This is a genomic window from Amycolatopsis sp. WAC 04182 (genome assembly GCF_003947465.1).
Lineage (GTDB): Bacteria > Actinomycetota > Actinomycetes > Mycobacteriales > Pseudonocardiaceae > Amycolatopsis.
Map to the genome: position 1 here is coordinate 1,025,427 of NZ_QHJJ01000003.1, position 57,671 is coordinate 1,083,097.

General features: G+C 68.9%; 37 protein-coding genes and 1 tRNA gene (2 of these 38 cut by a window edge). 22 read left to right on the forward strand and 16 right to left on the reverse strand.

Annotated elements, in window-relative coordinates:
- The 3 genes from DMH01_RS18580 to DMH01_RS18590 all read left to right on the forward strand — a co-directional run.
- Nucleotides 1-1,674 carry the 3' portion of an ABC transporter ATP-binding protein gene (locus tag DMH01_RS18580; protein ID WP_125678373.1) on the forward strand. The gene continues 12 nt to the left of window position 1, outside the view, so the window shows 1,674 of its 1,686 coding nt (coding positions 13-1,686); its start codon lies beyond the left edge, outside the window; its stop codon occupies nt 1,672-1,674.
- On the forward strand, nt 1,671-3,428 hold the full coding sequence (locus DMH01_RS18585) for an ABC transporter ATP-binding protein (protein ID WP_125678375.1): 1,758 nt from the start codon (nt 1,671-1,673) through the stop codon (nt 3,426-3,428). The genes DMH01_RS18580 and DMH01_RS18585 overlap by 4 nt, the downstream gene beginning before the upstream one ends.
- A 113-nt stretch (nt 3,429-3,541) precedes the next feature.
- Nucleotides 3,542-4,627 (forward strand): iron-siderophore ABC transporter substrate-binding protein, encoded by a 1,086-nt coding sequence (locus tag DMH01_RS18590; protein WP_125678377.1) that lies wholly within the window; start codon nt 3,542-3,544, stop codon nt 4,625-4,627.
- A 424-nt stretch (nt 4,628-5,051) separates the two neighbouring features.
- On the opposite strand, the gene DMH01_RS18595 is transcribed toward DMH01_RS18590, so the two are convergent.
- From DMH01_RS18595 to DMH01_RS18610, 4 genes are all read right to left on the reverse strand, one after another.
- Nucleotides 5,052-6,077 (reverse strand): metallophosphoesterase, encoded by a 1,026-nt coding sequence (locus DMH01_RS18595; RefSeq protein WP_233621584.1) that lies wholly within the window; start codon nt 6,075-6,077, stop codon nt 5,052-5,054.
- A gap of 99 nt (nt 6,078-6,176) precedes the next feature.
- A complete protein-coding gene (locus DMH01_RS18600) occupies nt 6,177-6,386 on the reverse strand; it encodes an MbtH family protein (protein ID WP_007029404.1) in 210 nt (69 codons plus the stop codon).
- Nucleotides 6,383-28,621, reverse strand: a complete 22,239-nt coding sequence (locus tag DMH01_RS18605; RefSeq protein WP_125678379.1) for a non-ribosomal peptide synthase/polyketide synthase — start codon at nt 28,619-28,621, stop codon at nt 6,383-6,385. Before DMH01_RS18605 ends, DMH01_RS18600 begins: the two co-directional genes overlap by 4 nt.
- 43 nt (nt 28,622-28,664) lie before the next feature.
- Nucleotides 28,665-30,008, reverse strand: coding sequence for a lysine N(6)-hydroxylase/L-ornithine N(5)-oxygenase family protein (locus DMH01_RS18610; protein ID WP_125678381.1), 1,344 nt, complete (start codon nt 30,006-30,008; stop codon nt 28,665-28,667).
- A gap of 137 nt (nt 30,009-30,145) precedes the next feature.
- Between DMH01_RS18610 and DMH01_RS18615 the strand changes: the two genes are divergently transcribed.
- From DMH01_RS18615 to DMH01_RS18640, 6 genes are all read left to right on the forward strand, one after another.
- Nucleotides 30,146-31,093, forward strand: coding sequence for a methionyl-tRNA formyltransferase (locus tag DMH01_RS18615; protein WP_125678383.1), 948 nt, complete (start codon nt 30,146-30,148; stop codon nt 31,091-31,093).
- A gap of 40 nt (nt 31,094-31,133) precedes the next feature.
- Nucleotides 31,134-31,571: a PPOX class F420-dependent oxidoreductase gene (locus DMH01_RS18620; protein WP_125678385.1), complete on the forward strand. Its 438-nt coding sequence runs from the start codon at nt 31,134-31,136 to the stop codon at nt 31,569-31,571.
- 316 nt (nt 31,572-31,887) lie between these two features.
- Nucleotides 31,888-33,993, forward strand: coding sequence for an alpha-galactosidase (locus DMH01_RS18625; protein ID WP_125678387.1), 2,106 nt, complete (start codon nt 31,888-31,890; stop codon nt 33,991-33,993).
- Nucleotides 33,994-34,122: 129 nt separating this feature from the next.
- Nucleotides 34,123-35,394, forward strand: coding sequence for an extracellular solute-binding protein (locus DMH01_RS18630; protein WP_125678389.1), 1,272 nt, complete (start codon nt 34,123-34,125; stop codon nt 35,392-35,394).
- Between the two features lie 7 nt (nt 35,395-35,401).
- Nucleotides 35,402-36,289 (forward strand): carbohydrate ABC transporter permease, encoded by an 888-nt coding sequence (locus DMH01_RS18635; protein ID WP_233621585.1) that lies wholly within the window; start codon nt 35,402-35,404, stop codon nt 36,287-36,289.
- Nucleotides 36,286-37,104 carry a carbohydrate ABC transporter permease gene (locus DMH01_RS18640; protein WP_125678391.1) on the forward strand — a complete coding sequence of 273 codons (819 nt, stop codon included), beginning with the start codon at nt 36,286-36,288 and terminating at the stop codon, nt 37,102-37,104. The genes DMH01_RS18635 and DMH01_RS18640 overlap by 4 nt, the downstream gene beginning before the upstream one ends.
- Before the next feature lie 27 nt (nt 37,105-37,131).
- Here the strand turns inward: DMH01_RS18640 and DMH01_RS18645 are convergent, their stop codons facing one another.
- Nucleotides 37,132-38,769 carry an ABC-F family ATP-binding cassette domain-containing protein gene (locus DMH01_RS18645; RefSeq protein ID WP_125678393.1) on the reverse strand — a complete coding sequence of 546 codons (1,638 nt, stop codon included), beginning with the start codon at nt 38,767-38,769 and terminating at the stop codon, nt 37,132-37,134.
- A 146-nt stretch (nt 38,770-38,915) separates the two neighbouring features.
- Here DMH01_RS18645 and DMH01_RS18650 point away from each other — a divergent pair, with 146 nt between their 5' ends.
- Together DMH01_RS18650 and DMH01_RS18655 are read left to right on the forward strand one after the other, a co-directional pair.
- A complete protein-coding gene (locus DMH01_RS18650; RefSeq protein WP_125678395.1) occupies nt 38,916-39,806 on the forward strand; it encodes a PaaX family transcriptional regulator C-terminal domain-containing protein in 891 nt (296 codons plus the stop codon).
- Nucleotides 39,807-39,840: 34 nt separating this feature from the next.
- Nucleotides 39,841-40,620 carry an enoyl-CoA hydratase/isomerase family protein gene (locus DMH01_RS18655; RefSeq protein WP_125678397.1) on the forward strand — a complete coding sequence of 260 codons (780 nt, stop codon included), beginning with the start codon at nt 39,841-39,843 and terminating at the stop codon, nt 40,618-40,620.
- Nucleotides 40,621-40,624: 4 nt separating this feature from the next.
- On the opposite strand, the gene DMH01_RS18660 is transcribed toward DMH01_RS18655, so the two are convergent.
- The gene (locus DMH01_RS18660; protein WP_125678399.1) at nt 40,625-41,530 is read right to left on the reverse strand and encodes a CU044_5270 family protein; all 906 of its coding nucleotides are present in this window, start codon (nt 41,528-41,530) and stop codon (nt 40,625-40,627) included.
- Nucleotides 41,523-42,125, reverse strand: coding sequence for an RNA polymerase sigma factor (locus DMH01_RS18665; RefSeq protein WP_125678401.1), 603 nt, complete (start codon nt 42,123-42,125; stop codon nt 41,523-41,525). Before DMH01_RS18665 ends, DMH01_RS18660 begins: the two co-directional genes overlap by 8 nt.
- Nucleotides 42,126-42,347: 222 nt before the next feature.
- Between DMH01_RS18665 and DMH01_RS18670 the strand changes: the two genes are divergently transcribed.
- Nucleotides 42,348-44,564 (forward strand): glycosyl hydrolase family 18 protein, encoded by a 2,217-nt coding sequence (locus DMH01_RS18670; protein WP_125678819.1) that lies wholly within the window; start codon nt 42,348-42,350, stop codon nt 44,562-44,564.
- Nucleotides 44,565-44,629: 65 nt separating this feature from the next.
- On the opposite strand, the gene DMH01_RS43565 is transcribed toward DMH01_RS18670, so the two are convergent.
- Nucleotides 44,630-44,758, reverse strand: a complete 129-nt coding sequence (locus DMH01_RS43565) for a hypothetical protein (RefSeq protein WP_255432073.1) — start codon at nt 44,756-44,758, stop codon at nt 44,630-44,632.
- An 86-nt stretch (nt 44,759-44,844) separates the two neighbouring features.
- Between DMH01_RS43565 and DMH01_RS43340 the strand changes: the two genes are divergently transcribed.
- The 3 genes from DMH01_RS43340 to DMH01_RS18685 all read left to right on the forward strand — a co-directional run bounded on the left by DMH01_RS43340 (nt 44,845) and on the right by DMH01_RS18685 (nt 46,732).
- The gene (locus DMH01_RS43340; RefSeq protein WP_233621586.1) at nt 44,845-45,165 is read left to right on the forward strand and encodes a hypothetical protein; all 321 of its coding nucleotides are present in this window, start codon (nt 44,845-44,847) and stop codon (nt 45,163-45,165) included.
- Nucleotides 45,166-45,350: 185 nt separating this feature from the next.
- Complete coding sequence (locus tag DMH01_RS18680; protein ID WP_125678403.1) at nt 45,351-46,520, forward strand: alginate lyase family protein; 1,170 nt, start codon at nt 45,351-45,353, stop codon at nt 46,518-46,520.
- Nucleotides 46,521-46,658: 138 nt separating this feature from the next.
- Nucleotides 46,659-46,732 (forward strand) — tRNA-Pro (locus DMH01_RS18685).
- Here the strand turns inward: DMH01_RS18685 and DMH01_RS43025 are convergent.
- Complete coding sequence (locus DMH01_RS43025) at nt 46,724-46,924, reverse strand: hypothetical protein (protein ID WP_199745530.1); 201 nt, start codon at nt 46,922-46,924, stop codon at nt 46,724-46,726. The genes DMH01_RS18685 and DMH01_RS43025 overlap by 9 nt on opposite strands.
- Before the next feature lie 506 nt (nt 46,925-47,430).
- Here DMH01_RS43025 and DMH01_RS18695 point away from each other — a divergent pair.
- From DMH01_RS18695 to DMH01_RS43030, 3 genes are all read left to right on the forward strand, one after another.
- Nucleotides 47,431-47,895, forward strand: a complete 465-nt coding sequence (locus DMH01_RS18695; protein ID WP_125678405.1) for a GNAT family N-acetyltransferase — start codon at nt 47,431-47,433, stop codon at nt 47,893-47,895.
- A 126-nt stretch (nt 47,896-48,021) separates the two neighbouring features.
- A complete protein-coding gene (locus tag DMH01_RS18700) occupies nt 48,022-48,417 on the forward strand; it encodes a hypothetical protein (RefSeq protein WP_125678407.1) in 396 nt (131 codons plus the stop codon).
- Complete coding sequence (locus DMH01_RS43030) at nt 48,398-48,937, forward strand: hypothetical protein (protein WP_199745531.1); 540 nt, start codon at nt 48,398-48,400, stop codon at nt 48,935-48,937. The genes DMH01_RS18700 and DMH01_RS43030 overlap by 20 nt, the downstream gene beginning before the upstream one ends.
- Here the strand turns inward: DMH01_RS43030 and DMH01_RS18710 are convergent.
- A complete protein-coding gene (locus DMH01_RS18710) occupies nt 48,898-49,365 on the reverse strand; it encodes a hypothetical protein (protein WP_125678409.1) in 468 nt (155 codons plus the stop codon). The genes DMH01_RS43030 and DMH01_RS18710 overlap by 40 nt on opposite strands.
- Before the next feature lie 477 nt (nt 49,366-49,842).
- Between DMH01_RS18710 and DMH01_RS42735 the strand changes: the two genes are divergently transcribed.
- Together DMH01_RS42735 and DMH01_RS18720 are read left to right on the forward strand one after the other, a co-directional pair.
- Nucleotides 49,843-50,385, forward strand: a complete 543-nt coding sequence (locus DMH01_RS42735; protein WP_125678411.1) for a hypothetical protein — start codon at nt 49,843-49,845, stop codon at nt 50,383-50,385.
- 133 nt (nt 50,386-50,518) lie between these two features.
- Nucleotides 50,519-50,962, forward strand: a complete 444-nt coding sequence (locus tag DMH01_RS18720) for a hypothetical protein (protein ID WP_125678413.1) — start codon at nt 50,519-50,521, stop codon at nt 50,960-50,962.
- A gap of 26 nt (nt 50,963-50,988) precedes the next feature.
- On the opposite strand, the gene DMH01_RS18725 is transcribed toward DMH01_RS18720, so the two are convergent.
- Entirely contained in the window at nt 50,989-51,522 is a 534-nt protein-coding gene (locus DMH01_RS18725) for a S1 family peptidase (RefSeq protein ID WP_233621587.1), read from the reverse strand.
- Between the two features lie 657 nt (nt 51,523-52,179).
- Between DMH01_RS18725 and DMH01_RS18730 the strand changes: the two genes are divergently transcribed.
- On the forward strand, nt 52,180-53,157 hold the full coding sequence (locus tag DMH01_RS18730; RefSeq protein ID WP_125678417.1) for a hypothetical protein: 978 nt from the start codon (nt 52,180-52,182) through the stop codon (nt 53,155-53,157).
- Between the two features lie 53 nt (nt 53,158-53,210).
- Here DMH01_RS18730 and DMH01_RS18735 read toward each other — a convergent pair whose 3' ends face one another.
- Complete coding sequence (locus DMH01_RS18735) at nt 53,211-54,032, reverse strand: trypsin-like serine protease (RefSeq protein WP_125678419.1); 822 nt, start codon at nt 54,030-54,032, stop codon at nt 53,211-53,213.
- Between the two features lie 258 nt (nt 54,033-54,290).
- Here DMH01_RS18735 and DMH01_RS18740 point away from each other — a divergent pair, with 258 nt between their 5' ends.
- Nucleotides 54,291-55,106: a serine hydrolase gene (locus DMH01_RS18740; protein WP_125678421.1), complete on the forward strand. Its 816-nt coding sequence runs from the start codon at nt 54,291-54,293 to the stop codon at nt 55,104-55,106.
- An 8-nt stretch (nt 55,107-55,114) separates the two neighbouring features.
- On the opposite strand, the gene DMH01_RS18745 is transcribed toward DMH01_RS18740, so the two are convergent.
- The 4 genes from DMH01_RS18745 to DMH01_RS18760 form a co-directional block, all read right to left on the reverse strand.
- The gene (locus DMH01_RS18745) at nt 55,115-55,492 is read right to left on the reverse strand and encodes a hypothetical protein (RefSeq protein WP_125678423.1); all 378 of its coding nucleotides are present in this window, start codon (nt 55,490-55,492) and stop codon (nt 55,115-55,117) included.
- Nucleotides 55,493-55,551: 59 nt separating this feature from the next.
- Complete coding sequence (locus DMH01_RS18750; protein ID WP_125678425.1) at nt 55,552-56,700, reverse strand: family 43 glycosylhydrolase; 1,149 nt, start codon at nt 56,698-56,700, stop codon at nt 55,552-55,554.
- The gene (locus DMH01_RS18755) at nt 56,697-57,500 is read right to left on the reverse strand and encodes an endonuclease/exonuclease/phosphatase family protein (protein ID WP_125678427.1); all 804 of its coding nucleotides are present in this window, start codon (nt 57,498-57,500) and stop codon (nt 56,697-56,699) included. Before DMH01_RS18755 ends, DMH01_RS18750 begins: the two co-directional genes overlap by 4 nt.
- Nucleotides 57,501-57,595: 95 nt before the next feature.
- Nucleotides 57,596-57,671 carry the end of a VOC family protein gene (locus DMH01_RS18760; RefSeq protein ID WP_125678429.1) on the reverse strand. 278 nt of this gene lie beyond the right edge of the window, so the window shows 76 of its 354 coding nt (coding positions 279-354); its start codon lies off the right edge, out of view; it ends in the stop codon at nt 57,596-57,598.

Here is a 57,671-nt window from a genome sequence, read left to right on the forward strand (position 1 = left end):
GCCACCACCAGCCGGAGTGTCCTGCGGCAGGCGATTTCCGGGCAGCGACGGCAGGTCACGCTCGCGTCCGTGCTCGCCGCCGGGCACCAGGGCGGTGAAGCGCTCGTCCCGGTGATCATCGGCGTGGTGATCGATCAGGCGGTCGACGGCGGTTCGGTGGACACGCTCGTGTTCTGGCTCGCCGTGCTCGGCGTGATCTTCGCGGGACTGTCCTACAGCTACCGGTTCGCCGCGCGCGCCGCGGAAGGCGCGTCGCTGCGGGCGGCGCACGACCTCCGCATCGCGATCAGCCGCCGGGTCCTGCATCCGGGTGGTGGCGCCGACAAGGGCAAGCTCGCGGGCGAACTGGTCAACATCGGCACCAGCGACGCGCAACGCGTCGGGGTGGTGAACGCGGCACTGCCGTTCGGGATCGCCGCGCTCGCCGGGGTCCTGGTCAGCGCCGTCGCCCTGCTGCGGATCTCGCTCCCGCTGGGACTCCTCGTACTCCTGGGCACACCGCCGCTGCTGTACCTCGCGCATCTCATCGGCAAGCCCCTGGAGCGCCGCAGCGAAGCCGAACAGGAACGGTCCGCGCACGCCTCGGGCGTCGCCACGGACCTGGTGTCCGGCCTGCGGGTGCTCAAGGGCATCGGCGCCGAACCCGCCGCGGTCGCCCGCTACCGCGACACGAGCCAGGACTCGCTCAAGGCGACCTTGCGCGCCGCGCGGGCGAAGGCCTGGCACGACGGCGCGGTGCTCGCGCTGACCGGCGTCTTCATCGCGATCGTCGCCCTCGTCGGCGGGCATCTCGCGTCGTCGGGAGCGATCAGTGTCGGCGACCTCGTCGCCGCGGTGGGGCTGGCCCAGTTCCTGCTCACCCCGTTCCTGATCTTCTCCTGGGTCAACGGCGAACTGGCGCAGGGCCGCGCGTCGGCGTCCCGGGTCGCCGACCTGCTGACCACGCCGGTGGCGGTCGAACCGGGCGACGGCGAGCTCCCTTCCCTCGCCGGCGGGAACGTCCGGTTCACCGAGGTCTCGTACGGCAGCCTCCGCGGCGTCGACCTCGACATCCCGGCCGGGCAGCTGATCGGCGTCGTCGCCGCGGATCCGGCCGCCGCGACCGATCTCCTCGACTGCCTCGGCCGCGCGGGAGATCCGGCCGAGGGCAAGGTCCACGTCGACGGCGTCGATCTGTCCACTGTGGACCCGGAACGGGTACGGGAGGTCGTCCTGGTCGCCGCGCACGACGCTGACCTGTTCGAAGGGACGGTGGCGGAAAACGTCCTCGCGGACGGCCGTTCCGCCGACGAGGCGCTGGCAGCGTCGGCAGCGGACGAGGTGGCGGAGGCCTTGCCCGACGGCACCGCGACCGCGGTCACCGAACGCGGACGCTCCCTCTCCGGCGGCCAGCGGCAACGTGTCGCGCTCGCCCGCGCGCTCGCCGCGGACGCGCCGGTCCTCGTCGTCCACGACCCGACGACAGCGGTCGACACGGTGACCGAAGCGAAGATAGCCACCGGGCTCGCCCGGCTACGACGAGGACGGACCACGATCCTGGTGACCACGAGCCCCGCCCTGCTCGCCGTGGCGGACCGCGTCGTCGTCCTCGACGGCGGCCGGATCACCGGCGAAGGCGGCCACGCCGAACTCGCCCGCGATCGCGCTGACTACCGCGCGGCGGTGCTGTCATGACCCGTGAACTCCTCCCCACCGCCGACGGCAAGCGGATCCGCGCGGTCCTCGGCGAACTGCTCCGCACTTCGAAGGCCCGTGCCGTCGGGGCGCTGGCGATGCTCGTCGGCGCGACCGCGATCGGGCTGTTCACCGCCCGGTTGCTCGGCCATATCGTCGACCTGGTCATCGAGAAACGGCCCGCGACCGAGCTGACCACCCCCGTGGTGGCACTGGTCCTGGTCGCCGTCGCCCAGGCCATCGCGACGGCGTTGGGTGTCTCGCTCACCGCCAAGCTCGGCGAAACACTGCTCGCGGAACTCCGCGAACGGTTCGTCGACCGGGCGCTGGGCCTCCCGCTGGAACAGGTCGAACGCGCGGGCTCCGGCGACCTGACCGCGCGCGTCACCAACGACGTCACGGTGGTCGCGAGGGCGGTCCGCGAAGCCCTGCCCGAACTGGGCCGCTCGGTGCTGACGATCGTGCTGACCCTCGGCGCGCTCGCCGTCCTCGACTGGCGGTTCCTCCTGGCCGCGCTGCTCGCCACACCGATCCAGCTGCACACCGTGCGCTGGTACGTCCGCAACGCCGTCCCGTTGTACGCGAAGCAGCGGATCGCGACGGGTTCCCAGCAGCAGCAACTACTCGACACGATCGGCGGCGCGAAGACCGTCCGCGCGTTCCGGCTCGCCGACGCCCACGTGGAGCGGGTCCGGCAGCGGTCCGAGGGCGCGATGGACCTGATGCTGCGCGGTGTCCGGCTCATGACGAAGTTCTTCGCCAGGCTCAATCTGGCCGAGTTCGTCGGTCTCTCGGCCGTGCTCGCGGCCGGTTTCCTGCTGGTGGGCGCCGACGCCGTGACCGTCGGTGCGGCGACCGCGGCGGCGCTGTACTTCCACAGCCTCTTCGGGCCGATCAACACCGCGCTGGCGCTCGTCGACGACGCGCAAGCGGCCGCCGCGAGCCTCGCCCGACTGATCGGTGTCGCCGACCTTCCCGCGCCGCGCGAACCCGAACGGCCCGCGAAACCCGTCGATGCCTCGGTGAAGGCGGCGGGCATCTCCCATTCCTATGTGGACGGTCACCCGGTGCTGCGGGACGTCGACCTCAGCCTCTCCCCCGGTGAGCGGGTCGCACTGGTCGGCGCGAGCGGCGCGGGCAAGACGACGCTGGCCAAGCTGATCGCCGGGATCCACACCCCGGCTTCGGGGACGATCTCCGTCGGCGGGGTCCCGCTCGACGAACTCGGGCCGTCCGGCACACGGCAGGCGGTCGCGCTGATCAGCCAGGAGGTGCACGTCTTCGCCGGTTCACTCGCGGACGACCTCCGGCTCGCCCAGCCCGGTGCTTCGGACGCGGATTTGCTGGCAGCACTGGAAAAAGTCGGCGCGCGCGGTTGGGCGGAAGCGCTGGGCGAAGGTCTCGCGACCGTGGTCGGCGAGGGCGGGCATCAGCTGACCGTCACCCAGTCGCAGCAACTGGCGCTGGCGAGGCTGGTGCTCGCCGATCCGCCGATCGCGATCCTCGACGAGGCGACCGCCGAAGCCGGGAGCGCGGGCGCGAAGACCCTCGAAGCCGCCGCGGCCGCCGCGCTGGAGGGCCGCACCGGTCTGGTCGTCGCGCACCGGCTGACGCAGGCCGCGGCGTCGGACCGCGTCGTCGTGCTCGACGCGGGCGTGATCGTCGAAAGCGGGACACACGACGAACTCGTGGCCTCCGGCGGTCACTACGCAACGCTTTGGGCGGCCTGGTCGGACAACCGTTCACGGACGTGATCCGGGACGCACCGTCACCGGTTGCAATCAAGCGGTCGGCGTCTTAGGTTAGCCAAACCTGATCCTCGATTAATCCGGCATTCCGCCGGACAGCCGATCACGAAGGACGGATGATGGCCCGAATCCCCACCCTCTCCGCCGTGCGCGGGCGCCTGAAGACCGCCGGCCTGCTGGCGTCCACCCTGGTGCTGGCCGCCTCGCTCACCGCGTGCGGAGGAGGCGGCGAGTCGGCCACCCCGGCCGCGCAGAACTCCGCCGGCTCCGCGGTCGACGCGAACGCGTTCCCGACGACGATCGAGCACAAGTACGGCAGCACCACCATCACGCAGGAGCCCAAGCGCGTCGTCACGGTCGGCCTGACCGAGCAGGACGCGCTGCTCGCGCTCGGCGTGGTCCCGGTCGGCGTCACCGACTGGCTCGGCAAGTTCCCCGGCACCATCGGCCCGTGGGCGACCGAGAAGCTCGGCGGCGCCGCGCTGCCTGAGGTCCTCAAGGACGTGGACGGGCCGCAGTACGAGAAGATCGCCGCGCTCAAGCCGGATCTGATCATCGCGCTCTACTCCGGGCTCACCAAGGAGCAGTACGACAAGCTGAGCCAGATCGGCGTCCCGGTCGTCGCGCAGCCCAAGGAGTACAACGACTACGGCATCCCGTGGAACGAGGCGACCAAGAAGGTCGGCCAGGCCGTCGGCCGCTCCACCAAGGCGAACGAACTGGTCAAGGGCGTCGAGGACAAGTTCGCGCAGGCCCGCAAGGACCACCCGGAGTTCGCGGGCAAGTCGGCGCTGATGGCCTCGACCTACGAGGGCTACTTCGTCTACGGCAGCCAGGACGGGCGCTCGCACATCCTGGAATCGCTCGGCTTCAAGCTGCCCGCCGACCTCGACGCCGCCATCGGTGACAAGTTCGGCAAGAGCCTCAGCGCCGAGCGGACCGACCTGCTCGACCGCGACGCGCTCGTGTGGCTCATCGACACCCCGGCCAAGGCGCAGGAGATTCTCGGCAAGGACGCGCTCTACAGCGGCCTGAAGGTGTCGAAGGAGAAGCGCGAGGTCTTCATCGAGAACGAAGGCACCTATGGCAGCGCGGTCTCCTTCGTGACCGTGCTGAGCCTGCCGTTCGTGATCGACCGGATCGTGCCGCAGCTCGCCGCCGCGGTCGACGGTGACCCGAAGACCGAGGTCAAACCGGCCAACTGAGCCGGTTGTCCTTGCTCGTCCGAGTACATGAAGGCCCCCTTCCTTGCGCCTGGCGCAAGGAAGGGGGCCTTCATGTACTTCGAGGCCTTCCTGAGGGCGGTGCCTACCGGAGGTGTTGCGAAAGCCACTTTCGCAACGTTGAAGGTTGCGAAAGTGGCTTTCGCAACACCTCCGAGTACTTGCTTGAGGGATACGGCGAACGCGGTTTGGGTGTGGGTCCGGCAGGTCGGTCCGGTGCCCCCAATGTGGCATTGGAGACGCTGAGTGTCTCCAATGCCACATTGGGGACACCAGAAAGAACCCGGAAGGTCGCGCCAAGCGCCTCTGAACACTGTGAACACGACTTCGCTGGGCACTGATCCTCAGAGTAGGGAAGGAGGCCTTCACTACCTTCGGAGCCGCCCACGGCTGTACCGACGCCCGATCAGCGCGGGAATCCCCAGGAGTTGTGCAGCGGAACGGTGATCTGCTTCAGCCACGTCTTGGTGGTGAAGTCCCGGGCCTTGATGACCACCGAGAACGGCGAGACCTCCACCTGAAGCCCCTGGTTGAACGCGCCACCGAGGGACACTTCCCCGCCCTTGCCGTCATCCGTCCAGCCGGTCTGCACGGCGGCGGTGTTGACGACCGTGAACCCTTCGAGGTTGCCGGTACCCGGCACCACGCGGCGGACCACCCAGTCCGACAGGTTCAGATCCCAGTGCGTGTGCCCGGAGAAGAGGAACACGTCCCGGTGGCGGCCGAGGATCGACAGCAGCCTGTCGGGCTGGAGGTAGTCGGACCGGTAGAGCTTGTTGTGCGTGCCGGAAACGGTGTTGGGCAACGGATGATGCGTCAGCACCATCACCGGGCTACGCCGGTTCGACCAGTACCGGAGGCGTTGTTCGAGCCAGGTGAACTGGCGGTCGCTCATCCAGACCTCGTCCCACAGCTTCGGGTCGTGGTACTTCGCGTACTGCTCGGTTCCGAGGCAGAGCACCGGAACACCGCCGAACGACGACTCGGAGTAGACGGTGTTGCGGCCCGCGAACCGGTAGAAGCTGCGGAAGAGGGAGTCCTCGGTCGTCCCGTTGGGCCAGGTCTCCTGAGCGAGGGTGTCGGGATCCCGCCACTTCGGCACGTAGAACTCGTGGTTGCCGATGGCCCACGCGACCTCGCGCGGATGCGGGTGCTTGTCGAAGGTCGCGCGAAGCTGCGCGTACTCGAAGTCGTATCCGCGCGGGGTGAGGTCACCCGCGATACCGAGCCCGGCGCTGCCCGGGTTGATCGCGTGCAGGTCGTCGAGCGCCTTGCCGAAGTCGGTGAGATCGCCCTGGATATCGCTCAAGACGTTGAAGCGCACGACCGGCCCGTGCGGGCCCCACTTCCCTTGTGCCTCCGCCTGACCCGGCAGCATCACTGCCCCTGCCGCCGCACCACCGGCGGTCACCATGAACGCTCTTCGATCCATAACCCGAACGCTACTCACGTTTTATGGCCGAATTCTGAACAACGCAAGTCCGTGAAGGCCTCCTTGAGCGACCAAGAGGCCTTCACGGACTGAAGCGGGTCAGGACTCCATGGCCTTGACGAGCGAAGCGGGCCGCAGGTCCGTCCAGTTGGTCTCGACGTACTCGAGGCACTCCGGACGCGAAGCGGGGCCGAACTTCGTGGTCCAGCCCGCCGGGACCTCGACGAACTCGGGCCACAGGCTGTGCTGACCCTCGTCGTTGACCAGCACCAGGTACGTGCCGTCGGGGTTCTCGAACGGGTTCGTCATTCCTTGTTCTCCTTCTTCGTGGCCGGTGAATCAGCCCGGCGGATGAGCGCGTCCAGCGCGAGGAACCAGCCTTCCGCGAGTTCCCGCACCGAGTCTTCGGTGAGCACGGCCTCCGGCCAGGACCAGTGTGCGCCCAGTTCGGGACCGCCGGGGCGGTCCTCGGCCAGGACGTTGATCGTCAGCGCGTGCGAGACGGGCATCCCGTCGTCGGCGCCGAGTTCGGCCGCCTCGGCCTCCTCGGCGTACAACCAGTCGGTCGCCTCGGGGACACCGATCCGGCCCAGGTAGTTGAACTCGATCTGCGGCTTCGGGAACTTCGCGAGCTCGGGGCCGGTGCGCGGGTCGAGATACCGGAGCAGACCGTGCCCGATACCGCCGTCCGGCAGCCCGTCAAGACTCGCCCGAACCCGTTCGAGCGCCTGCCCGGCGGCGGCTCCGCCGGCGAACGCGTCGTCCAGGTCGAGGTCGCCCAGGTCCAGGCACACCGGGACGACGCTGGTGAACCAGCCGACCGTCCGCGAAAGGTCCGCACCACCAGCGAGTTCCTCCTCGCGGCCGTGTCCCTCGACGTCGACCAGCACCGCCTGTCCCCCGTCCCGGCGCCACCGCGCGACGGCGAGGGCGAGACCGGTGAGCAGGACGTCGTTGATCGTCGCCCGGAACGCCGACGGAACCCGGGTCAGCAGCGGGGCCGTCCGCTCGGCGGGCAGCGTCAGCGACACCTTCTGCACGGTCGCCGCCACGTCCCGCGCGGGATCGAGCGGCTGGTCCAGCGGGATCGGATCCCCGCCGCCCAGTACCGACTTCCAGCGGTCCAGTTCGCCCGAGCGGTCCTGTGTGGACAGAGCACGCGACCATCGCCGGAACGACGTGTCCACAGGGGACAGTTCCGGTGCCCCGCCGACCGCGACCGCGTCCCAAGCGGAAGCGAGTTCCGGCAACAGGATCCGCCACGAGACACCGTCGACGGCGAGGTGATGGATCATCAGCAGCAACCGGCCAGGCGCCGACGATCCGGCGTCAAACCATGTCGCGCTCAGCATCACGCCGGCGTCCGGGGCCAGCCGGGCACGAGCCGGCTCCGCGTGCCGCTCGATGAGAGCGAACAGATCACCTTCGACCTCGACGTGTTCGATGTGCACGTCGGCGGATTCGGCCACCCGGAGCGCCCAGCCGTCCACCGACCGGTCGAGCCGCGCGCGCAGCATGTCGTGCCGCGCGACGACCGCGCCGACCACGGTCTTCAGCTGGTCAGCGGTCATCCCGGGCGGCGTCCGCAGCAACGCCGCCTGGTGGTAACCGTCGATCGGGCCGCCGAGTTCGCGGAGCGCGTGCATGATCGGCGTGAGCGGGACCGTGTCGTCGTCCTCGATACTCTCGGCGACCTCGGCCAGCGCCTCGACCGTCCGGCGCGCGAACACGTCGTGCGGAGTGATCTTCAGCCCGGCCGCACGAGCCCGGCTGACCAGCCGCATCGCGACGATGCTGTCCCCGCCGAGAGCGAAGAAGTCGTCGTCGGCGCCGAGTTCCGGCACATCGAGCACCTCCGCGAAGAGCGCGCACAGCGCCTTCTCCCGCGCGGTCTCGGGTGCCCGGCCGCCTGCCAGCTCCGTGTAGTCCGGCGCGGGCAGCGCACGACGGTCCAGCTTTCCGTTGGACAGCACGGGAAGCGCCTCGAGCGAGACGAACGCCGCCGGCACCATGTAGTCCGGCAGCGCCTCGGCCGCGAACCGCCGCAGCTCCTCGCGTTCCGCGGTCGAAACGACGTACGCCACCAGTTGCTTGACCCGCGGGCGGTCCTCCCGCACCAGGACGACCGCCTGCGCGACGTCCTCGTGCCGTTCGAGCACGGCCTCGACCTCCCCGGGTTCGACCCGGAACCCGCGGATCTTCGCCTGGTCGTCGGCGCGCCCGCCGAAGTCCAGCCGCCCGTCCGCGGTCCAGCGGGCGAGGTCGCCGGTGCGGTACATCCGGGCTCCCGCCGGGCCGAACGGATCCGCCACGAACCGTTCCGACGTCAGCGCCGCTCGCCCAAGATACCCCCGGGCGAGCCCGGCACCGGCGAGGTACAACTCGCCGGTGACTCCGGGTGGGACCGGCCGCAGATTCGCGTCCAGCACGTAGGCGCGGGTGTTCGCGACCGGCCTGCCGACCAGCGGCTTCTCGCTGTCACCGATCCTCGCGACGAGCGCATCCACTGTGGACTCGGTGGGCCCGTACAGGTTGAAGGCGTCGGTTCCGTCCAAAGTGGCCAAACGGTGCCACAGGCTCTCGGGTACCGCCTCGCCGCCGACACCGATCACGGCGAGCGGGCACCGGTCGCCGTCGAGCAGCCCCGCGTCCGCCATCTGCGCGAAGAACGACGGCGTGACCTCGATGAAGTCGAAGCCGTCCCGCTCGATCATCGTGGCCAGCAGTTCGGGGTCGCGGCGGGTCTCCTCGTCCACGATGTGCACGGCGTGCCCGTCGAGGAGCCACAGCTGCGGCTGCCAAGACGCGTCGAAGGAGAACGACCAAGCGTGTCCCACCCGCAGATGCGGTTTCCCGGTGGCCTCGACCGCGGGCCGGTGCAAGGTGGCGCGGTGGCTGTGGAACAGGTTCACCACGCCGCGATGCGGGACGACGACCCCCTTGGGTGTCCCGGTCGAGCCGGACGTGTAGATCACGTACGCCGGATGCTCCGGGTCGAGCGGGCGGACCCGGTCACGATCGGTCAGGTCGTGCGCCTGCCGGTCCTCGGTGACGAGCGCGCACAGCGCCAGCGTCTCGATCTCGGTCCGCGGCAACGACTCCAGCAGCTCGGGCTCGGTCAAGATCAGCTTGGGCCGCGCGTCGGCGAGCATCGCGGCCAGCCGCTCGGCCGGGTAGTCCGGGTCGAGCGGCAGATACGCCGCCCCCGCCTTGTGGACCGCGAGGATCGCCGGCAGCACGTCCGCCGAACGCGGCAACGCCAAGGCGACGAAGTCCTCGGGTCCCACACCGTGGGCGACCAAGGCCCTGGCGAGCCGGTTCGCGCGCTCGTTGAGTTCGGTGAAGGTCAAGGCGACCTCGCCCGACACCACAGCTGTCGCGCCGGGTGAGCGCCGCACCTGGTCCTCGAACAGACCGGCCACAGTGGACGGTTCGACGGCGAGCGCCGTGCCGTTCCACTCCCGCACGATCAGGTCGAGGTCGGCCTCGGCCAGGATGTCGACCCTGCCGACGGGGAGGTCCACATCGGACACCATCGCGGCGAGCACGCGGTCCATCGCGGGGAGAAGCCGTTCCGGCAGACCGGCGTCGAACAGGTCGGCGCGGTACTCGGCGGTGAGCTTCAGCCGGGTGCCGGGTTCCACCGCCCAGGTGAGCGGATAGTGCGTGGAATCCTCGTGGCGCACGATCTCCCCGCGCAACCCGGCGCCGGTCTCGTCCTCGTCCGCGCCGGGGTAGCTCTCGAACACCATCAGCGTGTCGAACAGCTCGCCCAGCCCGGCGCCGCGCTGGATGTCGGCGAGCCCGAAGTGCTGGTGCGCCAGCAAGCCGGACTGCTCGTCCTGGACCCGGTCGAGCAGGTCGCCCAGCTTCTCGGCCGGGTCGAGCCCGATCCGCACCGGGATCGTGGTGATGAACAGGCCGATCATCCGCTCGACGCCGGCCAGTTCGGGCGGGCGCCCGGCGACCGTCGCGCCGAACACGACGTCCGACCGGCCGGTCAGCCTGCCGAGCACGATGCTCCACGCCGTCTGGACGAGCGTGTTCAACGTCAGACCCCGCGAGCGGGCCACTGTGGACAGTGCCTCGGTCGCCTGTTCCGGCAGCTCCAGCGACAACCGCTCCGGCAGGGCCGGGACCCGCTGGGGGTCGTGCGGGACGAGATGCGTCGGCTCGGTCAGACCGTCGAGCGCCTGCCGCCATGCGGCTTCCGCCGCCTCCCGGTCCTGCTCCCCGAGCCAGCCGAGATGCTCGCGGAACTGACGGGCGGGCGCCAGGTCGGCGCCGGCGTACAGCTGGGAAAGCTCGGCGAACAGCTGCGGCACCGACCAGCCGTCGAGCAGCACGTGCTGGTGGGTGAACACCAGCCGGTGCCGTCCGTCCGGCAGCGCCAGGAGCAGGAACCGCAGCAGCGGCGCGGTGGCCGGGTCGAAGCGGCGCCGGTCGTGGGCGAGCTCCGCCACGAGATCGCCCGCCGAAGCGACGAAACGCCACGGAACGATGAGCGAACGCGCCACCAGCGCGACCGGACGGCCGGACGCGAGATACCGGTAGCCCGTGCGCAGGACGGCGTTCCGGTCCATGAGCTTCTGCGCGGCGTCACGCAGTCGTGCCGGATCGAGCGGCCCGTCGAGATCGAACGACACCTGGACGGTGTAGACGTCGGGTCCGTCGCCGTCCATCGTCGCGTGGAAGAGCAGCCCGGCCTGCAACGGCGTCAGCGGCCACACCTCGGCCGTGTCCGGCGCGACGTCGAGTATCTCCGCGCGCTCGGCAGGATCGAGCTCCACCAACGGCTTCCTGGACGCGGGCGCGTCGAGCCGCACCGAGCTGACCTCGGCCAAGGCGGCGACGGTCCGGTGCCGGAAGACGTCACGCGGGCTCAGCAGCAGCCCGGCGCTCCGCACGCGGCCGACCAGTTGCATCGCGACGATGCTGTCCCCGCCGAGGCGGAAGAAGTCGTCGTGGATGCCCACCTTGTCCAGCCCGAGCACGCCGGCGACGAGCGACGCGAGCAGTTCCTCGCGCGGTGTGCGCGGGGCGTCGCCGGTCACCGCGTCGGCGAAGTCCGGCGCGGGCAGCGCCTTGCGGTCGAGCTTCCCGTTGGGTGTCAACGGGAACGCGTCCAACACCACGAACGCGGACGGCACCATGTACTCCGGCAGAGTGGCCTCGGCCAGCCGCCGGGCTTCTTCGACGTCCGCCTCCCCCGCCATGTAGGCGACGAGCCTGCCGTCGCGCAGGACCACTCGCGCGGAAAGCACGGACTCGATCTCACCCAGCTCGATCCGGAAGCCCCGCAGCTTGACCTGGTCGTCGGCGCGGCCGAGATAGTCGAGCGCGCCGTCGGTCCGCCACCGCGCGAGGTCGCCCGTGCGGTACATCCGCTCCCCGGCCACGAACGGGTTCGCGACGAACCGCTCGGCGGTCAGCCCGGCCCGGCCGAGATAGCCGCGCGCGAGCTGCGCACCCGCCAGGTACAGCTCCCCCGTCACGCCCGGCGGCACCGGCCGGAGCCGGGCGTCGAGCACGTGGACCTGGGTGTTCCACACCGGACGTCCAATGGGGACGGTTTCATCGACGACCTCCCACGAGGTCACGTCCACCGAGGCCTCGGTCGGCCCGTAGAGGTTGTGCAGCGGGACATCCACGCGAGCCGCCAGTTCCGGCGGCAGAGCCTCGCCACTGCACAGGACGCGACGGACGCCGTGCCACGCCGGCTCTTCGGCGAGGAACGCCTCCAGCATCGACGGGACGAAGTGCAGGGTCGTGATCCGCTGGTCCCGGATCAACGCTTCGAGATACGCCGGATCGCGGTGGCCGTCCGGTTTGGCGACCACCAGTGTCGCGCCGGTGAGCAGCGGCCAGAAGAACTCCCACACCGACACATCGAAACTCGACGGCGTCTTCTGCAACACCCGATCGTCCGCGGCGAGACCGTACTCGTCCTGCATCCACAGCAGCCGGTTCACGATGCCCGAGTGCGGCACCACGACACCCTTGGGCCGCCCCGTCGAACCCGACGTGTAGATCACGTACGCCGGAGACGACGGATCCACCACCCGGCCCGGATTCTCACCGGAGTAGCCGTCCAAAACGGGCAGCTCGTCGAGAACGACCGCGGGCGCGGCGTCTTCGAGCATGAAGGCCAGCCGGTCGGCCGGATAGTCCGTGTCGAGCGGCAGATACGCCGCGCCTGCCTTGTGCACCGCGTACAGCGCGACCACGAGATCGAGCGACCGCGGCAGCGATACCGCCACCACCGACTCCGCGCCCGCACCCTGCTCGACCAGCCACCGCGCGAGCTGATTCGCGCGTGCGTTGAACTCGGCATACGACAGCTCGGTGTCCTCGAACGCCACGGCGGGAGCGTCCGGCGTCCGCGCCACCTGCGCCTCGAACAGCTCCGGCAGTGTGGTCGCCGGGACGTCGCGCGCGGTGTCGTTCCAGCGCAAGAGCTGGGTGCGCTCGTCCTCACCGAGGACGTCGAGTTCGCCGACCGGGATCGCGGGATCGGCGGCGACCTGGTCCAGGACGGCGACCAGGCGCCGAGCGAACGACTCGGCCGTGGTGTGGTCGAACAGATCGGCGCTGTACTCGATGGCGCCCGAGATCCCGCCAGTGTCACTGCCGTTTTCCAGGAACCCGAACTCGAGGTCGAACTTGGCGACGCCCTGCGCGAACTCCTCCTGCTCCGCGCGGAGGCCGGGCAGGTTCAGCGAGTCCTCGGCTTCGGGGAGGTAGACCACCATCACCTGGAACAACGGATGCCTGGCCAGCGAACGTTCCGGGTTGACCGCGTCGACGAGGCGCTCGAACGGCAGGTCCTGGTGTTCGAAGGCGGCGAGATCGGTCGCCCGCACCCGTGCAAGCAGGTCACCGAACGCCGGGTCGCCGGACAGGTCGGTGCGCAGCACCAGCGAGTTGACGAAGAAGCCGATCAGCGGCTCCAGCCGTTCGTCGACGCGCCCGGAACTCGGTGCGCCGAGCGGGATGTCGTCCCCGGCGCCGAGCCGGTGCAGCAGGGCCGCGACCGCGGCCTGCGCCAGCATGAACATGCTGACGTCGTGCCGCCGGGCGACCGCACGCAGGCGCTCGGTGAGCCCGCCGTCGATCGGGAAGGTGACGAGACCGCCGCGGTGGCTCGACTCGGCGGGCCGCGGCCGGTCCGCGGGCAGGGCCAGTTCGTCCGGCAGGCCGGCCAGCGCCTCCCGCCAGAAGTCGAGGTGCGCGGAAGCCGTCGAGTCGAGCAGCTCCCGTTGCCACACGGCGTAATCCGCGTACTGGACGGGCAGTTCCGTCCACTGTGGAGCTTCCCCGGCCAGACGAGCGCCGTACGCCGCAGCGAGGTCCGCCATCAACGGTCCCTGTGACCACTCGTCCGTCGCCACGTGATGGATCACGAGCAGCAGGACATGTTCCCGTGGCGAAACAGCGAAGACCGTGGCCCGGATCGGGAGTTCCTCGTCGAGCGCGAATCCGCGACCGGCCTCGGCGGACAACTGCGCCGGAAGGTCTCCGGCCGTCTCGAAACGGACCTCCGGTCGCGTGTCGGCCAGGATCCGCTGCGCCGCGACCCCGCCTTCTTCGACGAACACGGTCCGGAGTGGTTCGTGCCGCTCGACGAGGTCGCCGATCGCCGCGCGCAGCGCGTCCACGTCCAGTTCGCCGTGCAGGCGCCAGGCGAGCGGGATGTTGTAGGTGGAAGTGACCCCTTCGAGCCGGTACAGGAACCACAACCGTTGCTGCGCGGGCGAAAGCGGTAGCACGTCCGGCCGGTTCCCGGCGCTCAGGACCGGCTGCGCGGACGGGGCCGCGAGCCGTTCGGCCAGCGCGGCGACGGTGGGGGCGTCGAAGACGTCACGGACCGAAACCGTGGCGTCCAGGCTCGCCGAGATCCGGCTGACCAAGCGCATCACCAGCAGCGAATGCCCGCCGAGCGCGAAGAAACCGTCGTCGATCCCGACCCGCTCGACACCGAGCACGTCGGCGAACAGCGCGCACAGGGCCGCTTCCCGCGCGTTCCGCGGCTCGCGGCCTTCGGTGGTCGCGAACTCCGGCGCGGGCAACGCCTTGCGGTCGAGTTTGCCGTTCGGGGTCAACGGGATCTCGTCGAGCACGACGAACGCCGACGGCACCATGTGCTCCGGCAGCTTCGCCCCCACCGCCTCACGAAGTCCGTCCGCGGAGCCGACGACGTAGGCAACCAGCCGGTCTTCGCGAGCGACCACCACGGCACGCGTGACGGACTCGGAGGCGGTCAAGGCAGCCTCGACCTCGCCGAGTTCGACCCGGAAGCCGCGGATCTTGACCTGGTCGTCGACGCGGCCCAAGAACTCCAGCACGCCATCATCCGACCAGCGCGCGAGGTCGCCCGTGCGGTACATGCGCTCCCCCGGGCCACCGACCGGGTCGGCGACGAACCGCTCGGCGGTCAGCCCCGGCCTGGCCAGATACCCGCGAGCGAGCTGCACGCCGGCGAGGTAGAGCTCACCGGGGACACCCGGCGGGACCGGGTTCAGCCGCGCGTCCAGCACGTACGTCCGCGTGTTCCACACCGGACGTCCGATCGGGACGGACGGCGTCGTTTCGGCACCGGCCCGCCACGCCGTCACGTCGACGGACGCCTCGGTCGGGCCGTAGAGGTTGTACAGCGGGACATCCACGCGAGCCGCCAGCTCCGACGGCAACGCTTCGCCACTGCAGATCACGCGCCGCAGGCCAGTGCATTCGGCGGTTTCCAGGAACAGCGCCAGCATCGAAGGGACGAAGTGGACGGTGGTGATCCCGGCGGTGCGGATCAGCTCCGCGAGGTACGCGGGATCCTTGTGGCCCTCGGGCTTGGCGACCACCAGCGTCGCCCCGGTGATGAGCGGCCAGAAGAACTCCCACACCGACACGTCGAAACTCGACGGCGTCTTCTGCAACACCCGATCATCGGCCGTCAGACCGTACTCGTCCTGCATCCACAGCAGCCGGTTCACGATCCCGGAATGCGGCACCACGACGCCCTTGGGAAGACCGGTCGAGCCGGACGTGTAGATCACGTACGCCGGCGACGACGGATCCACGACCAGGCCCAGATTCTCACCAGAGTAGCCGTCCACAATAGGCAACTCATCGAGAACGACCGTGGGCGCGGCGTCTTCGAGCATGAACGCGATGCGGTCAGCCGGATAGTCGCGGTCGACCGGCAGGTAGGCACCACCGGCCTTGTGCACCGCGTACAGCGCGACGACCAGGTCGAGCGACCGCGGCAGCGATACCGCCACCACCGACTCCGCGCCCACACCCTGCTCGACCAGCCACCGCGCCAGCCGATTCGCCCGTGCGTCGAACTCGGCATACGACAGCTCGGTGCCCTCGAACACCACAGCGGGAGCGTCCGGAGTCCGCGTCACCTGTGCCTCGAACAACTCCGGCAACGTCGCGACCGGGACTTCGCGGGCCGTGCGGTTCCACTCGGTCACCCGCGCGAGTTCGTCGCCGACGAGGACGTCGAGCGCCGCGACGGGCCGCTCCGGTTCGGCCGTGACCTGCTCCAGCAGCGACATCAGCCGGGTCAGCAAGCGCTCGGCCGTCGTCGCGTCGGCGAGATCCTCGGCGTACTCCAGCATCAGCGTGGCGGTGGTCCCGTCGTCGACCATCGTGAAGTGCAGGTCGAATTTCGCCATGCCGGTGTCCATCTCGAACCACTCGGCGGGCAACCCGAGCACGTCGTGCGCGTCGCTCTGCCGGTGGTAGCCCACCATCACCTGGAACAGCGGGTTACGTCCCGGCACCCGCAGCGGGTTCAGTTCCTCGACCACGCGCTCGAACGGCAGATCGCCGTGCGAGAACGCGGCGAGATCGGCCTCGCGCACCCGGTCGAGCAGCGCGGCGAACGTCGGCGAGCCGGAAAGATCGGTCCGCAGCACCAACGTGTTCACGAAGAACCCGACGAGGTCGTCGAGTGCCGCGTCGGTGCGTCCGGCGATCGGGGCACCCAAGGGGATGTCGTCCCCGGCGCCGGTCCGGTGCAGCAGGGCGGCCACCGCCGCCTGGAGCACCATGAACGGGCTCGCTCCCGACTTCGCCGCCAGGTCGCGTACTGCCGCCGACAGTTCCTCGGTGAGCGGGGACTTGACCTTCGCGCCCATGCTCGTCGGCTGGAGCGGACGGGGGCGGTCCAGTGGCAAGGTCAGCTCGTCCGGTGCCCCGCGCAAGGACTCGGCCCAGAAGTCCACCTGCGCGGCTCCGCGCTGGTCGAGGAAGTCCCTCTGCCACAACGCGAAGTCGGCGTACTGCACAGGGAGGTCCGTCCACACGGGAGCCTCGCCCGCCTGCCGGGCCCGATAGGCCCAGGTCAGGTCGCCCAGGAACGGCCGGTCGGACCATTCGTCGGTGGCGCTGTGGTGCAGGACGAGCGAGATGACGTGGTCACCCTCGCCGAGGCGCAGCACCCGCAGCCGGACCGGGATCTCCGTCGCCAGGTCGAACGGCGTCCGTGAAAGCGCGGCGATCCGCCCGGCCAGGCCGGCCTCGTCACACTCCTCGATGGCGAACGGGATCTCCGGCGCGTCGAGAACGCGCTGGTAGGGCTCCCCGTCGTGCTCGGCGAGCACGGTCCGCAGGACCTCGTGCCTTCCGAGCACGTCGCCGAGCGCGGCACGCAGCGCTTCGACGTCCAGGTCGCCGCGCAGGCGGAAGGTCAGCGGGAAGTTGTAGGCGACCGCGTTCGCTTCCATCCGGTCCACGAGCCAAAGGCTCCGCTGAGCCGCCGAAAGCGGGATCCGTTCGGGGCGTTCGGCGCGGATCACCGGCGGCCGCGCGGGTTCGCCGATGCCCGCGCGAGCGGCGAGCTCGGCGACCGTCGGTGCCTCGAACAGGTCACGGATGGCCAGTTCGGCGCCGAGTTCGGTCCTGGCCCGGCTGATGAGCCGGGTGGCGAGCAGGGAATGGCCGCCGAGATCGAAGAAGTTGTCCTCGACGCCGACCCCGTCCACACCGAGGACCTCACCGAAGAGCGCGCACAGCGTCTCCTCCGCGGCGGTCTCGGCCGGGCGGCTTTCGGCTAGCCGCACCGTCTGCTCGGCGTCCGGGAGCGCCCGCGTGTTGAGTTTGCCGTTGTCGGTCAGGGGCAGGGCGCCCAGCGTGACGAAGGCGGCCGGGACCATGTAGTCCGGCAGTTCCGTCTTGAGTCTGTCCCGCAGGCGCTGCACCAGTTCGCCGCCGCCACGGGCCGCCGTCGGACTCGTGGCGTACTTGGCCAGGCTCGTGCCGACCGAGACCGGCTGATGCACCCCGGTGACCAGCGCGGCCGTCTGTCCTTTATGGATGAACACGGCCTCGAACGCGCCCTCGGCCGACCAGGTGCAGTAGACCCGGAATCCGAGCCGATCGCCGAGTTCGTGCACGTCCTCGGGCTCCACACCTCGGGAAGCGCGGAACAACGCGAGGACGTCGATGAGCGGCGCGCCGGCGTCCAACGCACGCGTCGCCTCGACCTCCGGAGCCTGCCGGGCGTCCGGGATCCGGCTCACCCGCAGCGTTTCGGCGCCGGTGAGGCGCTCCTCCAGCGCGGCCAGGGAGCCCACGTCGTCCCAGGACACGCGGGGCGCCTGAGCGACGGACACCGTCTCGGCGGGTTCCTTCACGAGCACCGCGTCGTAGCGGTACCGGCTCAGCTCGTTGTGCAGCCGGGCCCGTTTGATCCGGACCTGCGCGGCGACGTCCGGAAGCCGCCGCGCGAGCGCGGTGAAGTAGTCCGGGTCGATCAGCAGTTCCTTCTCCAGCGCCGCACCGCGTTCGATCGCACGCCGAACCTGGGCGACGTCGGACGTCGCGTCGGCGCGCGTGAGCTGGATCGCGGTGTGGAAGGCGCGGGCCAGGCGCAGATTCCGGACGTCGCCGACGAACAGCGCGCCGCCGGGCGCGAGCAGGCCGATCGCCTTCGTGATCACGTCGGTCAGGTAGTCGACGCTCGGGAAGTACTGGATGACGGAGTTGATCACGATCGTGTCGAACCGGCCGGTGGGCAGGCCGTCGAACACGTGCGCCGGCTGGGCGCGCAGGGTGACCTTGGCCGCCAGCTCCGGATCCCGTTCCAGTTCACGGTTCAGCTTCGCGATCACCGGCGCGGCGAGGTCCGTGCCCCAGTACTCCTGCGCGAGCGGCGCGATCTGCCCCATGAGCAGACCGGTGCCGACGCCGATCTCCAGCACCCGTTCCGGCTTCAGTTCGGTGATCCGGTCGACGGTCGCCCGCCGCCATTCCCGCATGTGCTCCAGCGGGATCGGTTCGCCGTCGTAGCTGGAATCCCAGCCCGCGAAGTCTTCGGTGAACAGGGCCGTCGGGATCTCGGTGTACTCGTCGGAATAGATCTGCTGCCATTCGCCGACCTGGTCGGCTTCGGCCTCGGCGCGCGCGTCCCCGCTCAGTTCGGCCGGGACGACGTACCCGATGAGCCGCTGCAGACCGGGAGCCGACGGGTCGGGCCGCGCGAGGACGGCGGCCTGCGCGACCTCCGGGTACCGGCTGAGCGCGGTCTCGATCTCGCCGAGTTCGACGCGGTAGCCGCGGATCTTGACCTGGTCGTCGGTGCGGCCGAGGAAGTCGATGTTCCCGTCGGCGCGGCGCCGCACCAGGTCTCCGGTGCGGTACATCCGCCCGCCACCGGGCACGAACGGGTCGGCGACGAACCGTTCGGCGGTCAGCCCCGGGCGGCCGAGGTACCCGCGGGCCAGGCCCTCGCCCGCGATGTAGAGCTCACCCGCGACACCGTCGCGGACCGGCCGGAGCCAGGCGTCGACGATGTAGGCGCGCGTGTTCCAGATCGGCTTGCCGACGGTCGGGGTGTCGCTGTCGGTCGTGCCGCCGCCGAGCGTGTTGATCGTGTACTCGGTGGGGCCGTACAGGTTGTAACCGTAGGTCCCGTCGGTGTCCCGCAGCCGGTTCCACACCGACTCGGACACCGCTTCGCCGCCGAGCAGGACGAGCGCCGGCCGGTGCCCTTCCAGCAGTCCTTCCTCGATCAGCAGGTGGGCATACGTCGGCGTCACGTTGACGACGTCGACCTCGTGCTCGTCGCAATACGCCACGAGCGCCCGCGCGTCCCGGCGCAGCTCCTCGTCGCAGACGTGGACCTCGTGCCCTTCCACGAGCCACAGCAGTTCTTCCCACGACATGTCGAAGGCGAACGACACGGTGTGGGCGATCCGCAGCCGCCGCCCGCCCGCCGACGCGATCGCCGGGGCGAAGATGGCGCCCTGGTGGTTGAGCTGCATGTTCGTCAGGCCGCGATACGGCGTGACCACACCCTTGGGCTTTCCTGTCGAACCCGACGTGTAGATGACGTACGCCGGGTGCTCCATGCGGTCCGCGCGGCCGCGCGCGAACAGCGGGCGTTCGGCGTCGGAGATCGGGCCGTCGCCGAACGCCCTGTCTTCGTGGTCGTCGACGAGCACACGAAGCACGTCATCAGGCAGTGTCGCCGAGACGTCCTTTGTGGACACCAGGCACAGCGGCCGGGCGTCTTCCAGCATCACCGTGAGCCGGTCGACCGGGTAGTCGAGTTCCAACGGCAGGTACGCCGCGCCGGTCCGCAGCACGGCGAACAACGCGACGACCATGTCGATCGACCGCGGCAGCCCGAGCGCGATCACCTGCTCCGGCGCCGCCCCCCTCGCCAGCAGCAGCCGGGCCATCCGGTTGATACGCGCGTCGAGTTCGGCGTAGGTCAACTGCTCCTCGCCGAACACCAAGGCGGTCGCGTCCGGGGCCCGCTCGGCCTGGACGGCCAGCAGGTCCGCGATCGTGTCCTCGACGACGGGATGCTCGGCCTCGGCCCAGCCCGCCTCCAGCACGGCCCGGTCCTCGGCGAACACCGTCGCGAGCGCGGCGACTGGTTTCGCCGGGTCGTCGACGATCTGCGCGACCAGTGAGGTGAACCGGTCCAGCACCGACGCGGCCTCGGCGGCGTCGAGCACGTCGTCCCGGTAGGACACCGTGATCCGGATTTCCTCGCCCGGGGTGACCACCAGGGTCAGCGGGTAGTGCGTGGCGTCGATGTTCAGCAGGCCGGTGATTCCGTGCCGGTGACGCAGGCCGTCGCGACGCTCGTCGCCGTCTGCGTTGCGCAGCACGAAAAGCGTATCGAACAGGACGCGGTGTCCGGCCTCCCGCTGCAGGACGCCGAGGCTCATGAACTCGTACGGCGTCAGGTCCATGCGCTCGGATTGCAAGCGCCGCACCAGGTCCAGAACGGATTCGCCCGCGTCGAGCCGCACCCTGGTCGGCACGGTGTTGAGGAACAGGCCGATGGTGTTCTCGATGTCGGGCACGGCGGCGGGCCTGCCCGCGACCGCGGCGCCGAACACGACGTCGGTCCGCCCGGTCATGGTCGACAGGACCAGGCCCCAGGCGGCGTTGAGCACGGAGTTCACGGTCAGGCCGTGCCGCCGGGCCTGTTCACGCAGTCCGCGGCCGAGCTCGGCGGGCAGCACCGTGTCCAGGTTGACCGGGGTCGCCGGAACCAGGTCCCGGCCGTCCGGCCCGATGACCGTCGGCTCCGCGAGACCGGACAGCGCCTCGCGCCACGCGTTCGTGGCCGCCTCGATGTCCTGCCGGTCCAGCCAGCGCAGGAAGTCCATATAGGACCCGGCGGCGGGCAGGGCGCGGTCGTCGCCGCCGAGGTCGTACAGCGCGAACAACTGCTCGATGAAGAGCCAGGCGGACCAGCCGTCCCAGAGCAGCAGGTGCCGGTTCAGCACGACACGGTCGCGTCCGTCGCCCAGCCGCACCAGCTTCAGCCGGAACAGCGGCGGGGCACCGAGGTCGAACCGTGTCGCGCGGTCCTCGGCCATCACAGCGTCGAGGCGTTGCCGCCGCTCGCCCTCGGGCAGCTCCGACAGGTCCACTTCGGACACCGGGGGTTCGACCTCGGCCGCCACGAACTGCACCGGCCCGCGCAGCCCTTCACTGGTGAACCCGGCGCCGAGACTAGGGATCCTGCGCAGCAGCGCGGCCACCGCCGCCCGCAGCCGGTCGGCGTCCAGGCGGTGATCGAAGTCGATCGCCTCCTGGATCGTGTAGATGTCGACCCGGTCGGAGTTGTAGCTGGAGTGGAAGAACAGGCCTTCCTGCAGCGGCGACAACGGCCAGACGTCGGCGACCGGCACCGGGCTGACCCGCTCGACGCGGGCGATCTCCTCCTGTGACAGCGATACGAGTTCGAGGTCGGACGGCGTGAGGCCCACCGGCGCGTGCGTGTCCACGGCCGCCAGCTCGCGCAGGGCCGCGAGCCAGCGATCGGCCAGCGCCGCGCCCGCACCCGCGAATGTCGCCGTCAGCCTCGGCCCGTCCGCGGTTTCCTCGCAGGCCACGCCGATTCGCAGGGCGTGGTCTCCGGACGGCGGCACGGCCACGTGCCCGGCGACCTGCCACTCCCCCGGCCCGGCCGGGATGCGGCCGTCGTAGCGCAGGGCGATCCGCGGCGTCGCGAGCCCGGCGAGCAACGGGCCGGTCTGGACGTTGAGGTACCGCAGCGGGCCGTAGCCCTCGGGCGTCGTGCGGACGGTCTCCTTGACGGCCTTGAGCATCGCGAGCGGTTCGCCGGTGGCGGTGATCCGCACCGGGCGGGCCGAGGTCAGCGCGCCGACCGTGTCCGAGGTGTCCACCCTGCCGTGGAGATCGACGAGGAGGTCGCCGTCGACAGCGACTTTCAGCGCTGTCAGGAGGACGTCGGTCACCTCACCGTGCACGGCTGACGGGAGCGCGCCGACGAGCGTCCGAGTGTCCTCAAGGGACAGGGTGACGCGACGCTCGGCGATGTCGCCGCGAATATCGGCGAAACCGGGAGCCGAGGTCTCGGCCCAGTGCTCGATCTTGCCGAGCAGCGCGGGATCCTGCGCTTCGTCGGTGATCCGGCGGGCGATCGTCCGCAGCGACGTCCGCACCGGGGTGAACACCGGCGGGCGGCCGTCGGTCACGGCCTGCCAGGCGATGGCGAGATCGGCCGCCAGCGTCGCCCAGCTCCGCGCGTCCAGCAGGACCGGATGCGCGACCAGGAGCAGCCTGCCCGGTTCGTCGAACCAGACGGCCTGCAGCAGGTTGTCCGGCAATCGGTCAACGGCGTCCCGGTATTCGTCCTCCAAGGAACCGGTCGCGTGGCGAAGCAGGCCTGCCGCCTGCACCGTCCCTTGTGGACGGACTTCGAGCGACCACAGCACCGAAGCGACCCGTGACAGTTCGAGTCGCAGGCCGTCGTGGTGGTCGAGCACGAGTTGCAGCGCGGCGGCGAGCGTCTCGGCGTCGGCCCCGGAGGGCACGGTCAGCAGCACGGACTCCGGCTGGACCTCGTCGCCGAGTTCCCGCAGCCTGAGCATTTCGGGCAGGAGCGGCAGGGTGCCCACACCGTCGGCGACGGCCGCCGGCTCGGCAGGTGCTGCGGAGGCGGCGAGCGCGGCCGGGGTCCGGAGCTCGAACACGTCCTTGGGGCTCAGTTCGAAGCCGGCCCGCCGGGCGCGGCTCGACACGGCGATCGACGAGATGCTGTCGCCGCCCAGCAGGAAGAAGTCCCCGTCGGCGCCGACGGCGTCCAAGCCGAGGACGTCCGCGAAGATCCGGGCGAGAGAGCGTTCCCGGTCGTTTCCGGGTGCGGCCGCGGGTCTGGCGGCCTCGGGCGCGGGCAAGGCGCGGACGTCGAGCTTTCCGCTGGGGGTCAAGGGCAATTCGTCGAGGACGACGAACGCCTGCGGGACCATCGGTGCCGGCAGTGCCTCGCTGACGGCGGCACGCAGCCGCTCCGGATCCACACTGCCGACGACGTAGCCGACGAGCGCTCCGTCCTTGGCCACCACCGTGGCGGCCGTGACCTCCGGCAGCGCGACGAGGACGGCTTCGATCTCGCCGAGTTCGATCCGGTTGCCGCGGATCTTCACCTGCCGGTCGGTGCGGCCGAGGTACTCGATCTCGCCATCGGCGCGGCGTCGCACCAGGTCACCGGTCCGGTACAGGCGCTGCCCCGGCTCGCCGAACGGGTCGGCGACGAAGCGTTCGGCGGTCAGGCCCGGCCGCCCGTGGTAGCCGCGGGCCAGCTGGACACCGGCGAGGTACAGCTCGCCCGCCACGCCGTCGGGCACCGGGCGGAGACAGCCGTCGAGGACGTGCACCCGCGTGTTCCACACGGGACGGCCGATGGGCACAGTGGTGCCCTCAGCCCCTGTGCTGGCGAAGAAGGTGACGTCCACGGCCGCCTCGGTGGGGCCGTAGAGGTTGTGCAGCGGGACGCCGGTGAGCGCACGCCAGCGGGCGGCGGTCTCGCCGGTCAGCGCCTCGCCGCTGGAGAACACGCGGCGCAACGACCCGAGGTCGCCGGTGGCCTCCTCGCTGCTGAGGAACGCGGTGAGCATGGACGGGACGAAATGCAGGGTCGTGATCTCCCGCTCCCGGATCACCCGTGCGAGGTACGCGGGGTCGCGGTGGCCGTCCGGTTCGGCCAGGACCACCGCGGCGCCTTCGCACAGCGCCCAGAAGAACTCCCAGACCGACACGTCGAAACTCGACGGCGTCTTCTGCAGCACGCGATCCGAGGCCGTGAGCCGGTACTCGTGCTGCATCCACGCGAGCCGGTTGACGATCGCGCGATGTGTGACGGCCACGCCCTTCGGTCGTCCTGTCGATCCGGAGGTGTAGATCAGGTAGGCGGTGTTGTCCGGTCCCGCGGCACTCCCCTGGACGTCGTCGACGGGCTCGCCGGTCACCGGAACCTGCGTCAGCCCCGCGACAACGGGGATCCGCTCGGCCGTCCCGGGTTCGGAGAGCACGAGACGCGCACCGGAATCGGCCAGCATGTATTCGAGCCGGTCCGCCGGGTAGTCGAGATCGATCGGCAGGTAGGCGGCCCCGGCCTTGAGGACACCCAGCAGGGCGACCATCAGCTCGGCCGACCTCGGCACGGCGACGGCGACGACCTCTTCGGGACCGGCGCCCAGGGCACGCAGCCTGCGAGCCAGGTTCTCCGCGCGGGCGTCGAGGTCCGCATAGGACAGTTCGGTGTCCCTGAACACGACCGCCGTCGCGGACGGCGTCTTCGCTACCTGCTCGGCGTAGGCTTCGGCCAGCGTTCGTTCGGGCACCGGATGCGAAGTCGCGTTGAGTTCGGCCAGACGGCCGCGTTCGGCGGGCGAGAGCAGGTCGAGGGCGGCGACCGGCAGCTCGGGGTTCGCGGTCAGCGTCTCCAGCAGGCGGGCGAACCGCTCGGCGAGCTGCCCTGCCGCGACCGCGTCGATCCGCGCGGCGTCGAACTTGAGACTGAACTCCAGGTCTTCACCCGGTGTCACGATCACCGCGACCGGGAAGTGCACCGCGTCGGTGACCTCGACGCCGGTGAGGCGGACGGTCCCGGACGCGCGTTCGTCGTCACGCGGGAAGTTCTCGACGACCACGAGGGTGTCGAACAGTTCTTCCTGCCCCGCACCGGCGAGGCGCTGCAGTTCGCCGAGGCCGAGATGCTGGTGGTCCAGCAACGCCGCCTGCTCGTCTCGCAGCCGCCGCAGCACGGCGGCGACGGTCTCGGATCCCGACCAGCGCAGCCGCACCGGCACCGTGTTGATGTAGAGGCCGACCGCCGACTCGATCCCGGCGGCACCGCTGTCGCGGCCGGAAACCGTGCTGCCGAACAGCACGTCGTCCCGGCCGGTGAGCCCGCCGAGTAAAAGTCCCCACGCGCCGTGCAGCACGGCGCCGAGGGTGAGCCCGTGCGCGCGAGCCATGGCCGACAACGCCTTCGTCGCCTGTTGGCCGAGGTTCAGCTGCAACCGCGACGGCTGTCTCGGCACACCGGCCCGTCCCTCGACCAACCGGGTCGGTTCGTCCACTCCGGACAGTGCCGTGCGCCAGGCCGCACGCGAAGCCTCGTGATCGCGGGACGCGAGCCGCCGCAGGTGGTCGGCGCGGGTGGCCGGCTCCGGGAGCGCGTCCGCTCCCTCGTGACCCGCCAGCAGTTCGCGGAGCAGCACCACGACCGACCAGCCGTCGGCGATGATGTGGTGGAACGTCAGCGCCAGCTTGGCGTGACGCTCATCGAGCCGGGTGAACGTCGCGCGCAGCAGCGGCGGCCGGGCGAAGTCGAACCGGCGCGCGCGATCGGCCTCGAAGGCTTCCGCGGCGTCTTCGGCGGCCACCTCGCGCCACGGCAGTTCGGCGTGCCGGGTCACCGTCTGGACGACCTGGCCGCCGTCGAGCTGCCGGAAACCGGAGCGCAGCGACGAATACCGGTCGAGCAGCGCCTGCGCCGATCGGCGCAGCACGTCGGCGTCGACGTCGCCTTCGAGGTTCAACACCTCCTGCACGGTGTAGATGTCCGCGGCCTGGCCGCCTTCGAACTCCGCGTGGAAGAAGAACCCTTCCTGCAACGGCGTCACGGGCAGGACTTCGGCGTACTCGGCGAGCGCCGCGCGTTCGGCGTCGCTCAGCTCCAGCAGCGGCCGCTCGTCCACAGTGGACTCGGTGGGCACGGCCTCCGCGCACGCGGCGAGCGCCTCGGGAGTCCGATGTTGGAACACCTGACGCGGTGTGATGGCGAGACCGTGGTCCGCCGCACCGAGCACCAGCCGGATGGACAGGATGCTGTCGCCGCCGAGGGAGAAGAAGTCGTCATCGGCGCCGATCGCGGCCAGGCCGAGGACTCGCGCGGCGACGTCGCACAGGATCCACTCGCGTTCGGTACGCGGCGCGCGCCCGGTGACGGCGGCGCCGAAATCCGGTAGCGGCAGCGCGGTGCGGTCGAGTTTGCCGTTCGGCATGATCGGCAGCCGGTCGAGTTCCACGAACGCCGACGGCACCATGTAGTGCGGCAGCGCCCCTTCCGCGTGGGCGCGCAGATCCTTGAGCAGCGACGGCACGCCGTCCGCACGCGGGACGACGTACGCCACCAGCCGCCGGTCCCCCGGCTTGACCTCACGGGGCACGACGGCGATCCGCTCGACGCCGGTGAACGTGGCGAGCGCGGACTCGATCTCCCCGGGTTCGATCCGGAACCCGCGGATCTTGACCTGGTGATCGGTGCGGCCGAGGAAGTCGAGGTTCCCGTCCGCCCGCCAGCGGACCCGGTCGCCGGTGCGGTACATCCGCGCGCCGTCACCGGCGAACGGGTCGGCGACGAACCGTTCCGCCGACAGCCCCGGACGTCCCGCGTAGCCCCGCGCGAGGCCGCGTCCGCCGACGTACAACTCCCCCTCGACGCCGACCGGGACCGGCCGCAGCGCGGTGTCGAGGACGTAGCAGCGGGTGTTCGGGTCCGGGACGCCGATCGGGATCGGCCCGGTCCATCCGGGTTCGGCCGCCCACAGCGTGGAGTTCACCGTCGCCTCGGTCAGCCCGTACGCGGCGACGACCCGCAGGTCTTCGGCCCAGCGCGCGATCAGTTCCGGCGGGACGGTCTCGGTGCCGACGATCAGCACCGCGCCCTTCGGCAGTTCGCAGTCCGGCGGCAGCGCCGCGACCAGCGACGGCGGCAGGATCATGTGCGTCGCCGCGTGGTCCGCGATGTAGCCGGTCAGTTCGACGCCCGCGACCCGGCGCTGCGACGGGACCACGATCAGCGTCCCGCCGACGCACAGCGACATGACCAGATCCCAGACCGTCACGTCGAAGCCGGTGGAGGCGAACTGCACCACGCGGCTGTCCTCGCCGATGCCGATCCGTTCGGTCGCCGTGCTGATCAGGCTGCCGATCCCGTCGTGGGACAGGACCACGCCCTTCGGCTTGCCCGTCGAGCCCGAGGTGTAGATCACGTACGCGGCCTGGCTCAGCGCGATCCCACTCACGTCCACAGTGGACGGGTCGAGCGCCGCGAGTTCAGCGACGGTTTCGGGATCGTCGAGAAGTATCCGCTCGGCGTCCACACCGGACGGCAGTTGCGCGGCTTCCTCCACAGTGGACACCACGAGCTCCGCGCCCGCGTGCGAAAGCATGTAGGCAAGGCGATCTTCGGGGTGGTCGAGGTCGAGCGGGAGGTACGCGGCCCCGGCCTTCATCACGCCGAGCAGCGCGACGACGAGATCGGCCGAACGCGGCATCGCCACGCCGACGACGTCCTCGTCACCGACACCGCGCCGCCGCAGCAGCCGGGCGAGCCGGTTGGCGGCGGCGTCGACCTCTGCGTAGGTCATCCGGACGTCCTCGCAGACGACGGCCTCCGCGTCCGGCTTCCGGGCCACGACCCGGGCGAACGCCTCGGGCCACGAAACCTCCGGCGACTCCGCGACCGCCGTCCCGAGCGCCAGGACCCGGTCCCGTTCCTCGGCGGAGAGCAGGTCGATCGCGGCCAGCGGCAGGTCCGGCCCCGCCACCAGGGCGTCCAGTACCGCGGCGAACCGGCGGCGGTGATCGGCGAGTTCGTCGTCGGAAGACACGGCCTGGTCGGCGTCGAAGTCGAAGCGGAGCCCGCGGCCCTCACCGGCGTCGTACACGGCGATGGCGACGTCGCTGATCGGCCCGAGTTCGAGGTTGTGCACCGTCGCGCTCGCTTCGCCGAACGCGAGTTCTCCGTCCACGGCCATGTAGTTGACGCTCAGCCCGACGAGTTCGTGCACCCCGCCGCTCGCGCCGAGCTCGCGCGCGAGGTCCTCCCCGCGGTACCGGCTGTGTTCCAGCAGCGCGGAGACCTTCTCCGCGACCTGGGCGACGAGCTGCGCCGGCGTCGTCTCCGGACGCACCGTCAGCCGCAACGGCAGGACGTTGGAGACCATGCCCGGCTGCTCACGCAGGGCGCGGGTGGTCCGCGCGGTGACCGGCAGGCCGACGACGAGGTCTTCGGCGCCTGTCACCCGGTGGGCGTACGCCGCCACCGCGGCGATCGCGACACGGGACAGCTTCGTCCCCGCGTCGAGCGCGAACTTCCGCAGGCGACCGGTCTTCGCCGCGGGCAGCTCCCACGAATGCCGCCGGAGGCGGATCCGGCCGGACGACGCGCGGCCGAGCAGCCGCACCGGATTCGGCCTGCCCGCGAGTTCACCGAGCCAGTGGTCGCGGTCGGCTTTCGCGTCGTGGTCCGCGTCGACCAGCCCGGAGAGCGGCCAGGAGACCTCGTCGGCGGTGCCCGAATAGAGGGCCGCCGCGCGCCGGGTCAGGACGGCTTGCCCGTGCGCGTCCATCACCAGATGGTGGTAGCGCTGGAACCAGCGGACCCGGTCCGCCGCCAGGACGAGCAGCGCGTGCGCGGTGAGTGGCCCGCGGGCGGGATCGGTCACCACGGCGAGTTCGGCCCGCGCCCACTCGTCCGCGGCCCGCTCCGGATCCGGCTCACCGGTGAAGTCGAGGACCGCGACCTCACCGGGGGCGACCGGACACTGGACCGGCGTGTCGCCGTCCAGCTCGACCGTGACGTGCAGGCATTCCGCCTCCGCGACCGCCCGCCGGACGGCGTCACCCAGCCGGGCGATGTCGACGTCGCCGCGAAGCTCGGCGACCCAGCCGATCGTGTAGACCGGATCGGCCGGGTCGAGCTGCTGCGCGAGCCAGATCCCCTGCTGTGCCGGGGTCAGGGGAAAGCCGCGGTTCATCGGGTCGCCTCCACCGTTCAGAGCTTTCGGGATCGTCCGTGCCTCAGGCGGGCGCGGTCCCGCTCACCGCGTACTCGGGCCGGGCGACGCCCGCGGCCCGCCGGTCCACAATGGACTGCAGGATCTCGCCGACCCGGACGGCGGTGTTGGACAGCAGCGACGACGTGATGCCGTGCGTGTGCTCGGTGCCGCCCTGCAGGTAGATCCCGCCGTCCAGCGGCGGCTCGGTGACGATCCGGTAGTCGCGCTCGACGCGGAGCCTGCCCTCGTCGTCGCGCGTGCAGGCGGAGGCGAGCTCACCGAGCAGCGGTGTCGGATCCGCCGGGCTGTACCCGGTGGCGTACACGACGAAGTCGGCGTCGAGCCGGGTCCGCTCCCCGGTCTCCAGCGCTTCGACGGTGACCCGCACTTCGGAGCCGGTGTCGGTCACCTCGGTGGGACGGGAGACGTTGATGAGCTTCAGCCGCTCGATCCCCTGCACCTTCTCGCGGTAGACACGCCGGTACAACTCGTCGATGAGTTCGATGTCCACGGCCGAATAGTTGGTCGCGCCGTGGTAGCGCATCAGCCGGTCCTTGACCTCCGCCGGCGCTTCGTAGAACCGCCCGACCGCCTCGGGGTCGAAGATCCGGTTGGCGAACGCGCTGTCGTCGGCCGGGCTGTAGCCGTACCGCGCGAACACCGCGCACACCTCGGCCCGCGGGAAGCGGTCGTGCAGCAGCGCGCTCACCTCGGCCGCGCTCTGGCCGGCGCCGACGACGACGAACCGGCGCGGCTCCTCGGCGGCCATTCCCTCCAGCCGGTGCAGGAGTTCGCTGTTGTGCCAGATCCGTGTGCCCGGCGTCACACCTTCGGGCAGGTTCGGCCGCAAGCCGGTGCCCATCACCAGATTGCGGGCGCGCAGGTTCACCAGTTCGCCGTCGGTGCGGGCATGCACGTCGAAGAACACGATCTCGTCACCGTCGAACACCGGCGTGACGGAGAGCACTTCCGTGCCGTAGGAAACGAGGTCGTCGACCTTTTCCGCCGCCCATTCGAAGTAGTCGTGGAACTCGATCCGCAACGGGAACAGGTTCTTGTGGTTGATGAAATCGACCAACCGGTCCTTGCTGTGCAAATACGACAGGAAGCTGAACGAACTCGTCGGGTTCCGCATCGTCGCCAGGTCCTTGAGGAAGGACACCTGCATGGTCGCGTTGTCGATCAACATCCCGCGGTGCCAGCCGAACCGCACCTGGCGCTCGAGGAAGTGGGCCGTGACGGTCTCGGCCCCCGGCGCGGCGTTGTGCTCGGTGACGGCGATGGCGAGCGCGAGGTTCGAGGGACCGAACCCGACCCCGACCACGTCGTAGACCGGAACCCGTTCACCGACCACTGCTCGTGCCATCTTGAACCCCTAGCGCGGCTCAGCCGCATCTCGGTACTTCGTTACAAAGACCAGGGAACCCTAACCTAAGTTAGGTGAGGCTCAACTAGTACTTTCAGTGGTGATGTTCATCCCTCGACCAGGAGGAGGCCGGTCCCATGCGGGTCGCCATGTTCGGATACCAGACCTGGGGACACCGCACCCTGCGGGCCTTGATCGACGCGGGGCACGAGGTCGCCCTCGTCGTCACCCACCCGAAGAGTGACCACGCCTACGAGAAGATCTGGTCCGATTCCGTCGCGGACCTCGCCGAGGCCAACGGGATCCGCGCGCTGCTGCGGCAGCGTCCCGACGACGCGGAACTGCTGGCGGAGCTGAAGGAAGCCGATCTCGACCTGATCGTCGCCAACAACTGGCGCACCTGGCTGCCGCCCGAGATCTTCGAGATGCCGCGGTACGGCACGCTGAACGTCCACGACTCGCTGCTGCCCGCCTACGCCGGCTTCTCGCCGCTGATCTGGGCGCTCATCAACGGCGAGAAGGAAGTGGGCCTCACCGCCCACATGATGGACGCCGACCTCGACGCCGGCGACATCGTGCTCCAGCGCTCCGTGCCGGTCGGCCCGAAGGACACGACGACCGATCTGTTCCACCGGACGGTCGACCTCATCGCGCCGATCACCACCGAGGCCATCGAGCTCATCGCGAGCGGGGACTACACGCCGGTCAAACAGGACAGGTCGAAGGCCAGCTTCTTCCACAAGCGTGCCCTCCAAGACAGCCTCATCGACTGGTCGTGGCCCGCCGACGAGATCGAGCGGCTGGTGCGCGCCCAGTCCGACCCGTACCCCAACGCCTTCACCTACCACCGCGGGAAGCAGCTACGGGTGATCCGCTCGTCGGTTTCGGTGGGTCACTACGGCGGCACCCCCGGCCGGATCTTCATCCGTGAGGGTGAAGGCGTCGTGATCGTCGCCGGACCGGAGTCGCGCCGGGGCCGGTCGCACGGTCTCGTCATCGAGCGGGTCCGGACCGAGGACGGCACCGAACTGTCCGCGAACGAGTACTTCCGCACGATGGGCGGTTATCTCACCTCGCGCCCCTAAGGTGTGCTCACGGTTCGACAGCCACCCTGGAGGGAAAGTCATGCCGGAGAAGATGACCGACGAGCAGCGCCGTGCCTTCCTTGCCGAAGGCACCCGCACCGCCGTCTTCGTGACGGTCCGCCCGGACGGCAGGCCGCACGCGGTCCCGATCTGGTTCGCCCTCGACGGGGACGACATCTTGGTCAACCTGGGCGCGGACACCGTCAAAGGCAAGGCGCTCAAGGAGAATCCCCGCGTCTCGGTGGTCGTCGACGACCCGGTTCCGCCCTACTCGTTCGTGAGCGTCGAAGGGGTCGCGGAGATCGTTTCGGACCCGGACGACGTCCGCGCGGGTTCGGAGTCGATCGCCCGGCGGTACCTCGGCGAAGCCGGGCAGGAGGCCATCGATGGCTGGCTGGCGTACGCGACGTCTGCGGGAAAGGTGATCGTGCGGGTGCGGCCGGAGCATTTCGTGGCGATCGCGAAGGTCGGCGGCTGATACCGGGTCTGGTCCGTGAAGGCCTCCTTGAGGGACTCTGGGTCCCTCAAGGAGGCCTTCACAGACTCGGTGATCGCCACCTGCGCCCCACAGGCACCAGCAGTCACAACGGCTGCGCGTGAAGGCCCCCTTCCCTCGGCTCAGCCTAAGAAACTCACCCTTCGCACCTTGCCCAGTACATGAAGGCCCCCATCCTTGCGCCTAGGTACAGGAAGGGGGCCTTCATGTACTCGGGGCGGCGTCTCGTGCAACCCCGGGTGTACCGCCGAGCGGGATCGTTCTGGCCGCAGCCACCGTTCGCCGCCAGGATGACTTCGTGGCCGAGATCGTTTTCGACGAGAACACCCGCTCCTGGCTCATCAGCACGGCAGCCACGAGTTACGCGCTCAGGCTGGCCGAGGACGACACGCCTTCCCACGTCTATTGGGGCCCGGCGCTCACCGCCGACCAGCTCGCCGACGTCCTACCCCGGACGAAACAACGCTGGGACGCCTTCAACGATCCCAACGAGGGACTCGACGAACTCGCCGCCGACGGCGGCACCCGGTACTGGACCCCCGCCCTCCAGGTCCGGTTCGCCGACAGGACCCGGGCCCTCGAATGGCGGTACCTCGGCCACGACATCGACGGCGGACAGCTGCGCGTCCGGTTCCGCGATCGCCATTACCCCCTCCAGATCACGCTCGGCTACCGCGTTCCGGAGGGCACCGACGTCATCGAGCGCTGGACCGAACTCCGCCACGACGGCACGGACGGCCCGATCGAGATCATCCGGGCCGACTCGGCGACCTGGGTCGTGCCGGACCGGCCGGACTACCGCATCAGCCACGTCACCGGCCGCTGGGCGGCCGAAAGCCAACTGCTCCGCGAGCCTGTCCCCCACGGCGAAACGACGTTCGGCAGCAGGCGCGGCATCACGAGCCATCACGCCAATCCGTGGGTGATGCTCGACGACGGCGAAACGACCGAGCGGCACGGCGACGTCTACAGCGCCGTGCTCGCGTGGAGCGGTTCGTGGCGGATCACCACCACCCGTTCATCCACCGGCCGCCTCACCGTGACCGGCGGTTTCGGCCAAGACGGCGTCGTCCCCCGGCTCGCGCCCGGCGACACGCTCACCACGCCGGTTTTCGCCGGCCTGTACACCGAGGGCGGTTTCGGCGCCGCGAGCCGCGCCTGGCACGCGTACACGATGGGCCACGTCCTCCCGCATCCCGGCGAGCTCCGGCCGGTGCTCTACAACTCCTGGGAGGCAACGGGTTTCGACGTCAGCGACGCGGGGCAACGCGCGCTCGCCAAGAGAGCGGCCGCGCTCGGCGTGGAGCTGTTCGTGGTGGACGACGGCTGGTTCGGCGCCCGGAACGGTGACCACGCCGGCCTCGGCGACTGGGAGGTCAACCGGGCCAAGTTCCCCGACGGTCTCGAACCACTCGTCGCCGAAGTGCACCGGCTCGGCATGAAGTTCGGGCTCTGGGTCGAACCCGAAATGGTCAACCCGGACAGCGACCTGTACCGCGCCCATCCGGACTGGGTCCTGCACCATCCACAGCGGACACGTTCGGAACTGCGAAACCAGTTGGTGCTCAACTTCGCCCGCCCGGACGTCGCCGAGTGGGCGTTCGGCACGCTCGATTCCCTCGTCGGCACGCACGGGATCGACTTCCTGAAATGGGACATGAACCGCCCGTTCAGCGAGGCGGGCTGGCCCGCCGACAGCGATCCGGACCGGCTGTGGGTGGAGCACACCCGCTCGGTCTACGCGATCATGGACCGCCTGCGCGTCCGCCATCCCGGGCTGCGGATCGAGGCGTGCGGCGGCGGTGGCGGCCGGATCGATCTCGGGATCATGGCCAGGACGGACCAGGTCTGGACTTCCGACAACACCGACGCGCTCGACCGGCTCGTCATCCAGCACGGCTACGGCCAGGTGTACCCGGCGCGCGCGATGTCGGCGTGGGTCACCGACGACCCCAACTTCGTCACCCGGCGATCCACGCCGCTGCGCTTCCGGTTCCACGTCGCGATGACGGGGGTGCTCGGCATCGGCGGCGACATCGTGAAGTGGTCCGAGGAGGATCTGGCCCACGCGCGCGAACAGACCGCGCTGTACAAGGAGATCCGGCCGACCGTCCAGCACGGCAGGCTCCACCGTCTCATACCGCCCGCCACCGACGGCGTCTCCGCGTTGCAGTACGTGGCGGCCGACGGCGGACGCGCGGTGGTGTTCGTGTTCCGGCAAGCGGCACATTTCCACACTCACGAACGACCGGTCCGGCTCGACGGTCTCGACCCCTCCGCCCGCTACCGCGACGAGGACACCGGAAAGGTGTGGCACGGTGCCTCGCTCCTGGCACACGGCCTGTTCCCGGGTCTGCCGGAGGGGGATTTCGCCAGCATCGTGATCCGGCTGACGAAGCTCTGATAGATCAGATGTATCGCCCATTTTCGACGCCTTTGAGCCCCGGAAGCCGCTTGACATCCCCCTAGACATCCGATCGAATGCCGTCGTATATGAGACGCCGTGCATCGCCGCGAGAAGGGTGACTGGGGCATGAGAAGGTCCTTCGCGTTGGGAGCCGCACTACTTCTCGCCGCGAGCCTCACCGGATGTACCGTCGGCGGCGGGACGAACGCCTCCGGCGACGAGATCACCTTCCTCACGTTCGAGACACCGAACCTCCCACCGTCCTATTGGGACTCCGCGATCAAACGCGTCACCGACCGCAATCCCGGCCTGAGTGTGAAGAAACTGGTCGCCCCGTCGACCGACCGCACCGGCTACGCCAAGCAGTTGCTGCAGTCCGGCCAGTTCCCGGACGTCGCGATCGCCGTCGACTCCGCCGGTTTCGCCGAATCGGGCAACCTCTACGCGTGGACGCCCGCGGAGCTCAAGGATTTCCAGTTCCCCGCGGCCAACCCGATCAAGGGCGGGCACCACCAGCTGCCGGCCAACACCCAGACCATCCCGCCGGTCTACTACAACAAGAAGCTCTTCGCCGACGCCGGGATCACGTCGACACCGAAGACGTGGAACGAACTCCTCGCCGCGTCGGGGAAACTGAAGGCGAAGGGCATCACTCCGTTCACCATCGGCGGCGGCAAGGAGGGGTTCCCGTCCGCGATGCTGCTCGACGGCCTGGTCAGCGTCGACGTCTACGGCAGGACACCGGACTGGCTTTCCCAGCGGCGGGCCGACCAGGTCAAATTCACCGATCCGGCCTTCCAGCAGGCGTTCGGCAAGTTCGCCGACCTGGTGGCCAAGGGCTACCTCGACAAGACCCAGGTCTCGCGGGACTACTCGGCGACCGAGGCGGCCTTCCTCAACGGCGAGGGCGCGATGTACCCGATGGGCAATTGGTTCGCGGCGAGCGCCGACGCCAAGAAGCCGCCGTTCGAGATCGGTGTCTTCAACTTCCCTTCCGAGGACGGAAAACTCGTCGTGCCCGCCTACACCGGTGGCGGCATCGTCGTCAACGCGAAGTCACGGAACCTCGACGCCGCAAGGAAGTTCGCCCTCGCGTTCCAGCTCGACAAGGAGCAGATCGACGCCTCGGTGAAGGCCGACGGCCTGTTTCCCGCGATCAAGGGATACACGCCACCCTCCGACGTCGGCCCGGTCTTCAAGGCGGGCTACGACCTGTACCAGGAAGCCGTCACGAAGAACGCCGTCGTGAACGCCTTCAGCTGGGAAACCGCGGACGACGGTCTCCTGCCGGGGATGAAGGACAAGGTCTACCAAACCGCGCAGGACGTCATCACCGGCCGCAAAACGGTGGCCGACGCGTGCGCTTTCCTGGACACCGAATGGGCGAAGGCGCGCTGACACCACGATGGGGAGAAAACCGATCCTGCCGCGGGTGTGGCATTTCGCCTCGTTCGGCGCGCCTGGTGTCGTCGTCTACCTCTGCTTCGTCATGGCGCCGATCCTCATCAGCTTCGGCTACAGCCTGACGAACCACAACCCGTTCGACCCGCCCGCGGAGTTCGTGGGGCTCGAGAACTACCGGATGCTGTTCCAGGACGAACAGTTCCTGACCGCGCTCCGGGTCACGACGATCCTGACCGTGATCGTCGTGGTCGTCCCGAACGTACTCGGGCTCGGCGTCGCGGTGCTGCTCGACCGGAAAGGCCGGCTGTACAACGTTTTGCGCAGCGTGTTCTTCACGCCCGTGATCCTCAGCTCGGTCGTGGTCAGCATCATCTGGACGAAGCTGCTCGACGACCGGGGCCCGATCAACGACGCGCTCCGCGCCCTCGGCGTAGAGCACCCGCCGGGCTGGCTATCGGATCCGGACCTGGCGCTCTACTCGGTCGCGTCGATCGTGTGCTGGCAAATGCTGGGGTTCTGCGTGGTCGTTTATCTCGCGGGCCTGCAGGGTGTCCCGGCCGAACTGCTGGAGGCCGCGGAGATCGACGGCGCCGGACCGGTCCGGCGGTTCCGCGCGGTGACCTGGCCGCTGCTCGCGCCGTCGCTGACGATCAACACCGTCGTCCTGCTGATCTCGGCGTTCAAGACCTACGACTACGTCAAGGTGGTCACCAACGGCGGGCCGGGTTCGGGGACCACGGCCACCATCGCGTTCGACGTCCTCGCCACCGGCCTCGACGCGAACCACGTCGGCTACGCGTCCGCGATGGCCGTGGTGATGCTGGTGATCGTGGCGGCCCTGACCACGATCGTGCTGCGGTTCCTGCGGCGGCGGGAGGTCGACCTGTGACCGCGAAACTCCGGCCCGCCGCGGCGATCCTGGCGAGCGCGCTGTTCGCCGTGCCGCTGTACTACGTGCTCGTCAACGTCTTCAAACCCGGCGACCGGATCGCCCAGGAGCCGGCGTCGGTCCCGCTGCCACCGACGCTGACCAACATCCACGCCGTCCTCACCCGCCCCGATGGGCTCTTCTGGGTGAGCCTGGCGAACAGCATGCTCGTCACCCTGCTGTCGATCATCGTGCTGACCGTGCTTTCGGCCATGCTCGGGCACTACCTCGCGCGTTCGGGCAAGCGATGGACCAAGGTGCTCACGCTGATCCTGTTGGCGGGCTTGATGATCCCGCCCCAGGTGATCCTGATCCCGGTCACCGAGGTGCTGCGGCTGACCGGGCTGATGGCGACGATCCAGGGCTTGGTGCTGTTCAACGTCGGCTACTACGTGCCGTTCGGCGTCTTCGTGTTCACCGGGTTCATCCGCGGCGTTCCGGTGGAGCTCGAGGAGGCCGCGCTGCTCGACGGCGCGAGCCGGACGCAGGTGTTCTGGCGGATCGTGTTCCCGCTGCTGCGCCCGGCCACGGCGAGTGTGCTGATCTTCCTCGGGGTGTGGATCTGGAACGACTTCATCGATCCGCTGATCATCCTCGGCCCCAGCCAGGGCACGACGATCACCACCGGGATCTACCGCTCGATCGGGCAGTACCAGGCGGATCTCGGCAGCGTGTTCGCGCTGATGTTCCTGGCGACCCTTCCGGTGCTGATCTTCTACCTGGCGTTGCAGAAGCAGTTCGTGAAGGGGCTCACCGGCGGCGCCACCAAAGGCTGACCCTGCCGCATTTAGTCCTCTAAATGCTCACAGCTCCGTGACCTTGCCCTCGGCGACTTCCAGCCGCCGCGTCGTCGCCACCGCGTCCAGCATCCGCCGGTCGTGCGTCACCAGCAGCAGCGTCCCCGGATACTCCGCCAGCGCCGACTCCAGTTGCTCGATCGCGGGCAGGTCGAGGTGGTTCGTCGGCTCGTCGAGCACGAGCAGGTTCACCCCGCGTGCCTGCAGCAGCGCCAGCGCGGACCGGGTCCGCTCCCCCGGCGACAACGTGGCCGCGGACCGGAGGACGTGCGCGGCTTTGAGCCCGTACTTCGCGAGCAGCGTCCGCACATCGGCGTCGGCCAGTTCCGGGACCTCGCGGGCGAAGGCCTCGACCAGCGGAAGGTCGCCGAGGAACAGCTTCCGCGCCTGGTCGACCTCACCGACCACGACACCGGAGCCGAGCGACGCGCCGCCTTCGTCGACCGGGACGCGTCCGAGCAGCGCGGCGAGCAGCGTCGACTTCCCGGCGCCGTTGGCCCCAGTGATCGCGACCTTGTCCGCCCAGTCGATCTGCAGGTCCACCGGACCCAGGGTGAACTCGCTCCGCCGCACCACCGCGCCGCGCAGGGTCGCCACGACCGCGCCCGCCCTGGGCGCGGCGGCGATCTCCATCCGCAGTTCCCATTCCTTGCGCGGTTCCTCGACGACTTCGAGCCGCTCGATCATGCGGTCGGTCTGCCGCGCCTTCGAAGCCTGCTTCTCCGTCGCCTCGCTCCGGAACTTGCGGCCGACCTTGTCGTTGTCGGTGGCCTTGCGCCGGGCGTTCTTGACGCCCTTCTCCATCCACGAACGCTGCATCGCGCCACGGGCTTCGAGCGAGGCCTTGGTGTTCGCGAACTCCTCGTACTCCTCACGGGCGTGCCGCCGCGCGACGGCACGTTCCTCCAGGTACGACTCGTAACCGCCGCCGTAGGTCCGCACCTGCTGCTGCGCGTAGTCGAGTTCGACGACGCGATCCACGGTGCGGGCGAGGAACTCCCGGTCGTGGCTGACCAGCACGGTCCCGGCGCGCAACCCGGTCACGAACCGTTCGAGCCGTTCCAGACCGTCGAGGTCGAGGTCGTTGGTCGGCTCGTCGAGCAGGAAGATGTCGTACCGGCTCAGCAGCAGCGACGCCATTCCCGCGCGGGCCGCCTGCCCGCCCGACAACGACAGCATCGGCTGGTCGAGGTTCACGGTGAGCCCGAGATCCGCGACCACCTCGCCCGCCCGGTCGTCCAGGTCGGCCCCGCCGAGCGCGAGCCAGCGGTCGAGCGCGAGACCGTACGCGTCGTCCGCGCCGGGTTCGCCCGCGGTGAGCGCTTCGGTGGCGGCGTCGAGCGCGGCCTGTGCCGCGGTGACGCCGGTGCGCCGGGCGAGGAACGCGCGGACGGACTCACCCTCACGGCGTTCCGGCTCCTGCGGGAGGTGACCGACGGTGGCCGTCGGCGGGTTCAGCCGTACGCTGCCCTCCTCCGGCGGGACGAGGCCGCCGAGGGTCTTCAGCAGGGTCGACTTGCCCGCGCCGTTGACCCCGACGAGACCGATCACTTCGCCGGGCGCGACGACCAGGTCGAGACCGGAGAACAGAACACGGTCGCCGTGGCCGGCGGCGAGATTCTTGGCAACGAGTGTGGCGCTCATGAGATCGGTAAGTCTACGGGGGCCGATTGAACAGCTCGTGGTCCCTCGGAAGAGTGGCAAGTATCCAAGCGATCACGGAACGTGGGTAACCTGGTTGTTCTTCTGGACCCGAACGAATCCCCGAGCATTGAGGTCGGTGACAGCAAATGGCGGACTCCGCCACCCCGGTCCCCGTCGTCCACCAGCAGAAAGGCGGTACCCGTAGGCCGACGTTGAGCAGGCGGCGGGAAGTCGGTCATGCCAGCGCGCGGTCGCTGCTGATGACGATCCTCGGCGAGTACGTCCTGCCCCGTGATCAATCGATCTGGACCTCGACGCTGGTCGAGGCGCTGCACGTGCTGGACATCGAAGAGAAGTCCGCGAGGCAGGCGCTGGCCCGTTCCTCCGCCGAGGGCTGGGTCGTCTCCGAACGCGTCGGGCGAAGAGTGCGCTGGTCGCTCACTCCACCCGGCAGACGACTGCTGACCGAAGGCGCGGAACGGATCTACGCGTTCGGCAACGAGGAGAAGGCCTGGGACGATCGCTGGTTGATGTTGATCGTGTCGGTCCCCGAAGCGAAACGGGATCTCCGGCATCGGCTGCGCACCCGCCTGACGTGGGCCGGGTTCGGCTCGCCGGTCGCCGGTGTCTGGGTCAGCCCGGATCTCAGCCGCCAGCGGGAGGCCCAGCAGATCGTGCAGGAACTCGGCCTCGACGCGCAGGCGATGTCGTTCACCGCCGCCTACGGTGACGTCGGCGATCAGGAGACGATGGTCGCGCGGTCCTGGGACCTCAGTGAGCTCAAGGACCGCTACGAGGACTTCATCGACCGGTTCACCGGGTTACACCCATCCGGTGAACGCGGCGTCCTGCGTGCGCAGACCGAACTGGTCCACGAATGGCGCAGCTTCCCGTTCCTCGATCCCCGGCTTCCGCTGAAACTTCTCCCCGACGGTTGGAGCGGCGTGCGCGCGGCGGACCTGTTCCACCGCAAGCACGTCGAATGGCGACCAGAAGCACAGGCGCAATGGGACGAACTCGTGGCGGCGTCGGGCTAGGGTCACGGAAAACGACCCATCGGAGGGAACCGCCTTGGCCGCCTCGATCCGCCTCGACCGTGAAGACGACCTCGCCGTCCTGACCATCGCTTCGCCGCCGCTGAACCTCTACACGGCGGAACTGCAGGCCGAACTGGGCGAGGCGATCGGCGAACTGGAGACCACGCCGCCGCGCGCGGCCCTGATCCGCGCCGAGGGGAAGATCGTCAGCGGCGGCGTGGACGTCTCCCTGTTCGACGCCCAGTCGAGCGCGGCCGAGGCGAAGGTGCTCTTCGACGAGATGCTGGCGATCCCGGACCGGATCGCCGCGCTCCCGTTCCCGACCGTGTTCGCCGCCCACGGTTTGTGCCTGACCTGGGCGTTCGAGGTCGCGGTCGCCTGCGACATCATCCTCGCGAGCGAGAAGGCCAAGTTCGGCCTGGTCGAACGCGTCGTCGGCCTGACCCCGACCATGGGCGGCACCCAGCGGCTCGCCGCCCGCGCCGGCGTCGGCCGCGCCAAGGAGTTCGTGATGACCGGCGCGACCTACGACGCCGCGACGCTCGAACGCTGGAACGTGGTGAACCGGGTGTTCCCGATCGACGGCTTCGACGAGGCCGTGCGCGCCTTCACGACCGACCTCGCGCAGGGGCCGACGAAGGCGCACGCGGCCACCAAGAAGGTCCTCGAGCACTACGAGCACGGCGGCGTCGCCGAGGCGAACGAGCACATCACGACGATCGCCGCCGGGCTCTTCGACACCGAGGACCTGCGCGGCGCGGTGAAGTCGTTCCTCGCCGACGGCCCCGGCAAGGCGACCTTCACCGGCCGCTGATCCGCTACGGCCGCCGGCCGACCGCGTCCACCACGCCGGACGCGGTCACCGCGGTCGAATTCGTGCCCAGGAACTGGAACGTGTCCGCGGTGAAGACGATCACGATCGGCTCCGCGTCCGGACCGTCGCTGGGCTTCAACGGCCACGTGATCCCGACTCCGGGCCTTCCCGCGGCGTCGTGGGCGGTCTCCATGACCCGGAGCCGGGGCACCTTCGCCGCGGCTTCGAACAGGGCGGCGCGAGTCGCGGGCGAAAGGTAGTACCCACTCGCCAGCTCCTGGATCTCCTTGCCCATCGCGTTGTAGTCGCCGTCCTCACCGGAGTGGTGGGCGTTGAGGTAGGCGAACATCGCGTCGGCGCCGGTGGGGAGGTCGCGGCGATCGCGGACGTTCGGCTCGCACGGCTCCGTGCGTCCCTTCAGCGGCTCGCCGCCCTTGTACACCTGCGCTTTCCCGTCCCGGCAGCCCGGGAGCGGCAGGAGCGATCCGTCCGCCATCTTGATCACGCCGTCCCGGGTGCCGTCGGCCGAGAACCATGATTCCCTCTCCCCCTCGGGATCCTTGGTCTTCGTGTAGAGGAATTGGTCGGGCCTCGGCGGAACGGCGGGAGACTTCAGCGCGGCCGCGGCGGCGTTCCGGAGCACAGTCACGGGATCCGCGGCGGCCGCGGGAGGTTCGAGGCCGACCTGCTCGACCGGCGCCAGCGCGACGACCGCGGTGATGGCCGCGGCCAGCCCGGCCGCGCCCGCCCCGGTCCAGACCCAACGCCGTCGTTTTCGCAGCGGCACCACGTTTTCCGCTTCGGCGGCGGCGATCTCGGCCATCAAGCGTGCCCGCGCCGGACCGAGTGCGCCGGATTCCGCGAGTGGCACCGAGCCGGTCCGCTCGGCGATCAGCTGCAACTCATCCATGAGTGGAGATCTCCTTCGGAGTCGTGGTGCCCGGACGCCCCAGCGCCTCGCGGACCTTGCGGCGGGCGCGGTTGAGCCGCGAACGGACGGTGCCGAGCGGAATGCCCAACGCCGAGGCCACTTCCTCGTAGGTCAGGCCTTCTCCGGCGAACAACGTGAGCGCGTCCCGGTCTCCGTCGTTCAATTCCGCCAGCGCGGAGTCCAGCAGCTTCCCCATCGCCTCGGCGGTCACCTGCTCCGCGACACGCTCGGCGTGTCCTTCTTCGTGAGACGGCGGGCCGAGGGCTTCCCGCAGCTTCAGCTCCTTGGCCTCCTCACGACGCCGCTGCGCCACGAGGTTGGTGGCGATCCCGTAGAGCCAGGGCCGGGCGTCGCGGCGCTCGGTGTCGTAGCCCTCGCGTTTGCGGAAGGCCACCAGGAACGCCTCCCCCAGCGCGTCCTCGGCGGCGGCGGGCCCGATGCGTCTGACCAGGTAACGGTGGATGTGCGCGGCATGCCGGTCGAAGATCGCGGAGAACCAGTCCGGCCTGGTCACCGATCTCGCGATCAACTCCGCGTCTTCGAGATCGTCCGGATCCGCCCCAGATGAGCTCATGGACCGCCCTTCGCCGTTCGTCAGTGTCACCTGCTATCCGCGACCGGGGCCGAACGGGTTCACGGCCGGCCGAATCGGTCTAGACCTTTTATGCGTCCCGCGCTACATTCAAGTGTGGTCTAGACCACACGCGCCATCATTCAGAGCAGGTCAGTCTCGCCGCCTCTTTTGGAGAGAACCGCCATGAGACGCACCCGAAAACGACTACTCAGCGCACTCACCGTGACACTCCTCGCCGCCGGGCTCCTGGTAGCCGCGGGCACTCCGGCACTAGCGGCGGGCCGCCTCCGCGCCGCCTTCACCCTGGCCGGAACCACTGGCGAGTACACCGTCACGAACCCCAGCAGCGAAACCGTCGCCGACTGGTCCATCACCTTCACCGTCCCCGCGGGCGTGACCGCCACGAGCGGCTCGCACGCCACGGTCTCCCAGTCGGGCGACCAGGTCACCCTCACCCCGGCGTTCTACATCAAATCGCTCGCGCCGGGCCGTTCGACCTATCCCTACAGCCCGTCGTTCCGGCTCAGTTCCGCGGTCAACCCGGTCACCTGCCGGATCGACGACGGCAACTGCGACGGTTCCGGCGACACTCCGCCGTCGACGCCGGCCAACCTACGGCTCGTGGCGAAGACGACCACGACCGCCGCACTGGCCTGGAACGCCGCCGCCCCGGGCTCGCTGCCCGTCACCGGCTACGACGTCTACCAGGGCACCACGCTGGCGGCCTCGGTCACCGGCACCGAAGCGAGGATCACCGGGCTGACGCCGCACACGGCGTACAGCTTCACCGTCGTCGCCAAGGACCGGAAAGACGCCAAGTCCCCGCCCACCCCGGCGTTGGCGGTGACCACCAACAATCCGAGCGACGACACCCAGGCACCGACCACGCCGTCGAACCTCCGCTCGACCGCGGTCACCTCGGGCTCGATCTCCCTGGCGTGGAACGCGTCCACGGACAACACCGGCGTCGTCTCCTACGACGTCTACCGCGGCACGACCCTCGCCACCACCGTGACCGGGACGACCGCGACGGTGACCGGGCTTTCACCGTCCACTTCGTACTCTTTCACGGTCAAAGCCCGTGACGGGTACGACAACGTCTCCGCGGCGAGCGCCGCCGTCAGCGCTCGCACCGGCGACATCGTGAACGGGTACGCCCGGGTCGGCTACTTCGTCCAGTGGGGTATCTACGGCCGCCAGTTCTTCGTCAAGAACATGGTGACCAACGGATCGGCCGCCAAGCTGACCCACCTGCTGTACGCCTTCGGGAACATCGACCCGGTCAACCACACCTGCCTTTCGGGCGTCACCAAGGGAACGACGTCGAATCCCCAGGACCCGAACCAGGGTGACGGCGCCGGCGACGCGGAAGCCGACTACTCGCGGCCGATGTCCGCCGCCCAGTCCGTCGACGGCGTCGGCGACACCGGCTGGGAGACCCTGCGCGGCAACTTCAACCAGCTGAAGAAGCTCAAGGCCAAATACCCCAACCTGAAGATCCTGATCTCCTTGGGTGGTTGGACCTACTCGAAGTACTTCTCCGACGTCGCGGCTACGCCCGCGTCGCGGCAGAAGTTCGTCGCGTCGTGCATCGACACGTACCTCAAGGGGAACGTGAAGCCGTACGGCGGCGCCGGCGGTCCGGGTACGGCAGCGGGCATCTTCGACGGCATCGACATCGACTGGGAGTGGCCGGGCAGCCCCGACGGGCACCCCGGGAACCACTGGAGCGCCAACGACAAGACGAACCTGACCGCCCTGCTGGCCGAATTCCGCACGCAGATGGACGCCTACGGCGCGACCACCGGCAAACGGTACGAACTGCAGGCGTTCACCCCCGCCGACCCGGCGAAGGTGAAGGGCGGCTGGGAGATCCCGAAGATCTTCGACTACCTCGACGTCGCGAACGTGCAGGGCTACGACTTCCACGGCTCGGGCAGCGACAACTCGTGGGAGCCGAACCGCACCGGCCACCAGGGGAACCTCTACGCCGACGCGGACGATCCGTACAACTTCAAGTTCAGTGTCGAATCGGCGATCAACGCCTACACCGAGGCCGGGGCCAATCCACGGAAGCTCACCCTCGGGCTGGCCTTCTACGGCAGAGGCTGGCAAGGCGTCGCGGACGGCGGCAAGAAGGGCGAATGGCAGAGCGCGACCGGAGCCGCGCCAGGCCAGTTCGCCGAGGAAGCAGGTACTCGTGGCTACGCGAATCTCCTGGCCAGTGTCCCCAACTGCGCCGTCCAGCACGACACCGCGGCCGTGGCCACGTCGTGTTACACGGGCAACGGCGGGCAATGGTGGACCTTCGACGACGCCTGGTCCATCCAGCAGAAGGTCGCCTGGCTCAAGACCAGAGGACTGCTCGGGGTCATGGCCTGGGAGATGTCCGGTGACACCGGATCCCTCATGACCACAGTGGACAATTCGCTGAAGTGACGGGCTCCCTCGCGCGTGGTGCGCCACGCGCGAGGGGCTTCACCTCCACCTCGGCTTGCCGTGCTCTACGCCGTGAACGAAACGGCCGAAGGCGCGGTCACCGCGGTGGCCGTCGCCGAAGACGGCACGGTGTCGGCGCTGAACAGCGTCGGCAGCCTGGCCGCTTTCGCGCCGGGCCCGGACGGAGTGCCCACGGTGCGGACGGCGCTGGTCCGGCACGAAGCTGGGCACGGACGAGATCCGCAGCTACCGCCTCGGCGAGGAGGGCGAGCTGATCCCGTTGTCGGTGTCGACGCTGCCCGCCGGGGCCGGTCCGCGGCAACTGGTCCGGCGTCCCGGCACGAATCACGCGTACGTCGGCGACCTGGCCGCCTCGCTGCTGAGTGTGCGCGAAGAACCGCCGGGCACGTTCGCCGTCGAGAATTCCGTTCCCGCGACGCTCGAACCCGGCGGCGAGAACCTCTCTGCACGACGACCGGCTGTTCCTGTCGAACCGTGGCCCCGAGAGGATCACGGAATTCAAGCGCGACGGCGTGCTCCCGCAGCCCGTCGCACAACGCCGACGCGATCCAGGCCTACGAACGCGCGACCTTGCGCCTGATCGGTACTTATCCGGTCGGAAGCCCGGCCTTCGTCGGTCTTTGGCCACATTGATCCGTTCAGCCCGCTGAATGGGCGGATTTCTTTCTTTTCGAGGTGAACAAAGGCCTTGACGCACCTGGTTCAGACCATGACACTGAATCGCGCGCCGCCGGTGACCTGGTTCACACCCACTCGAGGAGACCCATGTCCCTACCGAGGAAACTGCTCGCCCTGACCACGCTCGTCCCGTTGGCACTAGGCCTTTTCAGTGCTCCAGCGCAGGCCGCGCCCGCCACCTTCACCCATCCCGGCGTGCTGGTCAGCCGCCCGCAATTGGACTTCGTCCGCGCCAAGGTTCAGGCCGGCGCGCAACCGTGGAAACAGGCCTACGACGCGATGATGTCGAGTTCGTACGCCTCACTGTCCCGGTCACCGAAACCCCGCGCCATCGTCGAATGCGGTTCGTATTCGAATCCGAACATCGGCTGTACCGATGAACGGCAAGACGCGATCGCCGCGTATTCCCTTTCGCTGGCGTGGTACATCACGCGCGACGCGAAATACGCGACGAAGGCGATCGAGATCATGGACGCCTGGTCAGCGGTGCTGAAAGATCACACGAACAGCAACGCTCCCCTGCAGTCGGCGTGGTCGGCCTCCTCGTGGCCGCGCGCCGCGGAGATCATCAAGCACACGTACACGAGTTGGCCGAATTCCGGCCGCTTCGGCACCATGCTGCGGAACGTGTACCTGCCCGAGGTGATCAACGGCAGTCACAGCAACGGCAACTGGGAACTCAGCATGACCGAGGCCGCGATCGGCATCGCGGTGTTCCTCGACGACAAGACGGTCTACGACAAGGCCGTCACGAAGTTCCGCACCCGCGTCCCCGCCTATCTCTACCTGGCCAGCGACGGCGCGCTCCCGAAGACCGCGCCCGGCAGCGGCCTGGACACCCGCGACAAAATCGTCAAGTACTGGCAAGGCCAGACGACATTCGTCAACGGCCTCTCCCAGGAAACCTGCCGGGACTTCACCCATACCGGTTACGGCCTCGCCGCCATCGCGAATTTCGCCGAGACCACTCGCATCCAGGGCCAGGACCTCTACCCCGAGATCGCCGACCGCCTACGCGAAGGCCTCGGCTTCCACGCGAAGTACCAGATGGGCGCGGCCGTCCCGTCGTGGCTGTGCGGCGGCAGCCTGAAACTCGGCCTCGGCCCGATCACCGAGGTCGGCTACAACCACCTCCACACGCGTCTCGGGCACACCATGAGCAACACCGAGGCGCTCACCCTGCGCCAGCGCCCGGCGGGCACCAACAACCTGTTCGTCGCCTGGCAGACCCTCACCCACGCCGGCAACCCCCAGTGACCCCGTGGGGGCCGCCCGAAGGCGGCAGGGCGGCCTCACGGACCGTTTCCCCAGCTCAGACACACAGTGACCCCTGGTTGCAAGCCCCCGTCCGGGACCCGCTAAAGTACTCACATCGCACTCCACGGAGCGCGGGTCCGGGCTGTGGCGCAGTTTGGTAGCGCACTTGACTGGGGGTCAAGGGGTCGCAGGTTCGAATCCTGTCAGCCCGACCGGAACGAAAGCCGCTTGATTTGGACGAAAGTCCGGGTCAGGCGGTTTTTTCGTTTCACCGTAAAGGATTTTTCGGCAAGCACCGAAGCAAGTGCTTGGGCCGTCACCTTCGCAGAATCGACCCGCTTGCTCAGCAGCCCCGCATCGACGTCCGAGGCGCTGTAGACGACGAGCCGCTCGGACAACGGCACGAAGGCGGCCCCTGCGGCGGACTCGCCGTCCGCCGCCGCACCGTCGACGGATCAACCTGCAGCAGCCCCGCCACATCCTCCGTCGTGAGCCATTCCCATCCACCAGCCGTGGCTCCACGTCTACTCCCCCTCGACGCCGGAGATACCGCACTGAACACCAAGCCGGGAACCTCAGCCGAGGTTCGATCGGAGCCCACCAGGAGCGCCAGAGTGTGACGGCGAAGGGACTGGCGGAGGACAGCGCGGAGTCTGCGTCGGCGCCTAAGCGGCGTAGCTACGGATCTGGCCGTGAAAGCCGCACACCACGGCTACGACCAGGTCGTCGCGTGGATGCGCGCCCACGGCCACCACATGCCGGCAGGCTGAGTTGCGACATGAGGGCCGCGCGTCGTCGGTCATGACCATCGACGTCGCGGAAACCGTCAACGCCTGGCCGTCCGCTACCGTCGCACCGATGATCACTAGCGGTGGGCGATGCCCCCGCGGAGGCGGAAATGAGCGCAGCCATGGAAAGCGACCAAGTCCCCGTCCCGGACATCACTATCCGGGATGCACTCACCACAGACGGGCCCCTGCTGGCTCAGGTGGACTCGGCGGCCGTGGCCGGGAACTCCGGCAGGATCGCCGAGATCCAGCACTGGTTGGCCACCGCCGACACCCGGATCGCGCACTCCCGGGGTCAGGTGACCGGCTACTGCGTCACCGAATACACCTTCTTCGGCCAGGCCTTCGTCACGATGCTCATGGTCGCCGAGAACACACGCGGCCTCGGGGTCGGCGCCCGCCTGCTGCTGGACGCGCAACAACGCCGGAACACCCCCAAACTGTTCACCTCCACGAACCTGTCCAACCAGCCCATGCAGCGGCTCCTCACCCGCCTTGGCTGGCAATCGGCCGGAATCGTCTACGGCCTCGACGACGGAGACCCCGAACTGTTCTTCCTCGCCCCCGCAGATACCCAGCTACCGTGAAGCATCTCGTCCACACCGGCGGAGATGGCCCGCTACACGCAGAGGCTGGGCGGCGACATATCCGGTACGAGGAAGACCGGGAGGTGCCACCGGATGAGGTCGCGGACGGCCCGGTGCCGGCCGCTCATGCAGTTGCTGACGCAGACCTTGTTCGCGGACGGCTATCGCGCGCTCGGTGACGACCAGGGAGATGAGCCGCTGGGCTGGTCACACTGGAACCGTAACGGCCTAGCCGCGGGGCACCGCGCGATCCTGAAATACAGCTGGTCTTACACCACCGTCCTTCCCGGTGAGACGGCTCCGGTGATCCGGGGCGTGTCTCCGCGCAACACGACCGCCGCCTACGCCGATGACGTCCCCTTGGTCGCTGCCGGCCAGCGCTGCGTTGCTCCGAACACGCCACCTCTCTGTCTCTGGCACCCGGTCGTCCTCGGGCACATAATCGGTGCCAGTGGGGGCATGTCGGCTCCTCGCGGTTTCATCGGCCCGGGAGGACTCCACGATGAAGTTGCCGGACCGTGATCGCATTCCGATACGGTTCGCCGTCCTCACCTTGGTCACCGGCGGTCTCATTCTCACCGGGGTGCTCGCGATGATCCGCAGCGACGTGCTGATCGCGAAGGTGCCCGCATCGACCCTTCTGGTCGCGGGCGTGCTGGCCGCAGCTCCTCTGCTGCGGCGGGTGCCATCGACCAGACGCACACGTCAGGCATTCCTGGTGACATCGGCCTTCCGGCAGAAGTACTGGATCGCGGGCTTGGTGCAACGCCTGCACTGCACGCTGGACCGCGCCGACATCGATCTGGTGCTCAAGGTGCCCGAGTTCGCGCAGTTCAGCAGCGGCTACCTGCTCCTCAATCACCCGGTGCCATCGTGGCCGGACTTCCTGCATTCTTCACGGCCAACGATCACGTTTACTGCAATTTCACGTGGTATCTCAAGGTTATTCCGGCGCCGGAGTAGCCGACGCCGGAAGCCCTCGCCGTGCTTGGTAGTGAACTCTCACCACCAAGGCTCGGTACACTTTGTGGTCCGCGGCTGATCACGCAACATGCCACAGGCCCGGAACTGCCAGGTCGGCGAAGGGTTGGTCCGCTGCGCCGCGCTGGTCTTGGTGGCCTGCGAATGCGGGATCACGAACGGCCCGCACTGGATCCAGCTACGGCCGCCGTCCCGCGTCCAGTCCATCCACACCAGGTCACCCGCCTGTGTGGCGCCACGCGCGTGCGCCCACCCGCGCAGCCCCTGGACATAGCCCTTGTACAGGGTCACCGTCATGAACCCGCCCACCACCATGACGCGGACCGGTTCGCCAGTGAGACCGTCGGGTATGTCCACGAAACCGTTCGCCCCGCGCTCGCAGTCCGCCGCGGATTCCGCGGTGATCGGATCCGCCGAAGCCGGTGCCGCGGCGGCGAACGAGGCCGTGAGGACCATGACGAAAATGACCAGCGCAGTCTTCCATCGCATAGGTACCCTCCCCAGAGTTGTTTCGCCAGAACGCCATTCACCCACTCCGAGGGCGGGCTTCGTCAGCGGAAAGGGGAAACGATCACCCGAAGAGCGGAAGATCTTTCTCACGGCGTGCTAGCCGCGCGCCGCGTTGCCGAACACTGCCTGACAAGAAGCTTCTCCGCCGACGGGTCGAGGAGTACGGCAAGTTCGTCAAGAGACACTCGAAGTAACTCAGCTATGCGAGGACATCTCCAGGCGCGCGGCGTCAGTGTTCCGCGCTCCCAAGGCCCGACCGTCGGCGGCTCTACCCGAGCTGCTGGGCGAAGGCTTCCTGGGTGAATCCGAGTGCCCGCGCCGAGCCGCAAAGGCTTCTCGCTGAATACCCATGATCGTCACCGTGCCTCGCCGCTCAAGCTGGCCACGCTCCACGAGCCCACCGCACATCCGCACAGCTGACGGAGGGACCCGACCGATAAGCTGACACTTGAGATCGTGCGCCACCTCGAGATCGACCAGCAGTGGTTGCGGTACTTTGCCCCAACGAACGTCGACGGTATCGCCGAGGCACGAGCAACCGGCCGCCGGGCGGGACGTGGACTCCAGCTCAAAACAGTGACTTTCCAGAGTAAACCGGAAGATCGCGATGACGGCAGCGTTGCCGTCATCGTTGCGGTCAATCAGGAACCGCCCCCGGAAGATAAAGAACGCATGGAGGAACGCTCGCTTCTTCTCCTCGACGAAGCGTTCAAGAACTTCCGCACTCCATGGTCAGCCATGCGAGTCTGGCAGTCTCCGCGCTTTAATCTGCAGGACGGCAAGGCAAACTGGAGCCTTTACAGACGGAGGACAAGCGGGACCAGGTCGGACGTTGGGGACCACCCGTCCTGCACAGCGATGCACGACCAGGCGTTTCTGACACGTCAATTGATCATACGTACAGCTCCTGACCTGCATAAACACCGGCCCCGCGGTACTGGGGGCCAAGGGGGCGCAGGTTCGAATCCTGTCAGCCCGACCGGAAGACGAAGCCCCTGACTTGCACTTCAGGTACAAGTCAGGGGCTCTTCTTGTTCAGTTCAAAACCAGGCCGATAATCTTGCGGTGAAGTCCCTAAGGCAGTCCCTCGCGAGACTCCTGCGAGCTCGGGCCCGACGTCAGGGAGGTAGCCATGCGCAACGAGGCCATGCAACAACTGGACGTCCTGGTCGGCTCGTGGCGGACAACGCTGCGCAACGCCTGGTTCCTGGATCCCGCCGACCAGGAGGTGCCTGGTTCAGCGACGGTCGAGTGGCTCGGTGACGCGTTCGTGGTCCTCCGCTGGACCATGGGCGACGGCGACGACAACGCCGCGAGCGAGATGGTCCTGGTTCTCGGCCGCAGCGACACCCGCGACACCTACACAGCCCTCTACCACGACGAACGAGGTGTCTGCCGGGTCTTCGCCATGACTTTCGACGGCACACGCTGGCACCTGAACCGCCAGGACCCCGACATGCACCAACGCTTCATCGCCGACGTCCGACCAGACCGGATCGACGCACGCTGGGAAGCATCCGAAGACCACGGATCCACCTGGCGCAAGGACTTCGACATCATCTTCGAACGGATCTAGCAACGCACGGCACGGGAGACCAAGTCTCAGGCAAGTGTGGCGCCGTAGGCGGCGAGCACGGGCCGTAGTGGCTGGAAGAAGCTGACTTGACTGTTCCCGCCGGACAGCACTCCGTAGCCGACGCCGCCATAGAACAACGGGCCGCCGCTGTCACCGCTCTCGATGGGGATGTCGGTCGCGATCGTCCCGACGACCTGCTTGTCCTTGCCGTAGTTCACGGTCTGGTTGAGGCCGAGGACTTTCCCGCACGTCTTCTTCGTCGTCATGCCGCTCTTGCACACCGGTTGCCCCACCTGCGGGATGCCCGCACGAAGGATCCGCTGGGTACTGCCATCGTGGAGATCGACTTGGCTGTGCCCGGAGCCGGAGAGGTCCCGGACGCGGCCGTAATCGGTCACCGGGAAATGGGTGTCCACGTTGGGGCCGATACCTTGCCAGTCCAGCCCGTGTTCGGTGCAGTGCCCGGCCGTGAGGATGTATCGGACGCCCTTGACGAGGATCGCGAACCCCGCTGAACAGTAATACGGTTCACGGCCGGGTCCCGGTGAGACGGTGTACATCGCACCACCGCCATGCACCGCCGATTGCTGGGCCGCACCGACCGCGGACGGAGCCGCGGAAACGACCGGGGAGGCCAACAAGACGGCCGCAGCCGCGGAAAACAGCACCCCGGCCTGCTTACGGAGTGAGCAGCCAAACATGGTGATGTCCTTCCATCCTCAGAAACCGGAGACGTCCGACCAGTCCAGCCTTGAGCGGCCAACGGCACAACCTGAGTCAGCCTGACGAGTGATCGAAAGCCGTCGACCGCCGAGATCCGTGCACGAGCACATTCCCCCAGGCCTCGCAGTTCCTGCTCACAAACCGCCAGAGGGTCCCTTCTCCGACACTGCGTCGAGCTCAGGTCCACAGAACTCACCCTGATCCCCTTGCCTGGTCCCGTTCTTTCGCGGCGACCTTGCCCAGATTGCGACCTGTTCCGGGCCTCGTCGCGCCAGCTCCAGCCCATCGACGCGCAGCCGACGGATTCGACCCTGGAGACCCACCGTCCCCGAGCAGGACATGATTCACGGCTTCGACTCCGAGGACTCCACCAGTCGAGAGCTATTAGAGCGGCTACGAGCAGCCGGTAAGGGCTGACCTGTCCGAACGGAACCTCGAGCGCTTCCCGCGAGTCCCAGTTGAGAACTGCACGCACAACGACTACAAGGGGATGAATGAAGACCCTACTCAAGAAGGCGACGACCACTGCCGCGGCGAGTGTGCTGATGCTCGGCCTCACCACGGTGGGCACCGCCCCCGCCGAGGCCGCGGCCATCACCTGCGACTCGAAGTCCAGCGGCAAGGACGGCCCCTTCTACGACGGGGAATCGGCCTCCTACGCCTACGACAAGCGGTTCAGTAAGAGTCACCCTGTCCCCGCGTTGGCGACCAACATCCCCCAGGGCACGGCGACCTGGTCGAACTGGGACGGGTCGAACGACCTGATCCTGGTCACCTCGTACGAGTCGGGCCACCGCAGCGCGATCATCATCGGGATCGACGCCAAGACCGGCAAGCAGGTCGGCCAGGCGCTGCTCGCGTACTCGCACGTCGGCGGGATCGCTGTCTTCGAGAAGCAGGGCTGGGCGTTCGTGTCGGGCAAGGGTGACACGGTCCGCAAGTACTCGCTGGCGAAGCTGAAGAACGCGATCAAGAAGTCGCTGCCCATCGAGCAGGAGGGGACGGCGCAGACCGTCTACGCCTCGTCTTTCCTTACCAGTCACGGCCCGAGCAACACGCTGTGGGCGGGCAAGTTCGAAGACTCCAAGCGCGGATTGATGCACTCGTACACCGTCGGCTCCGACGGCAAGCTGAGCTACCGGCCGGGGTCGTGGGAGGTGCCGACGAAGACGCAGGGCCTCATCGTCACCAAGGACGTGTTCATCTACAGCACCTCGCACGGCCGGAACAACCGCAGCAACCTCTACGTGGTCCGGCGCGGTGCCGGCGACAAAGACCTGGACACGGCCAAGAAGCACTGCTTCCGCGCGCCGAGCATGTCCGAGGGGCTGACGGTCTACGGCAGCAACGTCTACCTGGCGTTCGAGTCCGGTGCGCACTACTACAGCAAGGCCGCGGACAAGCCGAGGAACATCATCTCGAACCTGCACAAGGCGCCGCTGTCGTCTTTGGAGGCACTCGCACCCCGGTGAGGCGAGGGCTGCGGGCGAGGAAGAATCTCGCCCGCAGCCGGAGTGCCGGTGCGTCAGCGGTGTCCGTGGACGGTGCGGTGGATCCAGCCCTCGTAAGCGGGCACGCTGGTGTAGAGGCCGGGTCCGTTGGCGCAGGGCACGTCGTCGTCACCAGGCCCTGACGTGACGCCGATCAGCTCCCACCGGCCCCACTTCCCGCGCTGGACCTGCGGCCCGCCGGAGTCCCCCATGCACGCCATCGCACCGGGCTTGCGGCTGATCGTGCAGAGCCGGGTCGAGTCCGCGTAGCCGGGCGAGCATTCCGACACCGCTCCCCGGCGGGTGTCGAGCTGCTGGAGTCGTTCGGGGAACACCACTTTGGTGATGTCGGCGGTGTCGACCGTGGTGCCGAAGCCCATCAAGCGGGTCGGTGTGCCGGGGCGGCCGGGGCGGTCGGCGATGCGGATCGGCCGTTCGGAGACGGGCCGGTCCAGGCGCACCAGCGCGATGTCGTTCCTGTTCGGCTGGCCCGGCTGGTAGCCCGGGTGGCGCACCATGCGGTCGATCTTGCGTACGGTGCCGCCGGAGGTCCGTCGCTCGCTGCCGATGCGCACGGTCCCCTCTGGCCTCGCCGGGTTGTTGTCCGGGTCGACACAGTGCGCCGCGGTCACCACCCATTGCGGGTGGACCAGCACGGCCCCGCAGACACCTTTGGCGTTGTTCAGCTCGGGCACGACCTCCGGGATCGACGCCATGAACTCGTAGCGCTCGGTGGAGTCCTTCCCGTTCACCACGGCATCGGCACTGCCGGGTAGGGCGATCGCGCAGAAAGCTCCCACCAGCGCGACACTGGCGGCACGAATCAGGTGGCCGCGCACGGAACCCGCTCTCTTCATGTATTTCCTTCGTTCGAGTACTTCGGATCGATCGGGTTCAGCATCGCGGTCCGCCGTGGCTTAGACCATCGGGCCGGCCCGCCGATCCGGCGTGGTGCCTGCCGGACTCCGCGTGGTGGTGCTCGCCCCACCAGCCGTCCACAGTGGATATCCGCACCCGAAGTGACCGGCGTCACTATTCGGCGGGTCGCGGCAACCTCCGACGCCGGCGAACGCCTTCAAGCTCAGGAACATCCGAGATCGGAACCTGGGGAGCACATGAAGAGACTTTTCGTCATGCTGACCGCGATACTGGCGGTCTTCGCACTGACACCCGCCGCGCCCGCCGGCGCCACGACCCGCTTCGACCGGGAACTCAAGGCACGCATCGTGCTGGCCCAGGCGTACGCCGACAGCAGGCCCGGTGACACCGGAATCGTCCTCCGGGACCGGTGGACCGGCGCCGTCTACCGGAGTCAGGCCGCCGGGACCCTCATCTGGGCCTGCTCCACCCCGAAGCTGGCGATGGTCGTCGATCTGTTGCTGCGCGACGATTCCGGGGCCGTCAAGCTGACCGCCGAAGACCGCGACCTGATGCACCGGATGCTCAACTCCAGCGACGACGCCGCCGCCCACACGCTGTGGACCCGGTACGGCGGGGAGGCCGAGTTCGCCAAGCGGTTCCCGTCGTACGGGATGACGGACATGCGGTTCACCGACCAGCACCCGCACCATTGGGGCTGGATCCTGACCACCGCGAACGACCTCGACCGGCTGATCGGCTACGTCCTGACGAAGCTGCCCAGCCGGCACCGCGACTACATCGTCCGCGAGATGCGCTCCGTCGACGTCAACCAGCAGTGGGGAGTCTGGGGTGCCGGGGCCCCCGCGCGTCCGGGCAACAAGAACGGCTGGTCCGACGACAACGACGACGGCTCGTGGATCATGAACTCGGTCGGCTTCGTCGGGCCGCACGAGCGCTACACCCTTTCGCTCATGAACAACACCAAGGTCATCCAGAACGGTTACGAGACCGGCCAGGAGACCACCACGAAGATCAGCGAGATCCTGTTCAAGGGATACTTCAAGGGCTGACCATCTCGTTACCAGAGCGTGGCCGGCCCCGAGACGACCCAGCCGCCGTCGACTGGTTTGACCCAGAAGCCCAATGCCACGTCCATCACCCGCTCGCGGTAGGTGATTTCGACGTAGAGATGGCTACCGCTCTCGCTCCAGGCGCAACTCCCGAGACCGAGTTCGTCGAGCCACGCCGTGTCGTGTTCCCACTCACCGGGCGCTGGATCGCCCTCGGTATTCGCTCCGACGGAACCGGACCAGAGCGCCTTGAGTACATGCCGGGCCGGCGGGTGGTCGAGGAGCTTTTGGGCCACCGGCATGTTTCCGGCCCGCACGAGGCCGAAATACTGCCGGACAACCGCCTCGATATCGTGCTCGGCGGGCCGCTCCGTCCAGATCTTCACCTTCGAGAGGGTAGAGGGACGGAGCAGCGCCACCAAGCGTTTTCACCGGCCGCGACCGGTCACCAGGACACGCTGAACTCCGCGGTCTCTCCCGCACCCGTCTTCGTCAGCCGCCCGATCCGGCTCCGCCGTTCCGGCGAAGGATCCTCATGCGGGAGCAGACTCGCGTCGGTGATGTAGTTCCACGAAGCCCACCACGAGCCATCGGGCGCCTGGAACGCGTTGAACGCACCGGGCCCTCGCTTGTTACCCGGCAGGTTCTTCTTGCGATACCTGTCCGGCAGGCCCGGCCGGAATCGCGGCTCGCCGTCCGGGTCCGGCTGGTAGGAGAAGTACGCACGCTGCTCGGCCATCGGAGTGCACCGGTTGTCCGTCAACGCGGTTCCGCAGTAGGCGACGCCGGTCGCATAGCGGTTCGCGTACCAGTTGTTCCCCGAATAGAAGAGGTACCAGTCACCGTCGATGCGGACGGCGTTGGGATTCTCGATCGTGAGGACGTCGTCGGCCGGGCTGTTGTGGTGCGTCCACTCGAGATTCGCGTTGTCGATGAGCTTCTTCGCCTCGGCCTCGGCTATCCGCCGCACGTGGCGGGGCCGGTCGAAGTCCAGTTTCGCCGCCCCCAGCGCGGTGACGCGGTCCTGCGTCCACGCGCCGTTGCGCAGGGTCAGCCAGACCTCGCCCTGTCCCCTGCTCACGTCGGCGTCGATCGCCCACCCCCGGTCCGGGCAGAACAGCGGATCGGCGTTGGCGACGAAGCCGCCCGTGGCCCGCAGCGAGGTGGCGTAACCGATGCAGTGCTTCGCCTGGCCGGCGGGCTCGGGGCCGGGAAGCGCCGCGCTGTAGAAGACGTAGTAGACGACGCGGCCGTCCTCCTGATGCGCGAACAACGCCGGTGTCCACAGTGGAGAGTCAGGTCTCGCCCAGTAACCCGCGGGGAAGGTGACGTCGTCCCAGGCGTCGCCGTCGACAGCGCCTCGGCGCTGGAACGATCCGCCACTGAATTCGACTTTGGTGTACGGCAGCTTCTTGCCAGGGATGCTGGCACCGACCGCGACGTAGGTGTTCGTCTCCGGTATCCGCATCAGATCCGCCGCCGGGAACCGGAAGTCCAGTGACTCGTCGCGCGGCCCGGTTTCGGCCGTCGCGGCCGGCACGGCCGTCAGCAGGCTGACGCCGCACACGATGGCGAGCAGGGCACGTCGCATCATCGGGTCACCGTCACCCGGACGCGCACCGGACGGTGGTCACTTCCGTAGCCGGTGAGAGCCTCCACCTCGGACCCGGTCGAGTCCTTCTTCGCCCACACGTGGTCGATGGACCTGGTGCCATGGCTCGGAGCGCCGTAGGAATCGGCCACCCGTCGCAGCCCCGCCATCAGGTCCGAACCCGGTTCGGCGTTGAAGTCACCCATGACGACGGGCTCGGCCACGCGCGAAGAGAACCAGTCCGCGGTAGTGCGGACCTGCAGATTGTGCAGTTCACGGTTGAGGGCGAACCGCTGCGCGGACGGCGTCAGGTGCACGACGCCCACGACCCACTCGAAGCCCGCGCCTCCCACCCGTACCCAGTTGACGTACTTCGGCGGCACCCAGCAGCCACAGTCACCGGGCTCCGCGGGACCGGTACCGGGCGTGGACGGGTCCACTTTGGACGCGGGCGAGATCTCGCCGGCGCCGTGGCCGGTGACGGTCAGGTTGCCGCGCACGAGGATGGCGTTGTGCCTGACGGCGCGACGATCTGACTCGTAGATGGCGACGTACCCCGTCGCGGCCGCGGCCTCCTTCACCGCCTCCTCGCGGTCGGCGACCTCCTGCAGCCCGATGACGGCGGGACGTTCGGTCTCGATGAGACGGACGAGATCGGCCTTGAGGCCGCCCGCGTCGCCCACGTTGTAGGTGACGACCTTGATCGTGCGTTCGGTCGCCGCCTCGGCGCCGGGCACCGTGACGAGCGTGGCGAACGGCACCAGCAGTGCCAGCGCGAGGGTCTTGCGCCTCGAATGCTTCATGGGATTCCCTCCAGTGTCGATGACGGAGGGAATCGGACCATCGGCGGCCCGCCGCGGGCAACGCTCCGCGCGATCCCGTCATCTTCCGGAAAGAACTACTCCGGCGAAGGGTTCTCCCAGACGAAGGTGACCTTGTTGCCCGCCGGATCCGCGATCTCCGTCAGTTTGACG

What these genes read in the sequence shown, in the direction of transcription:
- DMH01_RS18585 (WP_125678375.1), top strand. Translation starts at nt 1,671, where the DNA reads ATGACCCGTGAACTCCTCCCCACCGCCGACGGCAAGCGGATCCGCGCG.
- DMH01_RS18590 (WP_125678377.1), top strand. Translation starts at nt 3,542, where the DNA reads ATGGCCCGAATCCCCACCCTCTCCGCCGTGCGCGGGCGCCTGAAGACC.
- DMH01_RS18595 (WP_233621584.1), bottom strand. Translation starts at nt 6,077, where the DNA reads ATGGATCGAAGAGCGTTCATGGTGACCGCCGGTGGTGCGGCGGCAGGG.
- DMH01_RS18600 (WP_007029404.1), bottom strand. Translation starts at nt 6,386, where the DNA reads ATGACGAACCCGTTCGAGAACCCCGACGGCACGTACCTGGTGCTGGTC.
- DMH01_RS18605 (WP_125678379.1), bottom strand. Translation starts at nt 28,621, where the DNA reads ATGAACCGCGGCTTTCCCCTGACCCCGGCACAGCAGGGGATCTGGCTC.
- DMH01_RS18610 (WP_125678381.1), bottom strand. Translation starts at nt 30,008, where the DNA reads ATGGCACGAGCAGTGGTCGGTGAACGGGTTCCGGTCTACGACGTGGTC.
- DMH01_RS18615 (WP_125678383.1), top strand. Translation starts at nt 30,146, where the DNA reads ATGCGGGTCGCCATGTTCGGATACCAGACCTGGGGACACCGCACCCTG.
- DMH01_RS18620 (WP_125678385.1), top strand. Translation starts at nt 31,134, where the DNA reads ATGCCGGAGAAGATGACCGACGAGCAGCGCCGTGCCTTCCTTGCCGAA.
- DMH01_RS18630 (WP_125678389.1), top strand. Translation starts at nt 34,123, where the DNA reads ATGAGAAGGTCCTTCGCGTTGGGAGCCGCACTACTTCTCGCCGCGAGC.
- DMH01_RS18635 (WP_233621585.1), top strand. Translation starts at nt 35,402, where the DNA reads ATGGGGAGAAAACCGATCCTGCCGCGGGTGTGGCATTTCGCCTCGTTC.
- DMH01_RS18645 (WP_125678393.1), bottom strand. Translation starts at nt 38,769, where the DNA reads ATGAGCGCCACACTCGTTGCCAAGAATCTCGCCGCCGGCCACGGCGAC.
- DMH01_RS18650 (WP_125678395.1), top strand. Translation starts at nt 38,916, where the DNA reads ATGGCGGACTCCGCCACCCCGGTCCCCGTCGTCCACCAGCAGAAAGGC.
- DMH01_RS18660 (WP_125678399.1), bottom strand. Translation starts at nt 41,530, where the DNA reads ATGGATGAGTTGCAGCTGATCGCCGAGCGGACCGGCTCGGTGCCACTC.
- DMH01_RS18665 (WP_125678401.1), bottom strand. Translation starts at nt 42,125, where the DNA reads ATGAGCTCATCTGGGGCGGATCCGGACGATCTCGAAGACGCGGAGTTG.
- DMH01_RS18680 (WP_125678403.1), top strand. Translation starts at nt 45,351, where the DNA reads ATGTCCCTACCGAGGAAACTGCTCGCCCTGACCACGCTCGTCCCGTTG.
- DMH01_RS18695 (WP_125678405.1), top strand. Translation starts at nt 47,431, where the DNA reads ATGGAAAGCGACCAAGTCCCCGTCCCGGACATCACTATCCGGGATGCA.
- DMH01_RS18700 (WP_125678407.1), top strand. Translation starts at nt 48,022, where the DNA reads ATGCAGTTGCTGACGCAGACCTTGTTCGCGGACGGCTATCGCGCGCTC.
- DMH01_RS43030 (WP_199745531.1), top strand. Translation starts at nt 48,398, where the DNA reads ATGAAGTTGCCGGACCGTGATCGCATTCCGATACGGTTCGCCGTCCTC.
- DMH01_RS18710 (WP_125678409.1), bottom strand. Translation starts at nt 49,365, where the DNA reads ATGCGATGGAAGACTGCGCTGGTCATTTTCGTCATGGTCCTCACGGCC.
- DMH01_RS18720 (WP_125678413.1), top strand. Translation starts at nt 50,519, where the DNA reads ATGCGCAACGAGGCCATGCAACAACTGGACGTCCTGGTCGGCTCGTGG.
- DMH01_RS18725 (WP_233621587.1), bottom strand. Translation starts at nt 51,522, where the DNA reads ATGTACACCGTCTCACCGGGACCCGGCCGTGAACCGTATTACTGTTCA.
- DMH01_RS18730 (WP_125678417.1), top strand. Translation starts at nt 52,180, where the DNA reads ATGAAGACCCTACTCAAGAAGGCGACGACCACTGCCGCGGCGAGTGTG.
- DMH01_RS18735 (WP_125678419.1), bottom strand. Translation starts at nt 54,032, where the DNA reads ATGAAGAGAGCGGGTTCCGTGCGCGGCCACCTGATTCGTGCCGCCAGT.
- DMH01_RS18740 (WP_125678421.1), top strand. Translation starts at nt 54,291, where the DNA reads ATGAAGAGACTTTTCGTCATGCTGACCGCGATACTGGCGGTCTTCGCA.
- DMH01_RS18750 (WP_125678425.1), bottom strand. Translation starts at nt 56,700, where the DNA reads ATGATGCGACGTGCCCTGCTCGCCATCGTGTGCGGCGTCAGCCTGCTG.
- DMH01_RS18755 (WP_125678427.1), bottom strand. Translation starts at nt 57,500, where the DNA reads ATGAAGCATTCGAGGCGCAAGACCCTCGCGCTGGCACTGCTGGTGCCG.